Consider the following 56614-nt stretch of genomic DNA (forward strand, 5'->3'; position numbering starts at 1 on the left):
TGGTAAAACATGCCGCCGGCCGTACCCGCGTGGTAGCAGGTACCGGCGGCAACTCCACCGCCGAAGCCATCGAACTTGCCCGCCTGGCCAAGGGCGCCGGCGCCAGCCACACCCTGTCGGTAGTGCCGTACTACAACAAGCCGACCCAGGAAGGCATCTACCAGCACTTCCGCGCCATTGCGGAATCGGTGGATATCCCGGTGATCCTGTACAACGTACCAGGTCGCACCGTCGCCGACATGAGCAACGATACCGCCCTGCGTCTGGCCCAAATCGACAACGTGGTTGGCCTCAAGGACGCTACCGGCGATATCGGTCGCGCCTGCGATCTGGTGCTGCGCGCACCGGCTGATTTTGCCCTCTACTCCGGCGACGACGCCACCGGCATGGCCTTCATGCTGTGCGGCGGCCATGGCGTGATTTCGGTTACGGCCAACGTGGCGCCACGCCTGATGAGCGAGCTGTGCAAAGCCGCCCGTGCCGGCGAAACCTTCGCCGCCCGCAAGATCAACGACCAGCTGCAAGGCCTGCACAAGCAACTGTTCATTGAACCCAACCCGATTCCGGCCAAATGGGCAATGCACCGCATGGGGCTGATGCCTGCCGGTCTGCGCCTGCCGCTCACCCCGCTGAGCAGCAGTGCCGAATCCATCGTCGAAGCCGCCATGCGCCAGGCCGGCGTACTGTAACCAGCCGAACATGCCAATGAACAAAACCCTGATGACCGGCCTGCTGTGTGCAGGCCTGCTATCCGCCTGCGCCAGCAGCAACCCGGACAGCAAATACGATTTCAAATCCGACACGCCGAAAGCCAAAGCCAGCCTGGAAGTCCCGCCGGATCTGAGTATGCCGAGCCAGCAGGATCGCTACCCACTGCCAAGCAGCACCAGCGCGCTGGCGCAACAACAAGCCGCAACCCAGCCTGGCAAGCCGGCCGGGCAAGCCATCCTGCAGCAGACGGCCAATGCCAGCCTGGAACGCGCCGGCAGCCAGCGCTGGGTGAGCGTACAGAACAAATCCCCGGCGGAACTATGGCCACTGTTGAAAGCCTTCTGGCAAGACAACGGCTTCGTGATCCAAAACGAAGATCCGGAAATCGGCTACATGGAAACCGATTGGGCGGAAAACCGTGCCAAGCTGGGCGCCAGCGGGCTGCGCAACTTGCTGGAAACCGTCGGCCTCGGCTCGGTAATGTCGACCCCGGAACGCGACCGCTTCCGCATCCGTATCGAGAAGAACGCCAATGGTACCGATGTCTTCTTCAGCCATCGCGGTATGTATGAAATTTATATCAGCGAAGAAAAAGATCAGACTCGCTGGCAACCGCGACCAACCGACCCGGAACTGGAAGCTGTCTTCCTGGAGCGCTTCATGGTGCGCCTGGGCGTGGATGAGAAAGTTGCCGCTCAAAGTCGCGCCCAAGTTGCAACCGCCACCGCCCCGACTACCAAGGCACGCATTGCCGATGGCGTCATTCAGCTGGATGACAGCTTCGATCGCGCCTGGCGTCGTGTCGGCCTGGTACTGGAACACAACGGCCTGACCATCACCGACCGCGATCGCTCGCTGGGCGTGTACTTTGTCAGCCCGGAGGAAGATGAAGCCAAGGCCAAAGAAAAAGAAGGCGGTAGTTTCTGGAGCAGCCTGGCTTTCTGGCGCGACAACACCAAACCGGCCAACGATGCCCGTGCCAGCCTGCGCGTGCAGCTGACTGCCGCTGGTGAGCGTCAGGTGAAAATCGACGTACGCCCGGAAGGCAACACCCCGTTGCCGGCCAAGCAAAAAGAGCAACTGCTGCAGAAAATGACAGCCGAGCTTAACTAAGCACGCATTGTCGCCAACAAAAAAGCCCGCAAATGCGGGCTTTTTTTACGACTTATGCCAGGTAGCACAACGTACAGACAACAAAAAACCGGCCAATGGCCGGTTTTTTCGCAATCACAAAAGTGATTACTGAGCTGCGGAAGCTGCCGGTGCGGAAGCGTCAGCTGCCGGAGCGGAAGCGTCAGCTGCCGGAGCGGAAGCTTCAACCGGAGCGGAAGCCTCAACGGCCGGAGCGGAAGCTTCTACCGGAGCTTCTTCTTTTTTACCGCAAGCGGACAGAGCAACGGCCAGCAGGGCAGCAACGAGGAGCGACTGTTTCATTTGGTTATTACCTTTGAAAGTAAGTTGAACAAGACGTCTGGTTCACTACCTTCTCAGCAAAAGCGCTTACTAGAGAAAGCAGTGGAGATACTGTCAGTGCGCAGGATTGTAGCACGAATAAAATTGCTGGGAAGAGGGGATGCGCTAATTTATTGCAGATATTTCGTTCATTCATGCTGCAATGCAGCAACACGAACGACCCACCTCTTCTTCCGCAGCCAACATTCTTCGTTTTCGATCCTGCGAGAATATTGGCATGTTACGGCAATTAGCCGGCCTCTACCAGTGGGTACCACCATCCAGTGAGGTAGCCTTCATACAATGTGGGCAACATCGTGTCTGTAATGCCTGTCCCGGCAAGCTGCCTGTCATTGGCCAATTGTTGCCAAGCAGTCAGGTCTGCCGGTTCACATTCCAACACACTTCCGTTGCAGTACAGCATTTCATTGGCATAAAGAATCTGGCTTTTCAAATCCAGCACGATGCCATGTTGTTGAACTGCCTCGGCAAATTCCTGCTCCTCCAGCTCATCATCCGGCGCATCGTAGAATACGTGCGGCTTGGGCTCGGTAAGGTAATGCCCAAGAAAATCGGTCACTGTAGCCTCATCCCAGCGAATCTCGCGCAGCATGCGGCCAACCTGCGCCACCATGCTGTCATCGATGCGCGCTGGGTCGGTTTGGGTCGTCAGTTGTGGATCGGCATATCTACCATCCATGCAAATGCGGTCCTGCAGGTAAACCAGGAATTCGGTGGCCAACTCTTGCGCGGACGGCGCCCTGAAGCCGATGGAATAGGTCATGCCCGGTTCCAGCGCCACACCATGGTGTGCGCAGCGGGGCGGCAGATACAGCATGTCGCCGTGCTCGAGAATGAACTCCTCTTCCGGCTGGAAGTCCCGCAGCACCTTGATCGGCGCGTCTTCGATGAAGCTTTCATCCTGCTGGGTCGAGATCTGCCAGCGCTTGCGCCCTCCCACCTGCAACAGAAATACATCATAAGAATCAAAATGCGGCCCGACAGTCCCGCCCGGCGGCGCATAGCTGATCATCAGGTCATCCAGCCGTGCATATGGAATGAAATTGAAGCGCCACAGAATATCGGCCACGTGCGGCAGATGGTGATTGACGTTCTGCACCAGGATGGTCCAGTCGCTTTGCGGCAGGCGCTTGAAACGCGACGGGCGGAACGGGCCGCGCTCCAGCTTCCACTGGCCGTTGCGAAACTCGATCAGGCGCGACTCCACCTCTTCCTGCGTGGCAAGCTCGGACAGCACCTCAAAACCCACCAGCTCGCCGACATCCTTAAGCGCGCCGCGAATCAGCAACGGCTTCTTATGCCAGTAATCCTGCAGGAAGGTGGCGGCCGACATGCCGCCCAGAAGGTCAATTGGTTTCATGGCAATTTCTCGTTGTGCCATCAGGCAATGGTTTACAATATCAACAGCGTGTTTTTCGCAGAAGTCTGCCCCATCCGCCGCCACAGTGGCGTGCGATGCCGCAAACTTCCCTTCATTTTCTTTACGACGGTACCGCCTCATGCAAATCGTTAAAAACTCGGTCGTGACTCTCCATTACGAAATGTACGACGCCGATAACAACCTGCTCGACAAGACCGAAGAGCCGATCGCCTACCTGCATGGCGGCTATGACGGTATCTTCCCGATGGTGGAAGAAGCCCTGCATGGTAAAGCCGTTGGCGAGTCCGTGACCGTGACCATGAGCCCGGACGACGCGTTTGGCGACCCGGAAGAAGAGCTGATCCGCGTTGAGCCGCTGGACGCGCTGCCGGAAGATGCCGAAGTCGGCATGATGTTCGAGGCTGACGATCCGGAAACCGGCGACATCATCCTGTTCCGCGTCACCAACGTGGCCGACGGCAAAGCCGTGCTGGATGGCAACCATCCGCTGGCTGGCCTGACCATCCGCTTCGTGGCCACCGTAGCCGAAGTACGCCCGGCCACCCCGGACGAGATCACCCACGGTCACGCCCACGGCGAGCACGGCCATCACCACTAAGCCGCCGCTGGCGCGCTGACAAAACGGGGCTCAGGCCCCGTTTTTGTTTTGCCGCCACGCCAGCCCGGCCAGCAGCAATACCAGCAGGTTGTAGCCAAGATACGCCTCGTTCGGCACCCCACGCTGCAGCTTCCACAGCGCCACCACCACCGAGACCGGCAGCAACAACGCCAGCAGCAGCCGCGCCCGCGGCCAACGCGCGACCGGCACGCCATACGCCAGCGCCGCCACCGCATAGCCCACCGCCGCACCGACGCACACATCCAGCGGCCAGTGCACGCCTATGGCTAGCCGCGACAGACACACCAGCCATACCAAGCCCAGCCCGGCGGCCTGCAATGCAACACGCCGCCCAGCTGTCAGCAAGCCGCACAGCAAGGCCACCGCGATGGCATGGCCGGACGGAAACGAACCGTTCCCCGGCAGCACATCCAGCAACTGCACGCTACCCGGCGGCAACACCAGCGGCGGACGCGGCACCGCAAAGCCCGCCTTCAGCGCAATGGCGGCGGCGATCCCCAGCAGCAGCGCCAGCGTATAGCGCGGCAGCTGTGCCGGCTCCCACGCCGCCCGCCACAGCAACAGCGCAATCACCAGCGTCCACTCCCCCGCCATGCTCAGCAGGCGCCAGCCCACCGCTGGCAGGCTGTGCGCCGCATGGTGCAACTGCAAAAACACCGCCTGATTACGGCCACTGGCGGCCAACATTAGCGCCAGCAACGCCCACAGCAGGGCCAGGCGCAGATTGCTCACGGTTGCATGCCCAGCGTGACCCGGTCATTGCCGGCCAGGTCCGGCAAGGTCGCCACCTGCTGCAAGCCGGCCGCGGCAAACAGCGCACGACACGCGGCGCCCTGGTCATAGCCGTGCTCCACCAGCAACCACCCCCCCGACAACAAACATCCCGGGGCGCTGGCGGCAATCTCGCGCAGACACGCCAGGCCATCGTACTCGTCGGTCAGCGCCATGCGCGGCTCGAAGCGCACATCGCCTTCATCCAAGTGGTGATCATGCCGTTCGATATACGGCGGATTGCTGACAATGGCATCAAAGCGCATGTCAGCCGGCAGCGGCGACAGCCAGCTGCCGTGATAGAACTGCACCGCCGCACCAAGGTTGGCCGCATTGTCCTGCGCCACCGCCAGCGCGACAGGCGACAGATCGACCGCCGCCAGTTGCCACTGCGGCGCTTCCAGTGCCAGCGTGCAGGCGATGATGCCGCTGCCGGTCCCCAAATCCACCACCTGCGCCGCCTTGTTGCGGCCAACCTTGTCCAGCGCCGCCTCGACCAGGTGCTCGGTTTCCGGACGCGGAATCAGCACCGCCGGTGACACGACAAACTCGCGGCCATAGAATTCGCGCCGCCCTAGCAGATAGGCCACCGGCTCGCCGGCAAGGCGCCGGGCGGCCAACTGTGCAAAGGACTGCCACTGTGCGGCCGGCAGCGTATCCGGCCCGGCGGACACCATCGCCGCGTGGCTGAGGCCGGTGACGTGGGCGAGCAATAACCGCGCCTCCAGGCGCGGCAGCTCGAAATGACGCAGGGCTTCGTTAAGCGTAGGCATGATTCACAGCAGGAACAGGCTGGCCAGCCCTAGGAAAATGAAGAAGCCGCCGGAGTCGGTACAGGCGGTAATCAGCACACTGGAACCCACCGCCGGATCCTTGCCAAAACGCTCCATGGTGGTCGGAATCAACACCCCCATGGTGGCGGCCAGCATCAGGTTCAGCGTGGTGGCGGCCAGCATCACCAGCCCCAGCGAGAAATTGCCGTACATCATCCAGGCCAGCAGACCCAGCATGCCGCCCCACACCAGACCGTTGATGACACTGACGCCCAGCTCCTTGCGCCACAGGCGCCGCGCCTGCCCGGCCTGCAACTGGCCCATGGCCAGTGCACGCACGATCATGGTGATGGTCTGGTTGCCGGAGTTGCCGCCGATGCCCGCCACGATCGGCATCAAGGCGGCCAGGGCCACCAGCTTTTCGATGGAACCTTCGAACGCCCCGATCACCCGGCTGGCGACGAACGCCGTGCACAGGTTGATCGCCAGCCACGACCAGCGGTTCTTCACCGAGTCGATCACCGGTGCAAACAGGTCTTCCTCTTCCTTCAGACCGGCCAGGTTCAGCGCCTCGGTGTCGGATTCCTCGCGGATCACGTCCACCATCTCGTCCACCGTCAGGCGGCCGACCAGCACGCCCTTGTCGTCCACCACCGGCGCCGTCACCAGGTCGTAACGCTCGAACGCCAGCGCCGCATCCACCGCCTCTTCTTCCGGGCTGAAGCTCACCACCTCGGTGGCCATGATGTCGGCCACCTGCGCCTCCGGATCGGAGATCAGCAGCTTGCGGATCGGCAGCACGCCTTTCAGCACGCCGTCTTCATCGGTAACGAAAATCTTGTCGGTCTGATGTGGCAGCTCGTCGAAACGGCGCAGATAGCGCAGCACCACCTCGCAGCTCACATCTGCGCGGATCTTCACCAGCTCGAAGTCCATCAGCGCACCGATCTGGTGCTCCTCGTAGGACAGCGCCGATTGCAGCTGCTGGCGCTCCTCCTCGTCGAGGCCGCCCATCACTTCGTACACCACCTGCCGCGGCAGGTCGGCAGCCAGATCGGCCAGCTCGTCGGCATCCAGCTGCTCGGCCGCCGCCACCAGCTCGTGCTGCTCCATCGACTCGATCAGCGACTCGCGTACCGCGTCGGACACTTCCAGCAGGATGTCGCCTTCGTCGTCGGCGTCCACCAGATCCCACACCAGCAGGCGGTCATCCAGCGGCAGCGCTTCCAGGATGTAGGCAATGTCGGCCGGGTGCAGCCCCTGCAGCTTGTTTTCCAGCTCGGCCAGGTTCTGCTTGTGCACCAGCGATTCCACCAGGTCATGCTTGGGCATTTCCTGGCGATGGACGAGCTCCTCCACCAAGTGCTGGCGCTCAATCAGGCGCTGCACCTGCAGCAGGTTTTCCTGCAGACGATCGGTAGGTTGTTTCTTGTCGACAACCGTCATGCACGTCTCCTTCCGCCCAGGGCGGAGTGCACGCACAATCCGGCAATAGGCGGGGTTATTGGTCAGCCAGCTTGGCTGTTAAAAGATGGGGCAAATGAAAACTGGGTAAGTCCATGAGTAAAACCGCGCTCCCTGCGCAGCCATCACGAATAGAGGCGCGCATTGTAACATGCCGCCTGCAGGCAGCGGTTACGGATTGTTGACAGCACAATGGCCGCGGACGGACTGTCGGCGGCCATGCGAAATTGGCATGCAGCGGGATCAGGGCGTGTCCGCGTAGGCCATGCGCCGCTGGATGATGCGGGTCTTGCGCGCCAGTCCCGGCGCATTGCGATGCGCATCGTAAAAACGCGGGTTGGGCACCATGGCGGCCAACTTGGCGGCCTGGCCGGCGGACAGTCTGGCGGCGCTGTTGCGGTAATAGTATTTTGCTGCCGCCTCGGCACCAAACACGCCATTCCCCCACTCGATCACGTTGAGATAGATCTCGAAGATGCGGCGCTTGTCCATCACCGCCTCCAGCATCACCGTGATAGCCGCCTCTTCCAGTTTGCGCCACGGGGTTTTCCGGCTGGACAGGAACAGGTTCTTGGCCAGCTGCTGGCTGATGGTGGAACCACCGGCCACGATGCGCCCCTGCTTCAGGTTCTTGTCGAACGCCGCCTCGATGCCATCCCAGTCAAAGCCTTCGTGATCGACAAACTTGGCATCCTCAGAGGCGATCAGCGCCCGCTTGAGGTTGCCGGAGATGCGCTCGTACGGCACCCACTTGTGGCGCAGCTCGGCATCCGGGTCATCCTCCTGCAGCTTGGCCAGCTGCTCGTTCATGAAAGCGCTGGCCGACGGGTTGTTGCTGCGCCAGTAGACGATGTGGCTGAAGATCCACAGGTTGTACAGAAAAAGGGCGGCCAACAGCACCGCCCCGATTCGCAAAGTCCAGCGCAGCACTTAAGCCAGCACCTCGCGCAGCATATTGGTCACCTTGCGGGTATCCGGCTGCACTCCGCGCCAGATACGGAACGCTTCCGCCGCCTGCTCCACCAGCATGCCCAGGCCATCGGCCAGCATGCCGCAGTGCTCGGACTGGGCGCGACGCAGGAACGGGGTCAGGCCGCGGCTGTACACCATGTCGTAGGCCAGCGAACGACCGCTGAAAATGCCAGCCGGGATCGGCGGCAACTCGCCAGACAGGCTGGTGGAGGTGCCGTTGATGACGATATCAAACTGTTGCCCGGCCAGCGCCTCGTAGCTGCTGGCACTGATCTGCCCCAGCGCGCGGAACTGGTGCGCCAGCGCCTCGGCCTTGATCACGGTGCGGTTGGCGATGGTCACGCTGCCCGGTTTTTCCGCCAGGATGGCCGGCAGCACGCCGCGCACGGCACCACCGGCACCCAGTAGCAGCACGCGCTGGCCGGCCATCGCCACATCCAGGTTTTCCACGATGTCGCGCACCAGACCGACGCCGTCGGTGTTGTCGCCATATACCTTGCCATCACGGAAACTCAGCGTATTTACCGCCTCGGCCAGGCGCGCGTTGTCGGTCACCTCATCGGCAAAACGGAAGGCATCGCCCTTGAACGGCAGGGTGACATTGAGCCCCTTGCCGCCGCCGGCGGCGAAGGCGGACACCACTTCGTCGAACTTACCCAGGTCGGCAAACAGCTTTTCATACTGCAGGGCCTGGCCGGTGGCATTGGCGAATTCGGCATGGATGAACGGAGACTGGCTGTGCGACACAGGATTTCCGATGACGGCGTAACGATCGATCATGGTTTACATCTTCCGATAAGGGTAATTGGGCAAGCCGGTGGCAGCCGCTTGGCCGAGGGCACACTTTGCCTTGTCGGCCAGGAAACTGCAACCGTTGCCCCGCCTTGCTGTCAGCCCTGAATCCAGGGCAGACCGGCTGCCTTCCAGCCATTGACGTTACCGCGCTGCTGCGCCGCATCGCGATCGCCCTCGAAGCCCTCCAGAATATTGTACACCTCGCGGTAGCCAGCCGCTGCGGCCAACTTGGCGGCCTCGTCGGAACGGGCACCGGAACGGCAGATGAACAGCACGGTGGCGTCCTTGGCCACCTGCGCCTCCAGCTGCGCCACGAACTGGGCATTGGGCACCATGCCGGGGAAGGTGCGCAGCTCCACGCGCACCGCCTCCGGCACCACGCCGACAAACTGCCACTCGGCGGCACTGCGCACATCCACAATCACACTACCCGGCAACGCCTGGCGCAGCGCCCAGGCTTCGGCGGGCAGCAGCGCACCACTATAGGCAAGACCAAGTTGGGCACCGCGTTCGCGTGCCGTGGCCAGCAGGTTTTCTGTCGTCATGTTGTATTCCTTCTAACGCCGGCGCCTTGCGCCGCGGGTGAATGGGCTGTCATCGGGACATCACAGTGTCACCTGCATGATAATGGCTGTCATCATTCAGTGGGCAAATGGCGCACCAGCAGGCTGGCGCACCAACTTGACGCAGCAATTGTCTCCCTCGCCTCAAGTTGGTGCACCATAATGGGTCGAGTGCGGCCAACCTTGCACCAACGCCCTGAAATAGCGCCGTTACAATCTGGCACACTTCATGCTTTAACCCCGGCACACCTGTATTGAGTGCCTACAATCCCCGGCACATAGCTTTCTCACTAGGAGATATCCATGGCGGTTGCAGACGTAGTCAAGCTGATTCAAGACAACGACGTTAAATTTGTCGATTTGCGCTTTACCGACACAATGGGTAAAGAACAGCACGTTACCATCCCGGCACACGTACTGCTGGAAGATGCCGACGAGTGGTTCGAACGCGGCCACGCGTTTGACGGCTCCTCCATCGCCGGCTGGAAAGGCATTCAAGCCTCCGACATGCTGCTGATGGCCGACCCGGCTACCGCCAAGATCGACCCGTTCTTCGACGAGCCGACCGTATTCATGTCCTGCGACGTGATCGATCCGGCCGACGGCAAAGGTTACGACCGCTGCCCGCGTTCGGTTGCCAAGCGCGCCGAAGCCTACCTGAAGGCCTCCGGCATTGGTGACACCGCCTACTTCGGTCCGGAACCGGAATTCTTCATTTTCGACAGCATCACCTGGGGCACCGACATGTCCGGCTGCTTCGTGAAGATCAAGGCAGAAGAAGCTGCCTGGGCTTCCGCTGAAGAATTCGAAGGCGGCAACACCGGCCACCGTCCGGGCGTGAAGGGCGGCTACTTCCCGGTACCGCCGGTTGACTCCTCGCAAGACATCCGCTCGGCCATGGTGCTGCTGCTGGAAGAGCTGGGCGTACCGGTAGAAGTCCACCACCACGAAGTGGCCACCGCCGGCCAGAACGAAATCGGCACCAAGTTCAGCACCCTGACCCAGCGTGCCGACTGGACCCAGATCCTGAAGTACGTGGTCCACAACGTGGCCCACAGCTACGGCAAGACCGCGACCTTCATGCCTAAGCCTATCGTTGGCGACAACGGCTCCGGCATGCACGTGCACCAGTCGATCTGGAAAGACGGCAAGAACCTGTTCGCCGGTGACGGCTACGCCGGCCTGTCCGACATCGCCCTGTACTACATCGGCGGTATCATCAAGCACGCCAAGGCGCTGAACGCCATCACCAACCCGGGTACCAACTCCTACAAGCGTCTGGTTCCGCACTACGAAGCTCCGGTGAAACTGGCCTACTCCGCCAAGAACCGTTCCGCCTCGATCCGCATTCCGCACGTGGCCAGCCCGAAAGGCCGCCGCATCGAAGCCCGCTTCCCGGATCCGCTGGCCAACCCGTACCTGTGCTTCGCCGCGCTGATGATGGCTGGCCTGGACGGTATCCAGAACAAGATCCATCCGGGCGATGCTGCCGACAAGAACCTGTACGACCTGCCGCCGGAAGAAGACAAGCTGATCCCGACCGTGTGCGCGTCGCTGGATGAAGCCCTGGCTGCCCTGGATGCAGACCGCGAGTTCCTGACCCGTGGCGGTGTGTTCTCCAACGAATGGATCGACGCCTACATCGAACTGAAGATGAAGGAAGTGAACCTGACCCGCATGACCACCCACCCGGTGGAATTCGCGATGTACTACTCGCTGTAATCTTGATATACGTCTACTGACGTCCATCAAAATTCACAAAACCCGCATGGCTAAAGGCTTTGCGGGTTTTTTCATATCTATTAGCGTCCACCAAAGCACGGTAAAAGCCAGTCAAAATTGCCCCCGTTCCGCCCCCGTTTTATAGTGATGTCTGACCGAGTCAAAAAACGGGGGCACCAATGCCACTTACCGAGCTGCAATGCAGCAAAGCCAAGCCTGAAACCAAGGAAAGACTCCTGCCCGATGGAGGCGGCTTAACCCTGCTGATTCGAACCAAGGGGACCAAGACTTGGCTCTACCAATTCCGTTTCGCCCAAAAAAAATACAAGCTCAACTATGGCAACTACCCTGACATCGGCCTGGCTGACGCCAGAAAACTGCATACAATCGCCAAACAGTTACTAGCCTTGGGCCAACATCCAGCTGAACTTCTCGAAAGCAACGAGGCTCGCCGCATGATCCTGGCCGGGCACAGCTTGATTGAAGTGGAAGCCGCTCGCGCACAAGCCATTGCCGATGCGCAGCAAGCAGCCAGAATGACCTTTGGCGAAGCTGCTGAGCGCTACAAAACCGAATGGGTTGATCGCAACTGGAAGTCCCCCGATAAAGGATTCTCGCCAGTTCGTGTTCACTTACTTCCCAAACTGGCCAGTCTTGCCTTGGATGAAATTGACACCCCGATATTGCGCGAGCTGCTATACGACGTCCGTGAACGACGTGGGGTACAAGCATCATTAATCTCCCATGGATGGGCTGCGCGGATTTTTGGCTATGCCCTGGAGCATGACTGGTGTTCGCACAATCCCGCTCAGCAAATAAAAGCTGCACGCATAGGCAGCCGAGGTAAGCGTGATCGTTGGTTGACTGTGCAGGAAATTCGTCGCTACCTCGCCGGGCTCTATCAGGCTGATTGCTACCGGGGCTACAAGCTAGCGCTACACCTACTACTGATGTTGGCACTACGCAAAAACGAGTTGGTCGGGGCAAACTGGAAGGAGTTTGATCTCGAAACGGGTGAATGGCTTATTCCTGCTTCACGCATGAAGAACGGTAAGGAGCACCGGGTATTCTTGCCGCATCAGGCCATCACCATGCTTCAAGAGCTACACAGGTTGGGAGGGGATAGCGAATGGGTTATGCCTATGCCCAGCAATAGGAAGCGAGTCATGCACGGCAACAACCTTAATGGCACACATGCTGCAGCTATTAATGCTGCCAACATCGAAGACTACGTCATACACGATCATCGACATACTGCCAGCACCCAGTTACGTGAGCTTGGGCACCCTTCTGAGGTGGTAGAAGCCGCCCTGAGCCACGCCATACCGGGCATAGCGGGGGTTTATGCCCACACCCAGTATAAGGAACAGCGACTGGCCATGCTTCAATCTTGGGCAGACTTCCTTGATAGCACCATGAATGAGCAGACAGTAATTCAGGCCACGTTCCGCAAACTGGCATAGCAATTGTGTCCGTCTGGACTGAATGACGATATGCAAAACTTTCCATAAGGTCGAAACACCGTCACTTGCACAAAAAAACATCCCGACCGCCCCGGGATGTTTTATGCCCTACCACCAGCTAAACAGCCTGCCCGCCAAGGCGGACAGTTTGCTGCTGACGAACTCCCAGCTTTCACGGGCAATGGCCATCACCCCCGAGGTCAGCGTGTCCCATAACCCCTGGTTAGCCGAACGCCAGGCACATTCCGACACCGTCTCCTGGCGGGCTTCACGGGTAAAGCTCCACTTTTTTTCAGCCGGCAGGATGGTGACGATCTTCTCCACCAGCGCCACCAGACCATAGCCCTCCTCGGCCGCGATGGCACAGACCTGGCTGGGCGGCAGCTTGAACACCCGGCACACCTGCGCCACCTTGGCGTCGATGTTCTGCCGCTGGTAGGGGCCGGGATAGTTCTTTACCCAGTCCCATTCGCGGCATGGTTCGATCTTGTCGACCTGGCTGACCACCAGCACCACCGGGGTGGCGCGGTCCCACAGTTCCGGCAGCAGCACCTGCTGGTAAAACTGTTCGTCAATGCTCAGGGCGCGGTCGTCCCCCTTGATCACCCACAGCACCAGATCCAACTCCGGCAACAGCTGGCGATACAGCGCGGTGTATTCGTCGTGGCGGCTGCCGCTCTCGCCGACGCCGGGCATGTCGATCAGTGACAGGCCTTTGCCCTGCTGGATGGACCAGTCGATTTCCTGAGGACTGCGGGTGCAGGCTTCCACTGCGCTGACTTCGGCCACCTCGCGGCCAAACAGTGCATTACACAGGCTGGACTTGCCGGCCCCGGTCTTGCCCATCACGCCGATGGTGGCGTGGTAGTTGACCACCGCATGCAGGCGGTCACGTAATTGCTGCAGCTCGTCCAGGGTCAGGCGGATGCCGGCACTGGCCAGCAGTGCGGCCACGTCTTCCGGCAGCTGTGCCGGCAGATTGGGTTGCTTGGAGGATGGCATAGGGTTCCTTTCGCCGGCGAACCAGCATAAAAAACGCCACCTGCGTACAGGTGGCGTGGTGTTGGTGAGTGGTCAGTTCAGGTTTGCGGGCACTGCTGCCGGATGCGCGTGAAGCTCTGCTGCAAGCGCTCGGGGAGTCGTTGCGTGGTCGACATTTCGACATCCAGTGCCAGGAATTCCTGCTCGGAGTATTCCTTCTGCAGCTGTGCCAGACCGCACTGACAGAACACGGGGGAGTTCCGGGCAGAGCAACTGCGCAGAAAGCCGTTCTTGGTGTCATTTCCGTACTCGTTACCACCCGAGCAGGCGGCCAGCAGCACGCCCAGCAGCCCCCACAGCATGGTCTTGTTCATGGTATTGCTCCCTGCTGGATGTACGTCAGCCAGCGGATTAGAGATAAAAGCCCAGCTTGCCCATCACGCCTTTGAAGGCGATGTAGCCGACGAACCAGCCGATGGCCTGTGGGCCGACCAGCCAGAACACTTTTTTGCGCAGCAGATCCACGCCATCGGCGGCAAACACCAGGTCCGGCATGGCAAGCCGGCGAATGGCATCGCCAACCACGACGCCGATGGTGGTGGTCGCGGTACCGACAATCAGCATGGCGACATAGCCAAAGAAGCCGAGGTAGATCGATGACGAGAACACCGCCATCACGGTGAGCAGCAGGAAGATGGTGAAGCAAATCAGCAGCTGCTTAAGAGTGCGTGCTTGCATATGAAGACCTCTGACAATGAAAGGCGGGGCGATCAGGCCCCGCCAGTTGTTACTGGTCGCGCGAAAAGACACTGGGCTCGCGACGCATGCCTAGCTCAGGACATGAGTCGGCGAAGGGACGGTCATGCACGCGGCGGATACATCAGGCGCAGTTGCGCGGCGACTGGGCGGAGAAGTCGCTCGTCAGCGCCCAGCCGATGACTTTGCCGGCGCCGGCATTCGGGTCGGCCTGGCTGTAATCGGGTACCGTCACCAACTGCACCCAGCCCCCTTTCGCCACCGCGGTAACGGTGACCGGCGAGAACACCTTCAGCAGTTGCTTGTTCGCCTGCCGATCCGGTGTGGCATACAGGTACACCGGTTTCGGGAACTGCAAGCGACCATCGCTGCCCACCTTGCTCTTCGGTGCCAGACACGCGCCAACCCCTGGGGCGGCCTGCGCCGTCGCTGCCAGCACCAGGCCCAAGACGGTCATGATCACGATTTTTTTCATACTACTCTCCCTTATCTCAACGGGTTGTACGACAGAGTGCCGCTAAACCCTCATCACAAAATTGACGACCAAACCCGGTGGCCATCGTGGTCCTCATCCAATCAATAACAACCAATTTCGATGAGTTTCAACTTTTAAAGCACTTCATGTCAATCGGTTGAGCATCCACCATTTAAGTTGACATGGAGGATGTGATGCCACAGATCGATGAGAAAGCCCTGGCCAAGGTGATCGGCAAGGCGATTGCTCGCCTGCGCCTGGCGCGGGAACTGACACAGGAACAGGTGGCCGAGCAACTGGGCATCGGCAACGAGGCGATATCGCGCATGGAGCGCGGTACGGTGATGCCAACGGTGGCCCGGCTGGTGCAACTGGCGGCCATCTTCGACTGCGAAGTGACGGAACTGCTGAATGAAGTCAGCCCGCGGCTACAGGATCAGGCACAGCACCTGAGCCGCTTGCTGGCCGCACTGGGTGATGCCGATCGGGTGTTGGTGATCGACGTAGTGGAAAGACTGGTACAGCGCTTGGGCAGGCCAGACTAACGCCAGCAAGAAAATGCCCCCACCGCAGGGGAACAGTGAGGGCGAGACGTACAGACAGCAAAGCAAGGAAAGCACTGCGGAGGAGAGAAACACCGTGCCGTCCTTACTACCGTAGATGATGCCGTGCGGGTTGGCAGCCGACCTGCCCCTTCGACCAGTCACCCCTCTCCCTGTGTTTGGCTGGCCTTGCCCAGCTGCCGCGTCAGCCGTGTCGTTCTAGTCGGCGTTGACGGTTTCGTGGCGTCGCCTTCTGCTTCCCCCTCTGGATAGAACTCTTCCAGCAGTTGTGGCACTTCCTCTACCGTATCTTCGAACTGACCATTGCCGAGTAACGCTTTGGCCGCGGCCTCCAGTTGTGAGGTATCAATCCCCGCTTCCAGCGCCTGTTCGGCGTCTGCCCTGGCCTGCGCCACCACCTTGGCCAGCTCGTCTCCATCGCGCAGCGTCAGATCAACGAAGTACACCGGGGTGCGATAGGACTGGGTGGTGGTTTTGGCACGCAGTCGCAGCAGCAATGGCAGGTAGTGGGTCAGGCCGCCGCTGACCGCTTCGAAGTACTTCAGCCGGGCTGCCAGGGTACGCACCGAGTTGTAGCCGGTGGTGCGGAAAATGAAGGTGCCCAGCGCATCTTGCTGACCATCGACCTGGACGTTCAGCCGGCCATACAGCTTGCAGCCGGTACTCTGGCCAAAAGGGCAACGATCCGGCCCGGGGCATACCACCTCTTCCAATCCTTCCTTGCTGGCACGCCTGGCGGTGTCGCCATCACCAACGCACAACGGGCGGCCCGTCTGGCGGTCAAAAGCGCTGTACTCGGCGCGCAGGTTGAGTTCGCTACTGTTGAACAGCAGCCGCACCGGGATGGCGCGGATCTTGCCATTGGCTGCTTGGTCGGCCAGCGGTTGGTGCAGCGGATGCAGCAGCCAGCCTTCACGGTTCTGTACCTGGGTGGTGAGGGTAAAGCTGTCGTCCTTCTCCGGCAGCCACTTGTTATCCTTCTGGATCAGCTTGCCAATGCTGATGCGCCCGATCACGGGCGGGGTGATGGCGAGTCCCTTGATCATGCGAAATTCCTTTCGGTGTGAATGACAAAGCGGCGGCTGCCGCTGACGGGTTTACGGTATTGCTGCAGCAAGCCGGGATAGTCGGCCGTCAGCCGCTCCAGATCCGGCTGCTCACGGTCCTTGGGTTTCTTCCAGCTGATACGGCCTTCAGCGAACACCGCCCCGGTGGCATCGCCCAGTACAGTCTGCAGCTGTTGCCGGGTGCATGCTTCCTGTTGCTCCAACGCTTCGCGTTGTTGCCGTAGTGCCAACAAGGTGTGGAACAGGCCATTGGCTTCGGTGGAATCGGATAGGTCAAGGGTGGTGCCGTTGTCGCGCGGGAACAGCCAGTTGAGCGCCTGGCCGGCATCCTCGGAACCATCCGGTGGCGGCGGTTGGTCGAAACGCACCAGCGCCCAGAAGTCGCGTTCGCGGGCGATCAGGTCGGCGATCTTGTCGTCGTCGCGTTCCACCCGATAAATACGGAAATCCTGGCCACCGATCAGTACCGCTACATCAGCCCAGTGCAGGCCGGTGACCGCCAGCTGGTGCAACACCTGGCACTGGTAGGCGATGGGTATACCGTCTTCCCACTGTGGCGCACTGTGATAACTGGCGGTCTTGATCTCCAGGATGCCCTGGCCCAGTTCCGGGCAGCGCACCTCGCGATCGAGATTGGCCAGCATGTGCCGGTGCTCGGCATGCTGCAGCACCGCGTTGACGCGGCGCACCCGCCGCCCGGTCTGTTCGGCGTAGACATTGGCCAATACCGGTTCCAGCACCGTGCCCCACAGCACCGCCTGTTTGCCGGACAGGTCCTCCGGCTCGCGGCGGCCGGTCTTCTCCAGCCACAGCGTCAGCGCGCTCTTGTACGGCGATAGCCCAACAGCGGATGCCGCATCGGACGAACCGATGCCCAGGCCGCGAATCGCCAGCCATTGCTGACGGGACAACTCCAAAGTCGATGCCAGGCGCAGGGCCTGGCCGTAACGTTCTCGCATCACATACCTCCAGACGGCATAAGGCCCGGCGGGTTACCCCGACCGGGCCTTGCATAGTGGAAAAGTAAAATCAGATGGCGGAAGCTGGCAGCGCTTCACGCCAGTAACAACATGGCCTGCTGTAGTGCCTTGTCTTTCAGCTGCGCGCCTTGGCCAAACCAGGCGGAATCCAAGCGGTAATCTTGGCTACGGGCACGACGACGATGATCGACATACTCGGTGACGGCATTGACCAAGCCCCAGGCGCTGTTGCGGCTGCTGGACAGCAGCGAGCCCATGCCACCACCGGCATACAACACTGACAGCTGCTGCATTGCACGGGAAGTGACCGTGTCGTCGTCCTCTTCCTGCACCGGCTCTTCCAGCACCTCGGCAAAATAGCGACGCGCTTCCTCCGGTGACACCGGCCGACGGCTGAGCGACTTGATATCACCGATGAAGCGATCCCACGACGACAGGCCAATGCCCAGCGACTCCTTCACCGCCTGCGGATCGAATACCGTCGAGTGCGGCACTTTCACCGCACCGCGGCTTTCCCCCACTGCCATCTGCAGGGTGTTGTTGCACACCACCCGAATGGAGGTGAACTGGGCGGTAGTACACAGTGTGCCATCGCAGCTGGTGGCCAACAGCAGGTAGGCTTTGACCCGGTCACCACCCTTCAACAGCGTTTCCTGACCGGTACGCGCCAGCGCCCACAGCTTGCGCCCGTCCTTTAACACACCAGCAGTTTCCAGCTCGAAACCGCCCGCATGCACCAGGTCGTTATAGAAATGCAGCACCTCGTGTGGCTGCACCACCTTGTAACGCGGTGACACTACTGACAATGGTGCCAACGTATCGGAGCGGTACAGCACCTTGGCATCTGCATGTGGGCGGATATGCATGCCTTCCGGCGCCACGTTGAACAGCACATCACTCTGCTTGATGGTCCAGTTCATCCCCGCCTCGTGTTGCCACACATCCAGCGGTTGTTGCTCGGTTAGTTGATTACCCAGCCCATGCCAGGGTGTGGCCCCCATGTAGGCCATCGATTCCACCAGATGTGACATATCCCTTCCTCCATGAAAAAGCCCCGGACAGTGCCGGGGCAGATCGAGAATGCCGAGCGTCATGACAGACTTCGGCTTGTTCCAAGGGAGTGATATATGGCTGAAAAAATCTGCAATCAAATTGTCTAGCCCCCCCTAGTCTGAGACATAGCTACAGCTATTGCACAATAGTGATAAGGTACAAGTACGGAGTCAGATACAGAAACCTGGTTTCATTCTGATGCCCCCCGCTTTCAGGAAAAGACAATGCACCAGCAGCAGATTGAGCAGATAGAAACATGGCTAGATGAAGCCGATGGCCTACTGATTACCGCTGGGGCTGGCATGGGAGTGGATTCTGGCTTGCCAGACTTTAGAGGAGATGAAGGTTTCTGGAAAGCGTATCCAGCTCTGGCACAAGCTGGAATACGCTTTGTCGACGCCGCCAATCCAAAGACATTTCACGTCAACCCTCGCTTGGCTTGGGGTTTCTATGGGCATCGCCTACAGCTGTATCGACGAACCACCCCCCATGCGGGCTTTGGCATCTTGAAACAGTTAGGTGCCCAGTTACCACATGGATATTTTGTTTATACCAGCAATGTTGATGGTCAGTTCCAACACGCAGGATTCGATGCCAATCGTATCTGCGAGTGCCATGGTAGCATTCACCTCACTCAATGCCTGATCAACTGCACTCAGCAGATTTACTCGGCAGAGAGTCTTACCATCAGTGTTGATGACTTGACATGCCAGTGGTTAGGCCCACTGCCTTTGTGCCGAAGTTGCGGTGGCCCACTTCGCCCCAACATCTTAATGTTTGACGACTGGCATTGGAACGATAGTAGACAAGTTCGGCAGGAGGCGCGTCTGTTTGACTGGCTCCGCCAAGTTGAGCGGCCTTTGGTCATTGAGCTAGGTGCAGGTAGCCACATCAAGACGGTCAGACAATTTAGCGAACAATATGGCTGGCGCCTTGTTCGTGTTAATCCACGAGAATTTGAGGTCCACCCTCCTCACCTAGGCATCGATAGTGGGGCGCTTGATTTTTGCCTACAGCTCCAGCAATTGCTCGACTCGAAAAGACTGCCATGACAGCGGACGAACCACGGAGGTGACTACCGGTAGTCATGGCCAAGGCTTACACGCCTACAGGGCTCTAGAAAGCACAAACAAATGCTGTTTGGCACGAGTGGCAGCAACATGCAGAAGGCATCGTTCCGCTATTTCGGCCTCTTCTGTAACGCCTGCATCTTCATCACGGCTGTAAGATGCGGCATATGCATCAGCTCCCTTGTACGCAGCAATAATGACCACGTTGAACTCCAAGCCCTTCACTCTATGCATGGTTGATAACCTAACGCCAGGTGTCGAAGCATCATCGGTCGTTGTGGAGTCCAACCTCAAGAAAGGCACACTTGCTTGCTTGAGTAGCGCAGTAATCGAATCTAGATCCTCATTGGTACGAGCCGTAATGCAAACCTGCCGAGCCTCCACGCCTCCAACTGCCAGATCCCGAAGAATATTGACCACATGCGTGACATCATCTTGCGAAGACACACTCTGCAAGATATCTGGCACCTCTCCATGAGTAAGTGACTTGTAACCGCTTAATGAGTCGCTATTGCCATCCAGATCGTCAATATCACACCCTTCCAACTGAGCACATGCCCAGCGGCGGATTTCATCTGTCGTTCGGTAGTTTACTTTTAGGCTCTTGCTGCGACCCCGCACCTCAATACCGGCACGGCTCAATACCACTTTATGCCGATAGATACGCTGGTGCGCATCTCCGACTATGAAAAGATCGTTCTCTGCCAAAGGTACAGCGATACGGATAAGCTCAAATGCAGCACTACTGATGTCTTGGGCCTCATCGACAACCATGGCACGAATGCCGAGCGATTCGGTGGAGCCTACCAACAATTGGGCAGCTTCGCGAAAAGCCTCTTCCGGCTCTTTATAATGGGCAGACTGTAGCTGGGCACGATACTCCGCAAAAACTGGCCAGATTGCTTTGCGCATCTGCCGGCTCAGCTGGCCACCACGCCCGATACGACTGGCTCGCATATAGTCTTCGGCCGCCTCACAACCTTGTGGTAACACCACGCGCTCGAATTCGGCACGTAAAAACGACGGTGATAGATCCACACCAGCAGGAAGTGCCGACATCGCTGCTTTCCAGTACTGCCGTCGCTCCGATTCGCTGTAAAGCAAGTTACTCTTGTAGCCAAAACGACGGAGCAAGCCGGTAGCCCATTGATCCAGGTTCACTACCTGGATTTTTTCCAGCTCTTGGGGGCTGCAAAGCAAGGCAAGGTGCTGCCGAATATCTTCGGCAAGCGTCTTGGTGAATGTGGTGAACACCACTGGCCGCCCAGGAATATCTGCGTACTGCTTTGCCAGCCTTGCGGCGCGATGCATTGCAACAACCGTTTTGCCGGTCCCCGCCCCACCTGTTACTTTTACCGGGCCATTCCAGTCGCGCTCAACCAGCTTGCGCTGGCTGGGGTGCAAAAATATCCGCCACCGCTCAAGCGGTGCACCAAGCAGTGCTTCAAGATCGCTATCATCCGTCAGCACAACGAAATGTCGGCGTGACGCATCGCGATCCAACGCCGCGCTAAAGTCATGCGGGTCGATAGGCTCTTGCTGAGCCGCCATCTCCAGCAGAACCTGCTCCAACGAGTAACCTGCCGCATACATGAACAAGGCTTCGTATGCTTCATCTGGCAAGCGTGATTGCAAGTCGTCCAGCGCTGCTTCACTGGCCACAGCGCGCACCAGCGGCAACATCTCATCTGGCACGCCCAAGCGGCGAATCTCACGATCTTTCAGGCTGGCAAACAAGCCAGTCGGTTGATCAACGGCGACCGCCACTTGGTTGGCCGCAGTTGTCTCTTCCACCGCAAAAATCTGAATGCTGCCTACGTCAGGGTGAATGACGACTTTGTGGCGCCTTGCCCATTGATAAGCATTGTCATGCTGGTCAACCCACAGCAAGCAATACACATTGCCCACATCAGGCTTCAACACAATGCCACGCATATTGTCGTTCACCCGCACCGATCGCATATTAGGGTCGGCTGCATCATGAATCCGCTCGTAATTGATACCCGTGGCCAAAGGGTTTTGCCTGAACTTGGCAACAAAATTCAACACCGCTTGCTGGTGCGAGCGCGGCACTGCGGCAAACGACTTCAGAAAATCATCCGAGATGGCAATTTTTGGGGTCAGGCTCATGTATCCAGCTCCGTCATCAATCCAATCAGCTGCTCGACATCAAAATCGTCGCTCAGCACACTTACGTGCCAGTGATGCTGTTTAAAGACTAGGGCCTGATCATCGTTGTCAGGTAACAGCAATGCTACCTTTTGCTGTGGCCAGGCCAGCTCGGCCTCTGCCAGCACACGCCCTTTGTCGTTGAGTAAGGCAAAACCATCTTCAGGTAGTGGCAACCCTGCTGCCATCGCTGCCAAAAATGGCTGGAGCATGGCATCGCATACCTCGGCGACACCCGCCCACTCAGCAGGCAAGTCCGTCTCTTTCGTTTTCAAGGCCGGGCAGTCGTGCATGTTGTCCAGCCCAACCATGGCATCATTACCCACCCAAATGTGCCGTAAAGGCAGCAGCAGATTCAGGCATTGCCATAGCTGTTGCCATAGCTGCAAACGCTCAACATCCGACTCGGCCTGGTCTTTCCACTGCGCCACAATCACTGGCTCGTGCATAGGCTGTGATCCGCCTTGTAGGATGTGCCCCAAACTTGGCGCATCTAAACCGATAGCCATGCCACAGCTGCCACCGAGCAGGCGCACCCCCCACTTGTGCTGAAGCGTATCGGGCAACAACGCCAGATCGACCAAACGGTGCCACCAGTTACCCACCTTCATGGCAGCCAGCTGTGTGGCATCCCCTTCCGGCCTCATCAGGCCGATACCCAGCACGCAGGCGTGCTTGCGCATGGCTTGATGGTCGCACGCGTACAGCCGGTAATGCAGCTGCTGAAATACCGGCATGGCCTTGAAGCTGGACAGGTGCTCGATACCCTGCACATCAAACAATTTGGCCAATGCCGCGGTGGCCTGCTCATGAATAAGCGCGGGCCAGGGCGAGGGTGTCGCAGGCAGCTTACCCTGCAGTGCTTCTTCCAGGTCGTCCCAGGTCAGGGTCCAGACTGAGAATTTGCCACTCTTGGCAATGGCCATGCGTTTTGCCAAGTCTTGCGTAATGATGTCCTTGTGGTACTGCCAGCCATCCAGAAACACCGCAATAGGTTTGTCACCACTGGCGTCGTCCGGCCAGAACACAAAGTCTGGCTTACTGGGCAGCACCACCCCATCTTGCGGCCCCAGATTCACCTGCAGCTCCAGGCGCCAGCGACGGTCAGCGGATTTCACCAGATAGCCCGGCTTGCCACGAAACAACAACTCGGACAGTTCGAATTTGGTACCACCGTGTGAACGCCGCAGCGCCTCAATAAAGCGCTGTTCCAGCACGCTATCCAGTAGTGCATTGTTCGACTGCAAATTAGACAAATTGCCTACCGGCTTCAGTGCTGCCTTATGCTGCAGCGCCTGGGTCAGCAGCTTTTGTGCTGCCCGGCGCGAAATTGCACGGCGGTCGCTACTGTTGTGATATCGGTAGACACAGCGATGGCAACCATCTGCCTCGTCGTCCTGGTTGCAAGGGCAGGCATCCAGCGACTGCAAGGCCAGCGACATCACCTCAAACAAGGGCTCCGGGTCGCGCATCAGCTCTTTCAGATAACCCGTCCCCCCTGGCACGCTGTCGTAAATCACCAGATACGCCCTGGGCTGGTCAGAGCCCGCCGCCATGCGCACATCCAGTGCAATGCGCAAGTGAGCCACAGCCCCGCGGAAGCGTTTGGTCAGCCCCAGTTCCAGCGCTGCTACAAAGCTCAACAACGCGCCTTGGGTATCGGTAAAGCCCACCTCCGGCAGAAAGATACGAATACCCTCGCTGGTAAATTCCCGGTACAGGAATACGCACTGCTGGGTATTGGCCTCGGCATCCTTGCGGCGGCTGCACCAGGCCGCATGGTTACGGTACTGCTCTTCTGCCTTGCGCCGGCGCTGAATCGTGCCGCACTCCGGGCAAATGGTGAAACCAGGGCGGTTCAGCTCCTCGCCTGCTACCACCATGGGGTTCGGCTCTGGCGTCTGCTCGCCAAAGTTCACCTCGCGGAATGTCACCTTGTCGAGAAACTCGAAACCAAACGGAAACGCCGGCTGGTCGACGGCAAAGGCTTGCCGTACTGCCTCCGGGGCAGAGTCCACCAAGGCCTGGCGCACATAGAACCCGCGCTGGCGCTCGTCACTGTCGTCGGCGATGCGGCTGTCCCGGTCCAGCGTACGGGCAAACACTGTTGTCAGCCGCAGCATCTCGTGCACCCGGCCGCTGTCGCGCCACAAGGTATCGCCACAACGCGGGCAATGCTGATGATGATCGCCGGACGACAGCGGCTCGGTGTACGCACACTGGCGGCAGAAGCGCCATGCTTCGGGCTTGATCTTGGACACGTCCACCTGGTTCACCATCACCCGGCGGCCTTCGGCATAGAAAGTGTTATTGGGGGCCAGCTCGGTAATGGCGGCCGCCCCCGGTCGCTCGTACTCAAAGGTCAGCGGATCCGGGCGCTCGGCACCCGGTTTGGCGTCGCGCACGATAATGGAACGCAGCAACACGCCCTGTTCAGGGAAAGCATAGTTGGGCAACAAGCCCTCATCCGTCAGGACGTTCAGCGTGGCCTTGCCCTCAATAGCGCCTACCAGTCGCGCCAACGCAATGCGCTCTTGTTGCAGCCGCACCAGTTCTTCCTGCTGCTCCTCCCCCAGCACTTCCAGCGCCTGGAGCTTCTCGGCCTCTTTCAAGGCCCGGTCACGCTGGCGCTTGATTTCGGCAACGTCCTTGGCAATGCCACTCAGGCGGTGAACCAGCTTCCAGGGCAAAGAGCCTTCTTCTCCGATACCTCCATCAATGAAGGAACTGAGCCACTGCACAGTTTCAGGAGTCAGCGACGTAAAGGCACTGGTATTGAACAGCGCAACAAAGCGGCTTAGCAGACTTTCGCGGTTTTGGTCGATGTAGCTCAACCAGGGGTAAGGAAAACGGCTAAGGTTTTGCTTTTCAATGGCCGCAAACACGGCGCGTACCTCGCCCGGAATCTGGGCAGCCTGGCCGTTTTCCCGCACCCAGCAATCCAGCGTAAAAGCGGTGAGCTGGCGTTCCAGTACCGCGGATGCATTCAGAAACACGCCTGGCGCCTGCACGCTGCCGGCAATCATGGCTTTAGGGTCTTGCCAGAAGTACAGGTCATGCGGCTTGCTGGTGGCCATGGTCATCAGCAAGGCATTACCGGTGCTACGCCCTGCCCGGCCTGCGCGCTGAATATAGTTGGCCTGCTGCGGCGGCACCGAGCACAGCAAGGTGCACGACAAATCGCCGATGTCGATACCCATCTCTAGCGTTGGGGTAGCGGACAGCACATTGATGGCGCCAGGTTGGTCGCTGTCCGACTTGAAGTTGCGCTCTACCCGCTCGCGGGTTTCACGCGGCAGCAAACCGGTATGCTCATGCGCTACCACGCGCTGGATATCCGCGTTCAGGTACAGCTTGCGATAGTAATCGCCCAGCGGTGCCGCTGCGGCCAACTCGCCACGGCAATCCAGCCGGCGGCAAGGCTGGCCAGCCAGCACATCGTCGTGCGCGGCAAATACTGCGCTGTGACACGTAGTGCACTGCCAGTGGCTCACTCCCGGCAGCACTTTGAAGGCTTGCGGCTGCAGGCCCCATACGCTCACATCGTCAGCAATGTCTGCATCCAGCTCTACTGCCAGCTTGGCCTCGACCAGCGCCCTGAACGCCAGACGGTACAAGGGCACAATCAGCGCATCGACGCCCAAGGCAATGCCATGCAGCACCGGGAAGGCCTTGAATGCCCAAGCGCGGAACAGCTTGTCGCCAGCCACATTCAGCGATTGCTTGTACGCCACCAGCGACAAAAAGCGCGGAGAACGCGGGCTGGTCAGCAGCTTGTACTGGAACGGGGTTTTCTTGTAGGGCCACGGGGTAGAACCCACTTTGGCGTAAAAATCCAGCCCGGCATCTTGCCAGGCACCGGCGCGGATCATGGTTTCAATCAGGCCGCTCAAAAACACTTTCACTTCGGCTGCCGTTGCCGCTGCCAGCGGGTCGATCTCTTGCGACACACGCGGCAACAGCCAGTTGACTGCGCCTTCCAGCGCTTCCGGGTCAGGCTGGACACTGGCGGTGCCGGTTACCACCAGCGAGCGGCCGATACGTGCATCCTGGCCAAATTCGGCATTAATCAGCCATGGCATGATTTGCGACATCAGCTTGGGTAGCTCGCTACCGGCAGGCAGCTCACCTTCGGCCATCAGCGCTTCGTAATCACGTAGCCAGTGCAGCACCGGCGGCAGGAAGTTGGCCAGGTAATGGCCATCGCCCAGCTGGGCTCGCCAACGCTGTTCAAAGGCCTGCGGCAAGTCGGCCAGGCTAAGCGGCAGGCCGGTTTGCGCCGCCTCCACAATCACCTGCGCCAACGCCGGGCGCAGGTTCAGGCGCCAAGTACGTGCTGCCAGAAAGCCGGCACGGTGCGCGGCATCCTGCACCGAATCCGAAAACGCAATCAGCTTTTTGTCGGGGTTAAAGCGCGACGAGAACATCTGTGCCACCATCACCGCTGCCAGGCTGGCCGCTTGAGAGCCCACAATACTCAGCGTCTTGAGGCCACCACAGTAAGGGCAATCGTGGTGCGAACGCGTGTATTTGGCGCCATTCTTGGTGCTCTCGCGCAGGTTGGCGGTGATTTCTACCGGCAGCAGCCCCTCATGCTGGCAATGGCTGCAGCTGGTATGGCTAGCCTGGTGCAAGGTGCCACATGCCGGGCACACCTGCTTGCGCTCAAAAACGCGCAGGTCCGGGTTTTCGCTGGGCGGAAAGATAAACCGGGTCGACACGTCCTCGGCAAAGAACGCGCCGTAAAAGCCCTGCAGATCGCGGGATAGCTGATTGGGGCTGGTCTTGTGTACCGTACTGCCCCAGCCGGTAGCGTGGCAGTCGCGGCAGTGGATGACCGGCAGGTAAACATGCTCTTTCTCGGCCGGGCCCAAGTCGTCATGGAACATCAGCCCCGGCTGTAAAGACAGCGGTGCCACCATGCGCCGTAGCTCGCGCAGCCAGATTTCTACTTTTACCTGCAAAAAGAAATCCTGATGCGCCGGCTTGCGGGCGTAAGCAATCAGTGACAACAAGCTGGACAGCCACAGCAAGGGGTAGCGGGCATCATCAAAGGCCGGCAAGCGGCGCGGCAGCAGGGTCAGCAGGTCGTCCAGCAATACCGACTTACCGCCCAGCCGGTCAAGGTCGCGCAGCAGGTTCTGAAAGGCAAAGTGGCTTTTCAAAGCCACACCCAACGCGTCTCGCCAGGCCTTCGTTTCCACTTCTGCCACGCTCACCGCATGGCCAAACCACAGCGTATACTGGGCCGCTATATAACTGGCGATATCACCATACTGCGCCGGGTCCAGCGCCATCACGCTGGCCGGCTGCGGGGTCTGCATGTATTCGATCACGACATCGGCCAGGTAGTCGCCTACCGACACGCGGTCTTCGGCAATCACCGCCTCGTCGTCCATCGTTTCGCCAAAGATATCGCCGGCAAAACGCAGCAAGTCAGCTACGCCATCGTCGCCCAGCGTCGCCGAGGTGCCCACGCACACCAGCTGCCCCGGCGGGGTATCCAGCCGACCTTTCAGGCGGCGCACTAGGCAAGCCAGGTCGGTACCCTGCGCCCCGTCAAAGGTATGCAGCTCGTCTACCACCAGGTAGCGCAAAGTATCCGGCTGCTGGTACGCCCACAGCGGAGCATCTGCCGCCCGCACCAGCAAAAAATCCAACATCTTGTAGTTGGTCAGCAGGATGTCCGGCGGGTTGGTGCGCAGCTCGTTACGGTCGGTAATTACCGTTACGCTGCCGTCGGGCAGTTTTGCCACCACCTGCGACGTTACCTCTGGCGTTTCCCCCACGTACAAGCCTGCGCGCACCCCGGCCAGCGCGCCGGCTTTCAGAATCTCCTTGGCTACCCGGTTAGCCTGGTCGCCAGCCAGCGCGTTCATTGGGTACAGGATGATGGCCTTGATGCCACGCCGCCCTGCCGCCTGCTGCAGGCGGCAATGCTCCAGAATCGGGTACAGAAAGCACTCGGTCTTGCCAGAGCCGGTGCCGGTGGCCACCAACGTAGAACGCGCATCGTCACCCGCTAGGCGGCGAAAGGCCTTGGCCTGGTGGGCGTGGGGAATAAACCCGGCCGACAGCCACGAAAACGCCGGCGCCTCGCCCGCCTGCTGCCGGAAAGGCAGCGGAATGCTCAAGTACGGCCCCTTGAACACATTGTCACGCTGCTCAAGAAAGCGCTCTACCACCCCGGCAAAACCGGGGCTGCTGGCGGGAAAGGCCGCACGCAGAAAGTCGGCAATACCCTGGGTAACTTGTTGGGCGACGATGAGGGGTTGCATGTAACAAACCTGTTCTTTGTAATCGACGGATGACCGACTCAGCGGACGAAATAACGATAACGACTGCCGTCACGAACCAGCAGGCCTTGCGCGTACATATCGGCAATCATCTCTTTCAGAAACTCGATGCGGCCAACTGTCTGGTTCTTCCAACCGAAATAACCCGCCATATAGGGGAAGGCAGCGCAGGCCAACTCGTCTTTCTTCAGTGCACCGGGTAGCTGATGATGAATACTGCGCAACAGCAGCAAGCTAGCCTCATTCAGCTCGAATAGTTGTTCATCCAGCCAAGCCAGCAAACTGCGTGCCGTAATCGCAGGCTGGGTTGCCGCACGAGCACACTGGCGAGCCAATTCAACGGCCAAATTGTCTATATATGCACTACCCGAGCTAACCGCAGTAACAAATGTTGTGATGCGAGCCTTGTGCTCCATGGTCGGGTGGTTTGGCAAGACGCCGCTCAGCATTTCCAAAAAAGTCAGCCCTAATGAGTACAAATCATGGCCCGGCCTGGAATCCTGCTTATACGGGTAGTCATAGGCGAGTGTGCCAGCAAAGTTGTACTCCCCACGCCGGGTACTGATGCCCATGTCGATGATTTTCACCATGTCTTGGTGCGCAGGCATACGAAACACCGTATTCGGGCGTTTTTTGGGCTGACACAGGAAAAACAGGTTGGCCGGTTTGATGTCAGCATGTACATAGCGCCCTTCGCGGCTGTAGGGGCGGCCATGAATCGCGGCCAGACCTCGTAGCGCGTCGTACATCACCTCAAAGCAGTCAAAATAATGCTGCAGATCATGTTCCCGATAACGGTGTGTCTCTATCCAGCTGGACAGCGTGCGCCACGATGAGTGAAGTAGCGCCATGGAATACGCATGCCAGCCGTTTTCACCGCGAAAATAGTCATAAATCCGTACAGTCTGCCCTTCAATATCACGGCACAACAATACCTCCGGGCTTAGGTCGGTCTGACTGATTTTCAACGCCACCTCCCGGTCCAGCCAGCGGTCGTAAGCCAGCCATACAGCACCAAAACCACTAGGCTCGCCGATTTGCTCATCCAGATCAAAACGCTGGTTAATATGCGGAAAAAGATCATGAATCTCGATGACATCCAACTTTCTTGCTGCATTACCCATTGTCTTGCTCCTTGGCAAAGTGCGCCCACGCCACGCGGTAGTCGGCTTCGCGGTCGGCCAGGGTGAAGGGGGCGACGTACTGAATGGTGCGTTCTACCGGCCCGCCGGGCTGGGTGTCGTCGATAATCGGGCGCTGGATGACGGTGCCGTCGGCTACTTGCGGCTGCAGCGTGCCGTCTTCGGCGCGCTTGGGCATGATGTCTTCCCAGCCCAGGCGGCGGGTGTCGCTGCCGGTGTGGGGGAAGATCAGCTTGCAGGCGGAGTCTTTCTTGCCGGCTTTGCGCGGCAGGCCCACACCCACCAGGCCCTTGCTGGTGGTAAAGACAATACGGCCACGGGCGTCGTACCAGGTGTCGCGCTCGTATTGGTGCATTACTGGGAACTGCACACGGTAGATGGTGAGCAGCTCATCCAGCGTCAGCCCCAGCGCCTGTGCGGCCAACACGTCGATTTCCACCAACGCCTGGCGGCGGGCGTAATCGCTGCGCAGCGCACAACTACGTTGCCATTTGGCGGTCAAGTTGCTGAAGAAGTCCTGCGGCAAGCGTGGGTCGTTGCTGGCCCAAGATTCGTTGCAGAAAGCGTCATCCCAACATTCAACCCACAGGTCAGCGTAGAGGGAAGAGACCGAATTTAGGACCAAAATACGAGAGTTTAAAGTTTTAAGATTTCGACACTGGGGGTACGGAAACCCATCAAATAGTTCAGCTCTGAAATTACTTTTCCCCGTAGTCTTGACAAGAAAATCATAGGGTATGGACATACAAAGAGCGCCTATAAAAATAAGCTCTTTGGTATCAGCAAATGCAGAACTAAAACAACCGTCGATGTGAGTTACTCTTAAAGGTGCAAGAATGGGAGTCAAGGTCCTCTCACCTGACTGACTAAGCATTTTTCTAAACACAAGCCGGTAATACGCCGTCACCGGCTTGGCCTCTTTCTCCCCCGCCTCTACCCAGCTCACACGCGGGGTACGTGCCAGGTAGACGTCGGTAGCACATTCACGCTGGTAATTGCTACGCGGCAGATAGTCGTTGGGCAAGGCTTCGAGGTCGAGTACATCGTAATGACTATTCAGCGTACAGACTGACCGCGGGGTTTTGTTCAATGGGTTACCCACGAAGAAATGCGGACCAGACAACACAAAGTCGGCGGGGCTATCAACAAAGCCGGTATCGCGGCGAATGGTGCCATCCTTTTGTGCCATGGTTTCGTGCCACATTTCCAAGGTGAAGTAATCACCCTGCAAATCCCCCAGGCGACGCGGCACCTTGGCAAACTTTTCCAGCACCGATACCAGTTCGCGGCTATGTACTGCCGGTAAACGAGCCTGCTGAGCGGGCGTACCAGGCTCGTCATAGAGCTGAGCAAAGGTGGCAAGCAAGGCGGTATCGACTTCGATTATCCGGCTGGCGTGGCCAGCAGTATTCCAGCCACCTTCGTCGCGTTTGATACCTGGAATTGCACCTCCGCCCGCGTGTTCAAGGCTCGCATTAATCGTTGCTGGCGCAAAAATATTTGCCATGTGCAGGAAGCAAGGTACGGCTTTCGTCGGGCCAAAAACATTGATACTGAATTTGGTGTTGTGATGAACCTCAGAGAACAGTGAAATCTGATTCTCAAATTGAAAATGTTTCCCAAGCCTTGGATAAAGCTCGGCACGCAATACTCCCCCCTTCGGATCGTCGTACACCCCTTCCGGGTGTAGCAAAGCCTGCACCCCGCTCCCCACCCGCCACACCAGCGGCAGGAAGCATTTGTACAGATTGCTCTGCTGCCCTTTCAGCAACGGGTAGTTCTGCCATGCATTCAGGAACTGCCCCATGCCTTCGGACGCCACACATTCAGCAAGATAATCATCACGCGCGGCCAACTGGGCGGCAAATACCGCCTCGCGCTGGTCGGCGGTCTGCTTGGCCGACAGCTTGCAAATGGCAAAGCGCGGGTCGAAGTCGGACAGCAGCGACTGCTCGTTCCATTCCACCTTGATCCACGGCGGGTTACCCAGGATGACGTCAAAACCGCCACGTGCCTTGAACAGGTCGGCAAACCCCAGCTCCCAGTGCATGAAGCGCTGCTGCTGCGCTACTGCGTTGGCCACTTGCAGCTGCGGTAGTGCATCCATCAACGCAGCCAGGTCGACGTGGCCGTGGCGGTCGCGTTCCGGGGTAAAGTCCAGCCCTTGCTGTGGCAGGGTTTCGACGAACAGATCGGTCGCCGGCTGGCTGGCCAGGCTGGCGTTGCCCAGCAGCACGGTTTCCAGCACAAACCACCAGTGCTCGCGGCTGGGCAGTTCAGCTGCCTGATCGAGAGGCCAGAACCACAGCGCGCACCAGAAATCCATCACCAGTTTCAGGCGGCGGTAGGGGCTGGCGTTCTTTTGCGCCTCGCTCAGCATTTCGCGCTGGAAGATGGCGTCTTTCTGTGCGGTGCTGGTGGGCGCATGGTTGGCCGCCGGGTCTGGCCACACGTGCAGCTGGTCAGTGGTGGCTAGCCGCACGCTGGCCAGCTCGGTGGCGTGCTGTTGCCATAGCTGCTCTACCGCTGCGGCCAACCTTTGTACGCGGCCCACTTCATCGCGGCTAAGCGGGGCGCAGAAGGTTTTGCGCCACAGCTTGAAATCATCAACGGCCTTTGGCTCCAGCGCCTTGACTACCTTGTCGCTGACCATGCCCATGCCGTCGGCCGGCAGCAGGAAGTGGAAGATATCGGTGCTGTCCGGGGTATCGGCCAGCTTGAGTGCGCGCGGCACGGCGCAGCGCCAGTCGCGTTCAGGCTGGCCGCCATCGCCCTTACCCGGCGATAGCTGGGCGGTGCTGAACACGTCGCGACGGGCGCCTACCAGCGAGTTGCCGCTGTACAGCTGCATGCCAAACCACGGCACGTGGCTGCCCTTGAAGATGGCGTTCAGCCACAGCGAGACCTCGGCCAGCTCTACCGCTACCGGGTTCAAGTCCACGCCAAACACATTGCTGTCGGCAATGTACATTTTGACGCGCTGCTTTTCTTCGGCGTACTGCTCGTGCGGAATGCTCTGCCCCAGCTCTTTCTGCTTGGCTTGCAGATAGGCTTCTGCCAGCTGGTTGACAGCTTCGTTCAGGAAGGCCGCGCTGCCCATGGCCGGCTCGCACACAGTGAGCTGCAGAATCTGGTCGGCCGATTTGTCGGGCAGGATTTCTTTTAGCGCGTGCTCTACCAGGCACTGGGTTAGCACTTCTGGCGTGTAGTAGCTGGCGGATTTTTCGCGGGCGCGGCCGGCCAGGCGGTAGATAAAGGTGCCTTTGGGGTAGCGGCGCGGCTCGCCGCCAAACAGGCGCTCGGCGTCGGTGTAGAGATGGATCTGGCTGGCCGGTACAAAGTAGGCAGCTTCCAGCGGGTCTAGCGCGGCGTCTTTTTTCTTGTCGGCGGCGCTGGGGGTATCCAGCACGGTGTCGTCGCTATCATCAGCGTCTTCGTCGCCGTCGGTACTGGCAGCTTTCTTGCCTTTGGGGTCGGGGCGTACTTCGTACAGCTCTTCTTCGGCAAAGAAGCCACGGAACGACAGCAGCGCCTCGTATACCGCGCCCAGCTGGTTAATGCCCAGCGTGGCGTAGCTGATGCGGCCACGGCGGTTGCCTTTGCCGCTGCGCGACAGCGACATCAGCTCGATCACACGCTGCAGTACGCGGTTGCGCAGGCGAACGCTGCCCAGCAGTTTGGTCTGTGCCGGGTCGAACAAGTGGCCTTGCAGCGGGGCAATGGTAAAGCCGGTTTCCAGCACTGCATCGTCTTGCAGGTCGATCTGGCCGGCGTGGGCATCGCGGCGCGGGTAGCCTTGCCAGATCAGGTCGAACAGCTGCTTGAGGCTGTCGTGGAAATAGAAACCATCTTGCGCCTCGGGCGTGGTGAGCGGGGTGCGTTCCAGCTCGCGCAGGTGCTCTACGCTGTAGCCCTTGAGGTAGGCCGGGGCATTGATGGGGGCGTAGCCCAGCTCTGGCCGGGCTTCGATGTAGAGCAGGAACAGCAGCCGATACATATAGCGCAGGCATTCGCGGCTAAGCTGCTCGGCCAGGTCGGTATCGTTGCGGTCGAACACCTTTTCTTTGGCCACTTCGCGCTTGTAGCGAATGGCTTCGTTGCCGATCAGCTCGATACACTCGCGCAGCGCGTATTTGAGGTCGGTCGACACCTCGAACGCGTGCTTGTGCGAGCTGTCGTCCAGCGTGTCCAGCAAGGCGGCGCCGCCTTCTACCGGCAGCACCGAAGCGGCACCGGCCAGGGCGGCAAAGGCGCGCAGCGCGCGTTCGTCGCGCGGGCCAAACAGCTCGGGCAGGCTAAAGCGCAGCAGGGCCTTGCGGCTCCATTTGCTGCGTTCGATCAGCAGCCATTCGTCGTGGTGTACCAGCAGCACCCAGCGCGGCGGGTGGTCGTCGGCAAACAGCCGGCGGCTGATGATTTCTTCCCAGTCTTCGCTACCGTGCTTGCCGGGCTGGCCCGGGCACAGCTGCAGCGGGCCGGCTTCGTCGTCGGCCGGGTCGGACACGGCAGCGGCAATCACCAGCAAGGGCTGCTGGCGGGCATCGCGGTATACCGCCAGCACAGGCAGCTCGCCCTCTGCCAGCGGCAGGTTTTGCGGCGACAGGCCATAGCCGATGGCTTCCAGCAGCGGCTGTACCAGGTCGATGAACAAGGCCTGGCGTTCGCTGCGTTTTTTTTCTGCCAGAAAGCGGTCGCGGGCGCGAAAGTAGCTATTGGTACCCGAAGCGGAGCGTACTTTGGCCAGCGGGCTGTTATTGCCCTGCTCTTTCCATTTGTCGAACAGCGGCTTGAGGTCGCGCTCCAGGATGTCGTCCAGGTAGTGCTGACTGTAAAACTCGTTGGCGTTATCCAGGCCGGGAATGGCAAAACTCATGGGCAGTTTCCTTACTTCAGGCCATCAAGGCGGCAACAATGGTGAATTGGGCGCGGTCATCCAGCTGCAGGGTGTCGCGTATCCATTGCTGGTAGTTCTGGAACAGGTCGGCGGTGTCGTGTTCTTTTTGCTTGCGACGCGCGGCATTCACCTGCTCGATACCGCTGCTGAAATCCAGCGCCAGCTGCTGCAGGTGCTTATCTTGCAGGGTGCGCAGCTTGGCCAGCTCGCTATCGAGGCGCTGCTGGCAGTCGGCGTCGAATGCCTGTTTGATGGGGCGCAGATGGGCTTCTGCTGCGGCGATCACCTGGGGCAAGGCTTGCTGCAGGGTGCGGGTGTCGGGCGCCTGGCCATCGTTGGCCAGCTGTGCGTCGGCCAGCCCGGTGCGCTGCAGCACCTCGGGCAAGGGCAATACCCCGGCTACGTAGCCACGTGCGTCTACCTGTACCGCCACCCACTCGGCCAGCATGGCCTGGCCGCGACGGTTGGGCACCTGAGCCAGCACCAATACCAGCGACTCGCCAGCTTGCAGCCCTTTGGACACGCGCATGACCGGGGCGGACATGCGGCGGAACTGCGACATCAGCTTGTAATCCAGCCACTGCGATACCGGGTGTAGCGGCCACAGGTACTGCACTTGCGGCCAACTATTGGTGTCGCGCGCTTCGGCAATGGCGCGGTTGATGATGGCCTTGTCGGCGCTGAGGGCGAACTGGTTGTCGTGCGGGCGCATTTCGTCTGCCAGCTCGCGCTCCAATAGCTGCGCCAGGTCGCTGCCGGGCTGGAAGCTGAGCGTACGGCGGGCATCGTCGTAGTCCAGCGACGGGAACTCCTTGGGTGCCTGGCTGGCCAGCAAACGCAGGGCGTCGCGCAGGTAGCGGTAGTGGTCGCTAAACAAGGTGGGCAGCTCGCTGGTGGCCGCGGCAGGCGTGGGCGAAGTGGTAACGGCCGGGGCCGGGGCTTCGTCAACGGTGCTGGACCACAGCAATTCGAAGGGGTCGACGTTGTCTTGCGCCAGCAGCGCGGCAAACTCATCAGCCGTGCGCTTGCCCTCGATGGCAGCGGCCACCTCGGCCACTTCCAGTTCTTCGTCGTACAAGCCCATAAAGGCCGACGGGTCGCCAATGTTGCGGGCGGCCTGCTCATCTTTGTCGATAAGGATTTCCAGATAGCGCAGATCACCACGAATGCGTTCGTTGTCCGGCAACGTAAGCAGGTAGCCGATCATCGGCGTTTTGGTCTGGCCGTAGCGGTCTACCCTGCCGTTACGCTGCTGGAACACCATCAGCGACCACGAGATGTCGAAGTGGACCAGGCGGTGCGACTGGTAATGCAGGTTCAAACCTTCCGATGCCACATCGGAAGCAATCAGCAGCCGCAAAGGCGAATGGGTTTTGCCAAAGTTTTCGACCGTCTGCTGGATTTCCACATCGGGTAGCTGGCCGTGCAGAATAGCGACCGAATCTGCCGCCAGGCCCAGCGCTTTGGGCAACTCGGTCTGCAGAAATTTGAGCGTTTCGATACGCTCGGTAAACAACACCAGGCGGTCGGTGGGGTCGCTACCGGTCCAGCGCCACTTGGCGCCTTGCTTGAGTTGTTGCACCAGGTGCTGGAATTTGCTGAATTTCTCGGGCGTGATAGTGGCGACCAGTTGTTCCAGCTCGCGCAGTGCCGGCAGGTCGTCGTGTGCGGGGTCTTTTTTCTCTACCCGGCGCATGCGCTCACGCAGGGTCTGCAAGCACGCTGCCGGCGACGAAAACAGGGCCTTTTCCAGCGTGGTGCGGAACAGCATGGCGCCTTCGCGCTGGGTGCCACCATCACTGGCTAGGCGCAGATGGGCCAGTGCTTCGAAAGCTGCGTTCTCTGCCGGACTGGCGTAGGTTTCCAGCCGGTAGACTTCGCGCTCAGGGAAGTCTTGCTGCATCTGGTCGCGCACGTCTTTCTTGAAGCGGCGCACAAACAGGTGGCCTACATCGTCGCGGGTGTAGTCGACACGCTCACCTGCCGGCAACACGGTGGGGTCCAGCATACGCATCAGACTGGCAAAGCTCTCTTTTTTACCGTTGTGCGGTGTGGCCGTGAGCAGGATCAAGGCGTCCGAGCGCTGGGCAAGCAGCTCTGCCAAACGGTTACTTTGCGTGCGGTTGCCTTTGTACGAGACATTGTGCGCCTCATCGATAATGATGAGGTCCCACCACGCTTCTTGCAGATAGTGGCGGTATTCGCTGTCGCGCTTGAGGGTATCGACCGAGATGATGGTGCGGTCGTAGTAGTTGAAGGGGTTGTGATTGGTAGGAATATCGCGACGGATGCGCTGAATACCTGCCGAATCCAGCCGGGTAAGCGGGATGGTGAATCGGCTCCAGAATTCTTGCTGGAACTGACGCATCATGCTCTTGGTGGTAACCACCAGAATACGCCGGGCTTTACCCCGGCGTGCCAGTTCGGCGGTAAGAATGCCGGCTTCCAGCGTTTTACCCAAACCGACCGTATCTGCAATCAGCAAACGCGGGCGCAGCTGCTGCAGTACTTGCTGCGCAGGCTGCAACTGGAAGGGCATGGTATCCATCACCGCGTGCTGGCCCATCACCACTGCCTCATTGCGAATGGCGGCCTGGCGCAGCCGCGCTTCTACATACAACCGGGAAGCAATGAAGGTAGGCGATGCATCGAAGACCAGCTCGGTTTTGGCCGGGTCAATAATGGTGGCCTGCTCCAACCCGGTAAGAAACAGCGCCGTGCGGTTCCTGACGGTTTCAGATACCCCAATGCAGCTAAGCTGCCAACCACCTAGGCTGCACATATCAGCCTTCTGAACGATCCACTCTTCATCGCGAATCAAAACGCGTGCGCCAGGCGCGGGGGCTTGTTTCAGTTGCATTCACTTTCCCTTACTGCAGATATTTTTTTGCGCCGAACAGGCTGGGTCATGATGTGCCCTTGCAGCTACTGTTCAGACTGAAATTGGCATTTACTCGAATTGGCAATGGACGAGCCATAACGCTGAACGTAATCAACAAACTCATGGGCTACCGCTTGGATGCGGGTACCCAGCAAATCTGGTTGCGGAGCCAGACTTTCCAGGGTTCGGTGATAGCGGATACCGACTACATCCTTATTGACCAACTCCCTCTCCTTGGCCCAGCGACTAGGGCTATCAGGTGCGACACGACCCCACTCTTCTCCTGCAACACCAAACAGTGGAGCGCTCCTCAATGACTCGTAGGCGTCATGACAAGAAGCATCGATCCAGCACTTAAGGTGCAAAGAGAGTGGCTGGCAGCTCAAGCGCAACTCAATCACGACCAAAACAATGCCTGGAGCGGGCTCTCGAAAAACAAACCAGAGTTCGAGCTTGTCATCCCGTCGCGTACGAACTTGCTTGCCATCCCGATCGAGAAAAGGCTGCATCCCATCAAACAAGCCGTACCACCAAGCATGCACGTCCTCACCAACCGCCGGATACTGTTGACGCAGTAAGCTTCGCCCTTGCATCGCATTTCTGCTTTTGTCATTTTCCTTCTTTGCCATCCAGCTAGTCCTTGTAACCTGGTGCCAATACCCGGCTTTGTACTTCTTTGATGGAACGAATGTTCTGTAACCACAGCCTACAAGCTGGATCGTTTATCGAAGCATCGGCCGAGCAGTCCACATACCAGCGCCGCAGCAAATAGCCTACGTTGGCCGCGCGGGCGTTTATCGTCAGAACACCGTCGTTCATTGCGTAATCGAGTGTGGCGATGGCCGGGTCGAGCAGCTTGGGATGAGGTACCAGTTGTAGGGGGATAGTTTGCTGCCATTGCTCGTCCTGACCAGCTTGCTCGTGCACGGCTGGAGCCTCGTCCAGCAGGCTTGCGGCCAACAGTCGGGTGAGCACCAGATCGATAAAAGCACCACGCAGCCGGTCGTAAGCGCGCACATGCCAGCGTAGGCCGCTATCGACCAGTGCATGCGGAGCAATGATCCGCTCCTGCTCCCCACTGCTGGCGCTGTGGTAGCGTACTTTCAGCAGACGTTGCTGACGGATGGCGCGACTCACCGCTGCCAGAATGGGCATGGCTGGGCGGTTGAGCATGGAGGGGTAGTCGCCAGGCAGTAATGCACGGCCGAGGGTTTCGATGCTGTACGGCTCGCCCTGCATCAATGCGGCGATGACTTGCTCCAGCCGGTGCTCGAACAGCGGCACAAACCCCGAGAGGATGTGGTAAGCCTTACTGGATGGGTCCAACTCCAGATTAGCCGGTGCCAGCTGGCGGTACAGCGCGATGTCACGCGTAACCACCGCCGGCGCACAGTCAAAGCGCGCCATCATGTCGGCACGCCGCACCTCGCCGAGAAAGTACAGGCAGAACTCCAGGTAGCTCAAACGCTGGCGCTGGTTGTGGGTGAGCCGGTACAGCTCATCAAGCGATGGGGACATGGATCACGCTGCAGGTTTCAATACATACGCATGATGCCACAGACAACAAACAACATCATCTTTTTGATTACACCATGCCAATGCACTGCATGCAGAGCGCACCTAAAGCAAGAGCCACTTATTTGTCCAGAGCCACCATGCGAACAATACCGTCAAACTCGTTCAATACGTCGGGGTGGTTTCTCGTCAAGTGGCGAAAAATGGCTTCGTTGGCCATGAGTTTGGCGAGATAGCCCTTGGCCAGCACCAGATTGAGAATGTCTTGGCCATAGGTTTGCTCGGCCAACTTGAACTGCTCCTGGAGATTCCCCATTTCGCGTTCCATCTTGGCCATCTGATCGGCGCTGACGCCTGTCATTTTCTTGGGCCTGGCCTCGCCGACCAGCAGGTTGCTGGGGGTGGCGGCGACCAACGCCTGAGCGTAGGCCACTGTGATGTTGTTGGCGCTGACCATCAGTTCGACGCATTCGACCTGCCGCGTTGGTTTGAGCTTGCGCAGTACCGCGCCAAGGTTGGCCGAGAAGGTTTGGTCACGCAGCAGTTCCGCCGCCTCCGGACAGATGCCATCGAGTAGGTTCAGTTTTTTGATGATGTGGCTGATGTCCACGTCCAAAGCCTTCGCAAGCTTTTCGGGTGCAACGCCACGCTCGACGGCACGGCGGATCATCAGATGTTCCTGAATGCTGGAAAGACGATTGATCCGGTTGTTGTAGGTATAGCTTTCATCATCGGTGGCCACGAGGCAGGGAGCCCTGTCGAAGCCCAATTGTTTCAGTGCCACCAATCGCGTGTGCCCATCCAGCAGGATGTGCAACCCCTCACGATCAGCCTTTCCCACCGACAAGGGTTCGATCAAGCCGACCGCTTCAATAGATGCGGTGATCTGTTTGAATTTCCGGGAGGCAAGTAGCCCGTCCGGTATTTTGCGCGATGGCAGAACCACCGAGAGTGGGAGAGTCAATGGTTCCAGAACAAAGCCCAAGGCAGCCTGGCTCATGCTCCGCTCCCTCGTGACCAGACCCTATCAGCCAGATACTGTGGCAGCGTATCCAGCCCTTCTGCACGTAGCAGGTTGGTAAAATTCTCGTCTGCCAACAACTGACGCAAGGCTCCGACGATGAACAACAGATTGCGTTGCGCAGTCTCAGCCTTTCTGACTAGCAGCTTCTGGCGCTCAACTTCACGCTGGTAGTTGCGTACAAGACTTGATGTGGTTACGTCCGCATTCGGTTTGCGGGATGGCATCTTGCCGCCAACAGCCCTGCCTTGTGTACGGCGGCGCTCGATGATCCGCCGCGCCTGGATCAGTTGGCTGCCACGCAACTTGCCGGATTCATATGCCTCCTGCAGGGCCGCCTGGATCGCTCTATCATCCGAGCCAGCGCCAGCAATGGTGATCGCCGCATTGAGTGGAATGCGTCCGCTGCCAACCGCTATTAACAGGCGTTCTTCTCCATTCTTGAGCAGGTACAGAATACCCTGGACATACTCCGGGCTCAGGCCCGTCTTCTGCGCAATGTCCTTCTTGTCGTAGCCCTGATCCCGCAGTTGCTCAATGCCGACCAGCAGTTCCAGAGGGCTGAATTTTCGCCGTGCGATGTTCTCCGTCAGGCTCATGATAAAGGCCGACTCATCATCGACATTCATTACCATCGCCGGAATTTCCTGGTGACCGAGCGTCTTGAAAGCCTTGAAGCGCCCCTCGCCACAGATAAGCAGGTAATGCTCACCTGCATTCCCCGGACGCGGCGTCACGATGATGGGCTTTTTCAGGCCGATGCTCTGAATGTTGCCGACGATCTGTTCAAACACGCGGCTGTTGCGTTCGCGTGGATTGAGAACCTCGATCCGGTTCAGCGGGATCATCCGCAATTCCGCGTGGCGATGCTCTTTGTCTAGGCTCATACGGCCCTCCGTATGCGAATACGCTGGGCCATACCGCACAGGTAGTCCAGGCTGTCGAAACGGTAGCACTCGAACTCGATGCCGTTGTGGTCTGCCAGATGAATGCGGGGTTGGCCGAAGTCCAGTCGAGGCAACAGGTAATAATCCAACGCAGCCAGATTGCTGTCGTCCAGACGCACAGCCACCGTGATGTCGGGCGCGAGGCTGGTATCGAAGCGCACCTTCCAACGACGCCGCCCGTTGTCGAGCAGCTGGCAACGGGCCAACACCAGCGAGACGGTGAACTCGTGGTTGACGGTGAGGAGGTCGGTGGCCGAATCACGTTCGACCATGCCGCCAACTTCGGAGATCATCCGTTCGGTCTGACTGACGATCTCCGGATGCAGCCGGCGCAGGAACTGGTTTACCTCCAGATACTGGTAGTCCCGATCCGGGGTGAATCCGACGGTCTGGTACGCGCGGATCAGGCTGCCGAAACGATGCGCGTAAGCCGCCGACGAGGGCATCCCCTCTGCCTCGTCAATGATCAAGCCCGAGAGGTAGCCGTGGCGCTGGTACAGGTTCCTCAGCTTCTCTATCAACTCCTCATTGCTATAGCGGTGTGACCGTGCGCGCAGGATGCCTTGCGCGGTGTAGAAAAGTTCCGGCGGCACGATTCCCTCGAACGCGCCCTCCTTCTTTATCCACATTTCGGGACTATTGACCACCCGATGTTTCTTGAGCTTGAAGGAGCGCCGGTTGTAAACGTTGTTACCAATGTATTTCTCGTTGGACAACACCTCACGGATGGTCGCCCGCGTCCAGGCTCGCCCAAGGTCGGTTCGGATGTTTTGGGTGTTGAGCCGTTCGGCGATCTCCAGCTCACTCAGGTTGTCAATGACGAACCAGCGGTATATCTGGTTGACGACGGTGACTTCGACGTCTGGCCCCGGCTGCAGGATAACGCGGTCGGTTTGCAGGCTTTTGTGCTCGCCGCGAACCAGCTCCCCTTTGAATGTACCGGATTGATCAATCAGCACACGCCGCAGGCCATAACCGGCGGGACCACCTTGCCGAAACCCCAACTCGATCAGGCGGCACTGCCCGGCAAAGACCTTTGCCGACAACTCCCGGCTATATTCGCCTGCCATCGCACGCTTGACGCCCTTGACGATGGTGGACACGGGTGAGCCGTCGTTCTCGAACTGTTCTGCACAGTAAGCAACCTGAATTCCGGCGCGACGGCAGATGTATTCGTAATAGGCACTCTCGTCAGCATCCTGAAACCGCCCCCAACGACTGACGTCATAGACGAGAATGATCTGGAAATCCGCGTTTCCCATCTCGACGTCTTTGAGCAGTTGCTGCAGCGCCTGGCGTCCATCGATGCGCAGGCCGCTCTTACCTTCGTCGGCGTAGGTGCGAACGATCTCGATGTTGCGCCTGGCCGCGTATTCACGGATTTTGTCGGATTGATTTTCTGTCGAGTACTGCTGGTGCTCGGTCGACATCCGCACGTACTCGGCAGCTCGAAGTGGCGGTGACTGACCAGCCCCTTCCAAGAATTCTTCTGCATGCATCGACCTGATCTCTCATGTTGTATGCAATTTCTCTCAGATCCGCATTCCCCGAATTAACCTTGTAGCGCCTGACAAGATACCCGCCAGTGCAAACCTGGTTGAATTTTTGGCCATCCGGGATGATCGAGCGTCCACTTGGACTGAACTTACTTAACGGCAGGTCGAGTGACCATCACGTCCTATCTTTGCAAGCGTCCTTTTTGCACAAGCACGCAGCACACACAGGAGTGATTTCAACGATCACTCGCCCATCCAGATCGGCAATCGCCCCCGGCACAAGCGATATTTGGTAAAGGCCAGGCAGCAGGCCAAGCAGTGCTGACGCGTCCATCTTTGCAAGATCCGCTTCCTGCTCTGGTTCGCCTCGAAGCCGTTGACGAGCTCTGTTGCGCTCCACGTATTCCGGATTGATGTCGCGATAGTGGCGCCAGTACTCCGGGTGCCGTTCAAGCCATGCACGCTGGCTACGCAGCTGATTTTCCCGGTAGTCTGGATCGGTCTGCATTTTGTCTCGTTGCCAGCGCTGTCGCCGTGCACGCTGACAAATAGGGGAAGAGCAGTAAGACTGGTTGGGCACTTGGGGGCGGGACTCGAAGACGTGGCCACAACACACACAAATCTTTGTTGTCATCAGTTGTCTCCATACGAAAAGTCATATGCAATACTGACTGACGACAAGGTGGTGCGCTTGTTACCGAACCGTCCAGACCATGCCTAGGCATTCTGTAAATGCCCTAGCCTGGCGACGCACCTGTAAACGCAACTACGTCGTGTAGCTACGCGTGGAAGGCGCCGTAGCCCACTCCGGCAGCAAATGATCCAGTCCAATGACCTGCAAGCGCGGATGCCGTTGACACAGCACACGCATGAAAGTGAGCGCCGCCTGTGCCGACGCGCTCAGCGATTCGTCCCCTACGGTAGTAGTGCCTACGTCCATGATGCCCGCCGATGAAAAGTCATGTCTCATGGGATGGTGCAGCCATGTAAAAAAGACCACGACCGTAGCCGTGGTCCATAGACACGATCCAGTACTAGCGACGACTGCACCCGAAGCTGTGCCGTCCGATACCAGACCGCTTGGTCGCAGCCTTGCAGAGATAACTAGCCCGATGAAAGAAATCCGCAATAGAAGCTTCGTCATCGCGGTACAGCTCGTACTCCGGCTTAGCAGGGAAGTGTACTAACCCAATGGTCTCTTCAACCTCCATCTTCAATGCGCTCGCCCAAGCCTTGATCACGCGGTTGTACATGTTGTCATTTCCTAACTTGTACTGACCAATCGCTGCATAGGCATCTCCATTCAAGAGGATCGCCACATGCCAATGCGGATGCGCTGCGTGGTTACGCTCACAAGCCCAGACGTAACGCACCACTGTGTCTGCAGCAGTGCGCCGTGCACGCTTGGCCAGCATCCTGTCATGACGGATCTGGGCTTTGAAAGACTCCATGAATCGTGTCATCACTGAAATCAGATATTCATCAAAATCTATCAATGGTGTATCTGGGCAACGCAGTTCAAATCGAAAAGCAAAGACACGTCGATGCTGATACAAGGCTGCATCAACCACATCTTCAAGAGATTGTAAGTATTCTTCTATCAGTGGCCCTGATTTAAGAAATACTGGCTTATCGTTGAATATGGGATGATACCAAAGATGCTGCTTAGTGTTCTGCGGATTGCGTACCATGATTAACTCCAATGTGTGACACATAAAGTCAATCAGTGATGTAATTTTTTCCATGACACCATGAACATTGGCATGGGGATAAACCCCTGCCATGTTTACCCTACAGTAAATACTGAGAGGGCTCTGCGGCCCTCTCTTATCTATTAGTGACAACATGCCCAGCACTCTTACGGTGCTGTGTCTATCCCTCTTCTCTCTACTTTTATTTCCTAGTATTGTTCTTGATGCTTAATTCATATCTGTTAGTTAATAAATTACCATAACTAACAAACCATTAATATTACTATATACCGAAGCAGCAACCTGGTGCTTTTCACCACGCACATTGCTAATTTTTACGCAACAGCCCAACAAACATGGCAACGCATCGCTCTGATAAAAAGCCATGGCCAGCATCGGCCATGGCTTCGTTAAATTATTCACACACACCATCACGCTCAGACACTTTACTCACGATCCAAGCCTGCACTTCTGCATCCAGCCAACCCACGCTACGACCACCCAGAGAAACAGGCTTTGGAAACAAATCCAGCGAAATGTATTTGTAGATCGTTGAGCGTGCCAAGCCTGTGGTTTCCATTACGTTCTTGAGTCGAATGATTTTCATGATTGCAACCTGCTTCAGTTAGTCCAAAGCATGGGGCAACCATGTAATTTTTATCTAAACAGCAAGTCAGACGGTCGTTACTCACCAACGATCTCAAAAGTATCAGCGCCCTACCCCCCTCTCTCCTTCTAAGGCGATCACGTTGCCGCCCTCTCTGCGCCCCCCTCCGCCCCCAGTCACCTTGTCAACCTAGTCTGCCCCATGAAAATCACAGCATGGCCACAATAGCTAGTCATTGCTTACATTATCACCAATTTACAAATAGAAATTGAATCAGTATTCATTCAATATTCATTCATTTTTACATCTGAAAAAGCTCAATATTTTTTAATATTAGTGCTATATTTGTACACAAACAATTCCAGTGAACTTCTAGAGGTTATGTGTATGTCTTTCAATAATTATGCAAATAACGGCAATGTCATAAATGATTACTCTATCTTCATCAAGGATGTAAAGGCGAGTAAGCGGCTACGAATTGCCATCAACAGCTGGGCAACATGGGTAAACCTAGGTGAAAGAGTAGCTATGGCCAGCACCTACAATGACAACATTGTCATAAGTGAAATAACCACCCAATTAGCCCAAAACAAAGAAAACATGGATTTTGGCGATCTTGTTTTTAGGCTTTTTGAAATTAGTACTAATGACATTTCGTGGACGATCCCTGCGGAATGGTATCCCGAATTAGTTTTAGACATCATAGTAGAAGAGGAGAAATATCATTCAGACACAAACAATTCCGCAACTACAAACACTAGACCAGAAGAAATTTATCGATTCATATCAAGAATAAATAACATATCGCCATCTGAAAAAACAACTTGCCTACTTGACATATACACGTTAAACACTGACAGCTTAGATAAGCTAAAAAACAAAATTGATCAAGAGTATTTAAAAATAAAAAAACTACTAAGTTGGATGGAAGCCCAAGCAGATTTAGAGGCAGAAAAAACAGTACACATAGAGAACGCCATAGAAAAGATAAGCAAAGGGCGATTTAATACTTTCATCAAAGGGAGAAATAATGCAAAAGTGTATATTGCTAAAAACAGAAACCAACTGGGATTCTGCGATTCCATCTTGAACGCCGCCAGAAAATCATGGAATCAACAGCGCCGAAGAAGCAGCGGCCTCACAAAGCAACTTGGGTTATCAGTAAAAACTGAAACAGCTAAAAAACTAGCATCATTAGCTGAAAAATATTCACTAAATGAAACACAGGTACTAGAAGCAATCATAAGGAGTGAATTCAAAAAAGAAATGTACCTAAAGGAAATTACTGCAATCACAAAAGCAATTGACGACCTATGATCAGCTATCTTTTGAATTGCGTCGTGAACATGCACACTGAACACCCCATAATGCCTCTGATTACACGAAAAATTCGTTGGCATGGTGCATATCCGCCCTTGTTACCGAAGAACGGCCAGTGAAACTGGTTAGTGGCAGCCTTGGTGTCGCACTATCCCATCTGGCCCCCCACAGCAAACGCGCTACAAACTGGTCTGATAGTCACCAGCATCAGCAGTCCGATGCTACGGGGTTGGTTGCGGAGCTGAAGACGCTCAATTGGAGACTTGCCCAGCGATGGCTACCGTCAAATCAACACCGTACGTACCCAGTCGGCAAATGCACCACAACGGTGCTTCACTCCTAATTGCCCCCGTTTTGCCCCCGTTTTATTCACTACCGCCTGTGACCATTGATTTGCCTACACCCGTGTACTACTCGCTGAAGCGACTCGACCCCGCGTTACAGCCACCCCGCACCGGCAACGGTGCGGGGTTTTTCATGTCCGGCCGGTTGCGGCCAACATGACGCCAGCCGGGCAATTGACTATCATCCACGCAGGATTCCTGCCGAACACCCCGATGCCACGCTACCTGACTGCCCTGCTGCTTGCCGCCTGCTGCGGCGCCACCCAAGCCGACACCATCTACAAATATGTCGATCCGGACGGGCACGTCACCTTCACCAATGTCCCCAAGGCTGGCGCCAAGGCCATCATGGTCAGCCCCAATGCCCCGGCAACCAGCGGCAGCCCACGCCGCAAGACCGCCGCGACCCAACCGGCGGCGTCTGCTCCCGGCATGCCGTCGATCGATGCCGGCACCCAGCGCCAGCGCGATGCCGGCCGGCGCCGCATTCTGGAAACCGAGCTTGCCAACGAGCGCCAGGCACTGGCCACCGCCCGCAGCACACTGCAGGACGCACAGCGCAAAACGGGGCAGAAACCCGAGCAACTACAGCGGCTGCGCGACGAAGTCACCGATCGCGAGCGCAATATCGATGCACTGACCCGGGAACTGGGCGGCTGAATGCACTAAACTAGTGCATGAAACACTGCTGCACTATTCTGTAGCAGCCCAGCGGCGGGCTTGCTTCTTGCTAGTTGCCTGCCACACCAACATCGGGCATCCGTCACATGACAACGCACGCTTATTCCGGCCTGGAACTGCTCGATACCCCGGTATTGATCGTCGAGCGCAGCGGCCAGCTGCACTTCGTCAATCCGGCCTGTGAAGACCTGCTTGGCATCAGTCACAAAGAGCTGAAAAAGCTCACCCTGTACGAACGCTTCCACAACAGCAAGGCGCTGCGCAACGCGGTGCAGATGGCGCTGGACCACGCCGGCAGCTTCATCGAGCACGATCTGGAACTGCTGCCGGACGGCGACGAAGCCATCCACGTCGGCCTCACCGTCACCCCCATCGATAGCCCGCCGCGGCTGGCATTGCTGGAAATGCGCCCCATCGACCAGCAGCTGCGCATCGTCAACGAAGAACGCCACCTGCTGCAGCAACAGGCCAACCGTGAGCTGATCCGCAATCTGGCGCATGAAATCAAGAATCCATTGGGCGGTATCCGCGGCGCGGCACAGCTGCTGGAGCACGAAATTGCCGACCGCCCGGAGCTGCTGGAATACACCGGAGTGATCCGCGAGGAGGCGCTGCGGCTGCAGCACCTGGTGGACCGGCTGCTAGCGCCACACCGCCGCCACGTCGCCAGCGACGTGAACATCCACGAAGTGCTGGAGCGGGTACGCAGCATCCTGCTGGCGGAATACCCGCAACAGCTGAGCATCCGCCGCGACTACGACATCAGCCTGCCACAGTTGGCCGCCGACAAGGAGCAGCTGATCCAGGTGGTACTGAACATCGGCAAGAACGCGGTGCAGGCAATGAAGGGCAGCGGCGAGCTGATCCTGCGCACCCGCGTGGCACGCCAGGTCACCCTGGCACGCAAACGCCATAACCTGGCACTGAAATTGCAGATCATCGACAACGGCCCCGGCATCCCGGAAGAAATCCGCGAACACGTGTTCTATCCGCTGATTACCGGCCGCGCCGAGGGCACCGGCCTGGGGCTGACCCTGGCGCAAACCTTCGTGCACCAGCACGGCGGCACCATCGAATTCGACTCCCGGCCCGGCAACACCTGCTTCACCGTATTGCTGCCATTCGGCCCGGATCAATAACCAAAGGCAAGCCAAGCATGACGCAAACAGTCTGGATCATCGACGACGACAAAGCCATTCGCTGGGTACTGGAAAAGTCCCTGGCGCGCAGCGGCATTGCCTATGTGAGCTTTCCCAGCGCCGACGACGCGCTCAACGCGCTGTACGACGCCACCCCCAGCGTCATCATCAGCGACATCCGCATGCCCGGCACCGACGGGCTGAAGTTTCTGGCCAAGGTCAAACAGGAGCACCCGTCGCTGCCGGTGATCGTGATGACCGCCCATTCCGACCTGGATTCCGCAGTGGCGGCGTTCCAGGGCGGCGCCTTCGAATACCTGCCCAAGCCGTTCGACGTCGATCAGGCCGTCGCGCTGATCGAACGTGCGCTGGCGGAAAGCCGCAGCGGCGACAACGCCGGCGAAGCGGAAGTGGACATGCCCACCCTGCTGGGACAGGCGCCGGCGATGCAGGACGTGTTCCGCGCCATCGGCCGCCTGAGCCAGTCCAGCGTCACGGTGCTGATCACCGGCGAATCCGGCTCTGGCAAGGAGCGGGTGGCCGAGGCGCTGCATCGCCATTCGGTGCGCGCTGGCAAGCCGTTCATCGCGCTGAACACCGCGGCGATTCCGAAAGACCTGCTGGAATCGGAACTGTTCGGCCACGAGAAAGGCGCCTTCACCGGCGCGCTGGGCACCCGTCGCGGCCGCTTCGAGGAGGCCGAGGGCGGTACGCTGTTCCTGGATGAAATCGGCGACATGCCCACCGAGCTGCAGACCCGGCTACTGCGCGTGCTGTCCGATGGCCACTTCTACCGCGTCGGCGGCCACACCCCGATCAAGGCCAATGTGCGGGTGATTGCCGCCACCCACCAGAACCTGGAAGAACACGTCAAACAGGGCAAATTCCGCGAAGACCTGTTCCACCGCCTGAACGTGATCCGCCTGCGGCTGCCGGCGCTGCGCGAACGCAGCGAAGACATCCCGCTGCTGACGCGCCACTTTCTGGCGCGCAGTGCGGCCAACCTTGGCGTAGAACCCAAGCGCCTGACCGACGCGGCGATGGACCTGGTGCGGCACTACCCGTTTCCGGGCAACGTGCGGCAGCTGGAAAACCTGTGCCAGTGGATCACGGTGATGGCGCCGGGGCAGACGGTGGAAGTATCCGACCTACCACCGGAATTCCGCAACGAACCCGGCGTGATGAGTACCGAAATCGCAGTCGGCAGCAGCATCGCGCCCGGCGCGGTGGCCGTGCCTCCCGCCACTGCCGGCAGCGCCGACTGGATGCAACTGCTGGCGCGTGAAGTCAGCCAAAGGTTGGCCGCAGGCGAAACCGGCATCATCGACGACCTAACCGCGCGCTTCGAGAGCACCTGCATCAAGAGCGGCCTGGCCCACACCGGCGGCCGCAAGGTGGAAGCGGCACAGTTGCTGGGCTGGGGGCGCAACACCCTGACGCGCAAGATCCAGGAACTGGGCCTGGAACACGGAGCGGAATGATGCACATCCTGGAGCTGCGGCAGATCGATGACGCACAGCTGGCGCAGCTGGTGGCCCTGCTACAGGACTGCGTGCACGGCGGCGCCTCGGTCGGCTTCCTTGCCCCGCTGTCCGACAAGGGGGCCGCCCGCTACTGGCGCCAGCTGGCACGCGAGCTGCACCTCGACAGCCTGCGCTGCTGGGTGGCACTGTACGATGGCCACATCGTCGGCAGCGTGCAGCTGGCGCTGTGCGGCAAGGCCAACGGCCGCCACCGTGGCGAAATCCAGAAGCTGCTGGTGCTGAGTGCGCAGCGCGGCCGCGGCATCGCCGGTCGCCTGATGCAGGCCGCCGAGCAAGCGGCGCAGGCAGCCGGCTGCACGCTGCTGGTGCTGGATACCGACAGCGATTCCACCGCCGCCGGGCTATACCCGCGGCTGGGCTGGCAGCCGGCCGGCGACATCCCCGGCTACGCCGCACGCCCGGACGGCACCCTACACGCCACCCGCTATTTCTATAAGTTCCTGGCCGCCTGAGCGGCCTTGCGCCAGCGCAAGCCGGCGCCGTGAGCGCCAGCCGCCGCGCGCCGCCGCGTTCTATCATGACAGCATCCCCCTGCCGCGAGCCTGTCATGCCGCCACAGCCCCCACCCCACTGGCACCAACTGGATAGCCAGGCCGTACTCACCCACTGCCACAGTCACCACGACGGCCTGAGCGCCGAAGAAGCCGCCAGCCGGCTGGCCCGCTACGGCGCCAACGCCCTGCCGCAGCCGCAGCGCAAGAACCTGCTGCAGCGCTTTGTGCTGCAATTCCACAACCTGCTGATCTACGTGCTGCTGGCGGCGGCGGCCATCACCGCCGTGCTGGGCGACTGGGTGGATACCAGCGTGATCGTGGCGGTGACCGTGATCAACGCCGTGATCGGCGCGCTGCAGGAAGGTCGCGCCGAAAGCGCGCTGGCGGCGATCCGCAACATGCTGGCCCCGGGCGCCATCGTGCTACGCGGTGGCGAGCGCCACGCGGTGGAGGCCGACCGGCTGGTGCCCGGCGACATCGTGCTGCTGCAAAGCGGCGACAAGGTGCCAGCCGATCTGCGGCTGCTGGACACCCGCTCGCTGCGCATCGACGAAGCCGCGCTTACCGGCGAATCGGTGCCGGTGGACAAACACAGCGCCCCGCTGCCGGCCGACACCGAGCTGGCCGAACGCAGCAATATGGCCTATGCCGGCACCCTGGTGAGCTTTGGCCAGGCGCATGCCGTGGTGGTCGCCACCGGCAGCGATACCGAGCTGGGACGCATCAATGCCATGCTCGGCAGCGTGCCGGCGCAGCAGACGCCGCTCAGCCGCGAGCTGGCGCGCTTTGCCCGCCAGCTCACCGCCGTCATCGTGGCGGTGGCGCTGGCCACCATCACGCTGGGCATTGTGTGGCGCGGCTACCCGTGGCAGGCGATGTTCATGGCCGGCGTCGGCCTGGCGGTGGCGGCCATTCCCGAAGGGTTGCCGGCCATCGTCACCATCACCCTGGCCATCGGCGTGGAGCGCATGGCCCGCCAGCGCGCCATCATGCGCAAGCTGCCGGCGGTGGAAACGCTGGGCTCGGTGACGGTGATCTGCTCCGACAAAACCGGCACCCTGACCCGCAACGAAATGACCGCCAGCCACGTGCAGCTGCGCGATGGTCTGCTGCAGGTCAGCGGCAGCGGCTACGCGCCGGAAGGCGGGCTGTTCCGCCACGGCCAGCCGCAACAGTACGGCAGCCACGCCGGGCTGGATGCGCTGCTGCAGGCCGCCGCACTGTGCAACGACGCCCGGCTGCAGGCCGTGGCCGCCGACTGGCACCTGCTGGGCGACCCCACCGAGGGCGCGCTGCTGACGCTGGCACTCAAGGCCCAGCTGCCGCTGGACGAGCTGCAGCAGCGGCTGCCGCGGCGCGATGCCATTCCATTCGAATCGGAACACCGCTTCATGGCCACCCTGCATCACGACCACAATGGCCAGCGGCTGATCCTGCTCAAGGGCGCGCCGGAGGTGGTGCTGGCGCGCGTCAGCCACGAGCTGGCCGCCGGCGGCGTGCAGGCGGCCAACCTGCCGTGGTGGCAGCAGCAGGCCGCCCGCCTGGCCGGCGATGGCGGCCGGGTGCTGGCGCTGGCCAGCCGGCAACAGCCGCACAGCGGCTGCGAGCTGACCTTCGACGACGTGGCCGGCGGGCTGACGCTGCTGGGGCTGGTGGCGCTGCTCGACCCGCCGCGCGACGAAGCCAAGCAGGCGGTGGCGATGTGCCGCGCTGCCGGCATCCGCGTCAAGATGATCACCGGCGACCATGCCGCCACCGCCGCCGCCATCGGCCGCCAGCTGGGCATTGGCGATGGCCGCGCGCTGAACGGCCACGAAATCGACGCGCTGGACGATGCCGCGCTGGCGGCCGCGGTGCAGCAGGTGGACGTGTTCGCCCGCGCCAGCCCGGAGCACAAGCTGCGGCTGATTGCGGCACTGAAGCGCCATGGCGAGGTGGTGGCCATGACCGGCGATGGCGTCAACGACGCGCCGGCGCTGAAGCAGGCCGATGTCGGCGTCGCCATGGGCGGCAAGGGCACCGAGGCGGCCAAGGAGGCGGCCGAAATGGTGATCAGCGACGACAACTTCGCCACCCTGGTCAGCGCGGTGCGCGAGGGCCGCACCGTGTACGACAACCTGAAAAAAGCCATCCTGTTCATCCTGCCCACCAATGTCGGCCAGGCGCTGATCATCATCGCCGCCATCCTGTTCGGCGTGGCGCTGCCGATCAGCCCGGTGCAGATCCTGTGGGTGAACATGGTGTCGGCGGTGACCCTGGCGCTGGCATTCGCCTTCGAGCCCACCGAGCGCGGCGTAATGCGCCGCCCGCCGCGCCCGCCCGGCGCGCAGCTGATCGACCGCCTGTTCCTGTGGCGGCTGGTCTTCGTCGGCCTGCTGATGGTGGTGCTGCCGTTCGCGCTGTACCTGCAGCTGCTGAGCCAGGGCGCCGGCCACCCGCTGGCCAGCACCATGGCGGTCAACAGCATGGTCGCGATCGAGATCGCCTACCTGTTCAACAGCCGGCGGCGCCACGCCAGCGCCTGGCGTCGCGACACCCTGCTGGGCAACCCGGTGGCGTTTGGCAGCGTGCTGTTGCTGATCGTGCTGCAACTGGCGTTCAGCTACCTGCCGTGGCTGCAGGCGCTGTTCGGCACTGCCGCACCGAGCGGCCACCACTGGCTGCTGGCCGCGGCCAGCGGCGTGCTGGCGTTTGTGCTGATCGAAGTGGAGAAAGCGCTGCTGCGTCCGCGCTGAGTGCGGCCAACGTTGGCCGCAGCCCCGCCGTTACGCCAGCACGCTCAATCCGGGCAGGGTGGCAAAGCTCTGTTCGCGCACGGTGTCGAGAAAATCCTGCATATAGCCCAGCTGCGCATCGTCGCTGCGCAGCGCGGCATACAGCTCGCTCTGCAAGCCGGCGGCGCCGATGCGGGCAGTGGCCACATAGCCGCGGTCCAGATACGGCTGCACCGCCCAGTACGGCAGCGCCGCCACGCCGCGGCGACTGGCCACCAGCTGGATGATGGCGATGGTCAGCTCCGAGGTGCGCCGCGCCGGATTCACCCCGGCCGGCTTCAGCACCTTGCGCACCAGGTCCAGCATTGCATCCGGCACCGGGTACTGGATCAGCGTCTCGACGGCGAAATCCTCGGCCTGCCACACCGACTTGCCGGCCAGCGGATGGTCATTGGCCATGATCACCACCATCTCGTAGGCGAACAGCGGCTGGTAGCTGATGCCGTCCAGCGGCTCGGCCTCCGAGGTGATCGCCAGGTCGGCGCGCCGCGTCAGCAGCAGCCCCACCGGGTCGGTATGAAAGCCGGACACGATGTCCAGCTCCACCGCCGGCCAATGGCGGCGGAAGCCATCCATCGCCGGCATCAGCCAGTCGAAGCAGGTGTGGCATTCCACCGCGATGCGCAGCTCGCCGGCCTCGCCCTCACGCAGGCGGGCGATGTCGCGCTCGGCGGCGGCGAGGTGCGCGCCGACTTCACGCGCCAGCGTCAGCAGCCGTTCACCGGCCGGGGTAAAGCGCAGCGGCTGGGTCTTGCGCTCGAACAGCGGCAAGCCGTAGTGCGCTTCCAGCGCCTTCAGCTGGTGCGACAGCGCGGACTGGGTGAGGAATACCCGCTTGGCCGCCTGCGACACGCTGCCGGTTTCCGCCAGCGCCAGCAGGGTTTTAAGATGGCGCAGTTCCAACAGGCTTTGTTGCATGAATAAACCTCATGTTCATCTATAAAATAATGAAATTGCCTCATGATTGTAGATGCCGCATGCTGAATGCACAATTTTAATCAGCCAAGGCATTCCACATGAGCCACATTCATCTTTTGGGTTTCCCCCGCATCGGCGCCAAGCGCGAACTGAAATTCCTGGTCGAAAAATTCTGGAAGCACGAAATCGACGACGCCGCGCTGCAAGCCGGCGCCCGCGAGCTGCGGCAGAAGCACTGGCTGCTGCAAAAAGGCGCCGGCCTCGACATCAGCCCGGTGGGCGACTTCTCGCTGTACGACCAGGTACTGGACGCGCAGGTGCTGGTGGGCGCCATCCCGCGCCGCTTTGGCTTCGATGCGGCCAATCTTTCCAGCGCGCAGTACTTCCAACTGGCACGCGGCAACCAGAGCCAGCCCGCGCTGGAGATGACCAAGTGGTTCGATAGCAATTACCACTACCTGGTGCCGGAATGGCATGCCGATACCGCCTTTGCGGCCAACCCGGCGCCGCTGCTGGCGCAGATTGCCGAGGCCCGCGCGCTGGGTATCAATACCAAGCCGGTGCTGATCGGCCCGTTGACCCTGCTGTGGCTGGGCAAGGCCAAGCAGGCCGGGCTGGAGCGTCTCAGCCTGCTGCCGGCGCTGCTGGATGCCTATCGCGAGCTGCTGGCCACGCTGCATGCCGCCGGTGTGGAGTGGGTACAGATCGACGAACCGATCCTGGCGCTGGATCTGCCGGCCGACTGGCTGCAGGCGTTTGCCCCCACCTACGCTACCCTGGCCGCCAGCCCGCTGCACTTGCTGCTGGCCACCTATTTCGGCGATGTCTCCGCCCATGCCGCACTGCTGAAAGCGCTGCCGGTGGCCGGTCTGCACCTGGACCTGGTGCGCGCCCCGCAGCAGTTGTCGGCATTCACCCAAGGTTGGCCGCAGGACAAGGTGCTGTCCGCCGGCCTGATCGATGGCCGCAACATCTGGCGCGCCGATCTGGACGCGGTGCTGCAGCAGGCCGAAGCGCTGCGCGCCCAATTGGGCGACAAGCTGTGGCTGGCGCCCAGCTGCTCGCTGCTGCACAGCCCGTTCGATCTGGCACAGGAAATCAAGCTGGATGTCGACCTGAAGAGCTGGCTGGCGTTCGCGGTACAAAAAGTGAACGAACTGAAGCTGCTCAAGCGTGGCCTGCAGCAAGGCCGCGACAGCATCGGCAATGAACTGGCCGCCAGCAACTTTGCCCGCGAACAGCGCCGCAGCAACCCGCGCATCCACCGCGCCGACGTGGCCCAGCGCCTGGCCGCGCTGCCGGCCGGCAGCGACCAGCGCGCCAGCAGCTACGCAGTGCGTGCCGAGGTACAGGCCAGCTGGCTCAAGCTGCCGCTGCTGCCCACCACCACCATCGGCTCTTTCCCGCAAACCGGCGAGATCCGCGCTGCCCGCGCCGCCTTCAAGCGCGGCGAGATCGATGCGGCCAACTATGAAGCGGCGATGAAGGCGGAGATCGAACTGGTGATCCGCAAGCAGGAGGCACTGGACATCGACGTGCTGGTACACGGCGAAGCGGAACGCAACGATATGGTGGAATACTTCGGCGAGCAGCTGGACGGCTTCGCCTTCACCGAATACGGCTGGGTGCAGAGCTACGGCAGCCGCTGCGTGAAACCGCCGCTCATCTACGGCGACGTGGCACGCCCTCAGCCGATGACCGTCAGCTGGGCGATGTATGCGCAGAGCCTGACCCCGCGTCCGGTGAAAGGCATGCTCACCGGCCCGGTAACCATCCTGCAGTGGAGCTTTGTACGCAACGACCTGCCGCGCAGCGCGGTGTGCCGCCAGATCGCGCTGGCCATCAACGATGAGGTGCTGGATCTGGAAAACGCCGGCATCAAGGTGATCCAGATCGACGAGCCGGCTGTGCGCGAGGGCCTGCCGCTCAAGCGCGGCGACTGGGATGCCTACCTGGCCTGGGCCGGCGAAGCATTCCGCCTGTCCTGCGCCGGCGTGGACGACAGCACCCAGATCCACACCCATATGTGCTATTCCGAGTTCGGCGACATCCTGCCGGCGATCGCCGCGCTGGATGCCGACGTGATCACCATCGAGACCTCGCGTTCCGACATGGAGCTGCTGCGCGACTTCGGCAGCTTCCACTACCCGAACGAGATCGGCCCCGGCGTGTACGACATCCACAGCCCGCGCATTCCGGCGGAGCACGAACTGGAAAACCTGCTGGCCAAGGCATTGGATGTGATTCCGGCCCGCCGTCTGTGGGTGAACCCGGACTGCGGCCTGAAAACCCGCGGCTGGCCGGAGGTGGAAGCCGCGCTGCAAAGCATGGTCAACGTCACCAAGCGCCTGCGCCAGCAACTGACGCCCACCGCCTGACAGCGCCGCTGAACTGAAGCAGCCACACGCCCGTCTGCCCCGCGCAGGCGGGCGTTTTCGCATCGGCATCGGCGCGGTAAAATCCGGGCCGGACTTTTTACCGGAGCAGGTAACAGCATGAGCACGGAACTGCACATCGAAGACATCGTGGTTGGCGACGGCAAGGCCGTAATCAAGGGCGCACTGATCACCACCCAGTACAGCGGCTATCTGGAAGACGGCACCAAATTCGACTCCTCCTACGACCGCGGCAAGCCGTTCCAGTGCGTGATCGGCACCGGCCGCGTGATCAAGGGCTGGGACCTCGGCCTGATCGGCATGCAGGTCGGCGGCAAGCGCAAGCTGTTCGTGCCGGCGCATCTGGCCTACGGCGACCGCCAGATCGGCGCCCACATCAAGCCGCACAGCAACCTGATCTTCGAGATCGAACTGCTGGAAGTGCTGACCCGCGACGATTGAGGCCACCCGCTGCGGGCAGCAGCAGGTGCATGTAAAAAGCCCGCAACTGCGGGCTTTTTACATGGCGGTGGCAGAGGCGACAGAGTCGGCCGCATCAGTACAGGCCCGACCGGCGCCACAAACAACAAAGCCCGCGAATGCGGGCTTTATGGTTGGTTCGGTGCGGGTGCGGCCCACGTTGGCCGCAGCAGGCGTGTCAGGGACCGGGGTGAGGCGGCGGTCCGGGTGGGGCCTGCCTCACCCACGCACCAA

43 protein-coding genes (1 of these 43 running past the window's edge) are annotated in these 56614 nt (G+C 59.7%); 15 read left to right on the forward strand and 28 right to left on the reverse strand.

Annotated features, from left to right (window positions below; translation table 11 throughout):
• On the forward strand, positions 1–689 hold the 3' portion of the coding sequence (gene dapA, locus ABNW52_RS15735) for a 4-hydroxy-tetrahydrodipicolinate synthase (RefSeq protein WP_349589808.1). The gene continues 187 nt to the left of window position 1, outside the view; 689 of the gene's 876 nt are visible here — the last part of the coding sequence; the start codon falls outside the window, past its left edge; its stop codon occupies positions 687–689.
• A 16-nt stretch (positions 690–705) separates the two neighbouring features.
• Positions 706–1824 (forward strand): outer membrane protein assembly factor BamC, encoded by a 1119-nt coding sequence (bamC, locus tag ABNW52_RS15740; protein ID WP_349589810.1) that lies wholly within the window; start codon positions 706–708, stop codon positions 1822–1824.
• A gap of 589 nt (positions 1825–2413) precedes the next feature.
• Here the strand turns inward: bamC and ABNW52_RS15745 are convergent.
• Positions 2414–3544 (reverse strand): ribosomal protein uL16 3-hydroxylase, encoded by a 1131-nt coding sequence (locus ABNW52_RS15745; protein WP_349589812.1) that lies wholly within the window; start codon positions 3542–3544, stop codon positions 2414–2416.
• Positions 3545–3683: 139 nt separating this feature from the next.
• Here ABNW52_RS15745 and ABNW52_RS15750 point away from each other — a divergent pair, with 139 nt between their 5' ends.
• Complete coding sequence (locus ABNW52_RS15750) at positions 3684–4163, forward strand: FKBP-type peptidyl-prolyl cis-trans isomerase (RefSeq protein WP_349589814.1); 480 nt, start codon at positions 3684–3686, stop codon at positions 4161–4163.
• A 30-nt stretch (positions 4164–4193) separates the two neighbouring features.
• On the opposite strand, the gene ABNW52_RS15755 is transcribed toward ABNW52_RS15750, so the two are convergent.
• From ABNW52_RS15755 to ABNW52_RS15780, 6 genes are all read right to left on the reverse strand, one after another.
• On the reverse strand, positions 4194–4916 hold the full coding sequence (locus tag ABNW52_RS15755) for a phosphatase PAP2 family protein (protein ID WP_349589817.1): 723 nt from the start codon (positions 4914–4916) through the stop codon (positions 4194–4196).
• The gene (prmC, locus tag ABNW52_RS15760) at positions 4913–5728 is read right to left on the reverse strand and encodes a peptide chain release factor N(5)-glutamine methyltransferase (RefSeq protein WP_349589819.1); all 816 of its coding nucleotides are present in this window, start codon (positions 5726–5728) and stop codon (positions 4913–4915) included. The genes ABNW52_RS15755 and prmC overlap by 4 nt, the downstream gene beginning before the upstream one ends.
• A gap of 3 nt (positions 5729–5731) precedes the next feature.
• On the reverse strand, positions 5732–7174 hold the full coding sequence (gene mgtE / locus ABNW52_RS15765) for a magnesium transporter (RefSeq protein ID WP_349589821.1): 1443 nt from the start codon (positions 7172–7174) through the stop codon (positions 5732–5734).
• A gap of 261 nt (positions 7175–7435) precedes the next feature.
• Positions 7436–8119, reverse strand: a complete 684-nt coding sequence (gene mtgA, locus ABNW52_RS15770; protein WP_349589915.1) for a monofunctional biosynthetic peptidoglycan transglycosylase — start codon at positions 8117–8119, stop codon at positions 7436–7438.
• 3 nt (positions 8120–8122) lie between these two features.
• The gene (gene aroE / locus ABNW52_RS15775; RefSeq protein ID WP_349589823.1) at positions 8123–8944 is read right to left on the reverse strand and encodes a shikimate dehydrogenase; all 822 of its coding nucleotides are present in this window, start codon (positions 8942–8944) and stop codon (positions 8123–8125) included.
• 110 nt (positions 8945–9054) lie between these two features.
• The gene (locus tag ABNW52_RS15780) at positions 9055–9504 is read right to left on the reverse strand and encodes a rhodanese-like domain-containing protein (RefSeq protein ID WP_349589825.1); all 450 of its coding nucleotides are present in this window, start codon (positions 9502–9504) and stop codon (positions 9055–9057) included.
• 321 nt (positions 9505–9825) lie between these two features.
• Here ABNW52_RS15780 and glnA point away from each other — a divergent pair, with 321 nt between their 5' ends.
• Both glnA and ABNW52_RS15790 read left to right on the forward strand, forming a co-directional pair.
• The gene (glnA, locus tag ABNW52_RS15785; RefSeq protein ID WP_349589827.1) at positions 9826–11244 is read left to right on the forward strand and encodes a type I glutamate--ammonia ligase; all 1419 of its coding nucleotides are present in this window, start codon (positions 9826–9828) and stop codon (positions 11242–11244) included.
• A gap of 179 nt (positions 11245–11423) precedes the next feature.
• The gene (locus ABNW52_RS15790; RefSeq protein ID WP_349589830.1) at positions 11424–12707 is read left to right on the forward strand and encodes a tyrosine-type recombinase/integrase; all 1284 of its coding nucleotides are present in this window, start codon (positions 11424–11426) and stop codon (positions 12705–12707) included.
• 108 nt (positions 12708–12815) lie between these two features.
• Here ABNW52_RS15790 and ABNW52_RS15795 read toward each other — a convergent pair whose 3' ends face one another.
• The 4 genes from ABNW52_RS15795 to ABNW52_RS15810 all read right to left on the reverse strand — a co-directional run bounded on the left by ABNW52_RS15795 (position 12816) and on the right by ABNW52_RS15810 (position 14919).
• Positions 12816–13709 (reverse strand): GTPase family protein, encoded by an 894-nt coding sequence (locus tag ABNW52_RS15795; protein ID WP_349589832.1) that lies wholly within the window; start codon positions 13707–13709, stop codon positions 12816–12818.
• A 77-nt stretch (positions 13710–13786) separates the two neighbouring features.
• Complete coding sequence (locus ABNW52_RS15800; RefSeq protein WP_349589835.1) at positions 13787–14062, reverse strand: hypothetical protein; 276 nt, start codon at positions 14060–14062, stop codon at positions 13787–13789.
• A 37-nt stretch (positions 14063–14099) separates the two neighbouring features.
• Positions 14100–14426: a hypothetical protein gene (locus ABNW52_RS15805; RefSeq protein ID WP_349589837.1), complete on the reverse strand. Its 327-nt coding sequence runs from the start codon at positions 14424–14426 to the stop codon at positions 14100–14102.
• A gap of 142 nt (positions 14427–14568) precedes the next feature.
• On the reverse strand, positions 14569–14919 hold the full coding sequence (locus ABNW52_RS15810; protein WP_349589839.1) for a hypothetical protein: 351 nt from the start codon (positions 14917–14919) through the stop codon (positions 14569–14571).
• 194 nt (positions 14920–15113) lie between these two features.
• Here ABNW52_RS15810 and ABNW52_RS15815 point away from each other — a divergent pair, with 194 nt between their 5' ends.
• Positions 15114–15464 (forward strand): helix-turn-helix domain-containing protein, encoded by a 351-nt coding sequence (locus tag ABNW52_RS15815; RefSeq protein WP_349589842.1) that lies wholly within the window; start codon positions 15114–15116, stop codon positions 15462–15464.
• 158 nt (positions 15465–15622) lie between these two features.
• Here the strand turns inward: ABNW52_RS15815 and ABNW52_RS15820 are convergent, their stop codons facing one another.
• The 3 genes from ABNW52_RS15820 to ABNW52_RS15830 form a co-directional block, all read right to left on the reverse strand.
• The gene (locus ABNW52_RS15820) at positions 15623–16528 is read right to left on the reverse strand and encodes a recombination directionality factor (RefSeq protein WP_349589845.1); all 906 of its coding nucleotides are present in this window, start codon (positions 16526–16528) and stop codon (positions 15623–15625) included.
• Positions 16525–17508, reverse strand: a complete 984-nt coding sequence (locus tag ABNW52_RS15825) for a YqaJ viral recombinase family nuclease (protein ID WP_349589847.1) — start codon at positions 17506–17508, stop codon at positions 16525–16527. The genes ABNW52_RS15820 and ABNW52_RS15825 overlap by 4 nt, the downstream gene beginning before the upstream one ends.
• 95 nt (positions 17509–17603) lie before the next feature.
• Positions 17604–18560: a DUF932 domain-containing protein gene (locus ABNW52_RS15830; RefSeq protein ID WP_349589850.1), complete on the reverse strand. Its 957-nt coding sequence runs from the start codon at positions 18558–18560 to the stop codon at positions 17604–17606.
• Positions 18561–18806: 246 nt separating this feature from the next.
• Between ABNW52_RS15830 and ABNW52_RS15835 the strand changes: the two genes are divergently transcribed.
• Complete coding sequence (locus ABNW52_RS15835; protein ID WP_349589852.1) at positions 18807–19634, forward strand: SIR2 family NAD-dependent protein deacylase; 828 nt, start codon at positions 18807–18809, stop codon at positions 19632–19634.
• A gap of 54 nt (positions 19635–19688) precedes the next feature.
• On the opposite strand, the gene ABNW52_RS15840 is transcribed toward ABNW52_RS15835, so the two are convergent.
• From ABNW52_RS15840 to ABNW52_RS15900, 13 genes are all read right to left on the reverse strand, one after another.
• Positions 19689–21782, reverse strand: coding sequence for a UvrD-helicase domain-containing protein (locus tag ABNW52_RS15840; RefSeq protein ID WP_349589855.1), 2094 nt, complete (start codon positions 21780–21782; stop codon positions 19689–19691).
• Positions 21779–28099, reverse strand: coding sequence for a DEAD/DEAH box helicase (locus ABNW52_RS15845; protein ID WP_349589858.1), 6321 nt, complete (start codon positions 28097–28099; stop codon positions 21779–21781). The genes ABNW52_RS15840 and ABNW52_RS15845 overlap by 4 nt, the downstream gene beginning before the upstream one ends.
• Positions 28100–28137: 38 nt before the next feature.
• The gene (locus ABNW52_RS15850) at positions 28138–29241 is read right to left on the reverse strand and encodes a serine/threonine protein kinase (RefSeq protein WP_349589861.1); all 1104 of its coding nucleotides are present in this window, start codon (positions 29239–29241) and stop codon (positions 28138–28140) included.
• Positions 29234–34132 carry an Eco57I restriction-modification methylase domain-containing protein gene (locus ABNW52_RS15855; RefSeq protein WP_349589863.1) on the reverse strand — a complete coding sequence of 1633 codons (4899 nt, stop codon included), beginning with the start codon at positions 34130–34132 and terminating at the stop codon, positions 29234–29236. The genes ABNW52_RS15850 and ABNW52_RS15855 overlap by 8 nt, the downstream gene beginning before the upstream one ends.
• A 16-nt stretch (positions 34133–34148) precedes the next feature.
• Positions 34149–36935, reverse strand: coding sequence for a DEAD/DEAH box helicase (locus tag ABNW52_RS15860; protein ID WP_349589864.1), 2787 nt, complete (start codon positions 36933–36935; stop codon positions 34149–34151).
• A 143-nt stretch (positions 36936–37078) separates the two neighbouring features.
• Positions 37079–37663 carry a hypothetical protein gene (locus tag ABNW52_RS15865; protein WP_349589866.1) on the reverse strand — a complete coding sequence of 195 codons (585 nt, stop codon included), beginning with the start codon at positions 37661–37663 and terminating at the stop codon, positions 37079–37081.
• A gap of 4 nt (positions 37664–37667) precedes the next feature.
• Positions 37668–38552, reverse strand: coding sequence for a WYL domain-containing transcriptional regulator (locus ABNW52_RS15870; protein ID WP_349589868.1), 885 nt, complete (start codon positions 38550–38552; stop codon positions 37668–37670).
• A 118-nt stretch (positions 38553–38670) separates the two neighbouring features.
• Positions 38671–39549, reverse strand: coding sequence for a plasmid partitioning protein RepB C-terminal domain-containing protein (locus tag ABNW52_RS15875; RefSeq protein ID WP_349589870.1), 879 nt, complete (start codon positions 39547–39549; stop codon positions 38671–38673).
• Positions 39546–40457, reverse strand: a complete 912-nt coding sequence (locus ABNW52_RS15880) for a ParB/RepB/Spo0J family partition protein (RefSeq protein ID WP_349589873.1) — start codon at positions 40455–40457, stop codon at positions 39546–39548. Before ABNW52_RS15880 ends, ABNW52_RS15875 begins: the two co-directional genes overlap by 4 nt.
• Positions 40454–42016, reverse strand: a complete 1563-nt coding sequence (locus tag ABNW52_RS15885; protein WP_349589875.1) for a recombinase family protein — start codon at positions 42014–42016, stop codon at positions 40454–40456. Before ABNW52_RS15885 ends, ABNW52_RS15880 begins: the two co-directional genes overlap by 4 nt.
• Positions 42017–42188: 172 nt before the next feature.
• A complete protein-coding gene (locus ABNW52_RS15890; RefSeq protein ID WP_349589877.1) occupies positions 42189–42521 on the reverse strand; it encodes a hypothetical protein in 333 nt (110 codons plus the stop codon).
• A gap of 526 nt (positions 42522–43047) precedes the next feature.
• Positions 43048–43704 (reverse strand): inovirus Gp2 family protein, encoded by a 657-nt coding sequence (locus ABNW52_RS15895; RefSeq protein ID WP_349589880.1) that lies wholly within the window; start codon positions 43702–43704, stop codon positions 43048–43050.
• A gap of 415 nt (positions 43705–44119) precedes the next feature.
• Entirely contained in the window at positions 44120–44311 is a 192-nt protein-coding gene (locus ABNW52_RS15900) for an AlpA family transcriptional regulator (RefSeq protein ID WP_349589882.1), read from the reverse strand.
• 387 nt (positions 44312–44698) lie between these two features.
• Between ABNW52_RS15900 and ABNW52_RS15905 the strand changes: the two genes are divergently transcribed.
• From ABNW52_RS15905 to ABNW52_RS15930, 6 genes are all read left to right on the forward strand, one after another.
• Complete coding sequence (locus ABNW52_RS15905) at positions 44699–45628, forward strand: hypothetical protein (RefSeq protein WP_349589885.1); 930 nt, start codon at positions 44699–44701, stop codon at positions 45626–45628.
• A gap of 521 nt (positions 45629–46149) precedes the next feature.
• Positions 46150–46635 carry a DUF4124 domain-containing protein gene (locus tag ABNW52_RS15910; protein ID WP_349589887.1) on the forward strand — a complete coding sequence of 162 codons (486 nt, stop codon included), beginning with the start codon at positions 46150–46152 and terminating at the stop codon, positions 46633–46635.
• A 107-nt stretch (positions 46636–46742) separates the two neighbouring features.
• Positions 46743–47795 (forward strand): nitrogen regulation protein NR(II), encoded by a 1053-nt coding sequence (gene glnL / locus ABNW52_RS15915; RefSeq protein WP_349589889.1) that lies wholly within the window; start codon positions 46743–46745, stop codon positions 47793–47795.
• 17 nt (positions 47796–47812) lie between these two features.
• Entirely contained in the window at positions 47813–49276 is a 1464-nt protein-coding gene (ntrC, locus tag ABNW52_RS15920; RefSeq protein ID WP_349589891.1) for a nitrogen regulation protein NR(I), read from the forward strand.
• Positions 49273–49791: a GNAT family N-acetyltransferase gene (locus tag ABNW52_RS15925; protein ID WP_349589893.1), complete on the forward strand. Its 519-nt coding sequence runs from the start codon at positions 49273–49275 to the stop codon at positions 49789–49791. The genes ntrC and ABNW52_RS15925 overlap by 4 nt, the downstream gene beginning before the upstream one ends.
• A 95-nt stretch (positions 49792–49886) precedes the next feature.
• Positions 49887–52568, forward strand: coding sequence for a cation-translocating P-type ATPase (locus ABNW52_RS15930; RefSeq protein ID WP_349589896.1), 2682 nt, complete (start codon positions 49887–49889; stop codon positions 52566–52568).
• A gap of 30 nt (positions 52569–52598) precedes the next feature.
• On the opposite strand, the gene ABNW52_RS15935 is transcribed toward ABNW52_RS15930, so the two are convergent.
• Positions 52599–53525 (reverse strand): LysR family transcriptional regulator, encoded by a 927-nt coding sequence (locus ABNW52_RS15935; RefSeq protein ID WP_349589898.1) that lies wholly within the window; start codon positions 53523–53525, stop codon positions 52599–52601.
• 98 nt (positions 53526–53623) lie between these two features.
• On the opposite strand from ABNW52_RS15935, the gene metE reads away from it, so the two are divergent.
• Together metE and ABNW52_RS15945 are read left to right on the forward strand one after the other, a co-directional pair.
• Entirely contained in the window at positions 53624–55903 is a 2280-nt protein-coding gene (gene metE / locus ABNW52_RS15940; protein WP_349589901.1) for a 5-methyltetrahydropteroyltriglutamate--homocysteine S-methyltransferase, read from the forward strand.
• Positions 55904–56020: 117 nt separating this feature from the next.
• Entirely contained in the window at positions 56021–56362 is a 342-nt protein-coding gene (locus ABNW52_RS15945; protein WP_349589903.1) for an FKBP-type peptidyl-prolyl cis-trans isomerase, read from the forward strand.
• Positions 56363–56614: the final 252 nt, after the last annotated feature.

Origin of the sequence: Vogesella oryzagri, assembly GCF_040148885.1 — a bacterium.
GTDB lineage: Bacteria > Pseudomonadota > Gammaproteobacteria > Burkholderiales > Chromobacteriaceae > Vogesella > Vogesella oryzagri.

What these genes read in the sequence shown, in the direction of transcription:
- ABNW52_RS15855 (WP_349589863.1), bottom strand. Translation starts at nt 34,132, where the DNA reads ATGAGTTTTGCCATTCCCGGCCTGGATAACGCCAACGAGTTTTACAGT.
- ABNW52_RS15845 (WP_349589858.1), bottom strand. Translation starts at nt 28,099, where the DNA reads ATGCAACCCCTCATCGTCGCCCAACAAGTTACCCAGGGTATTGCCGAC.
- aroE (WP_349589823.1), bottom strand. Translation starts at nt 8,944, where the DNA reads ATGATCGATCGTTACGCCGTCATCGGAAATCCTGTGTCGCACAGCCAG.
- ABNW52_RS15890 (WP_349589877.1), bottom strand. Translation starts at nt 42,521, where the DNA reads ATGCAGACCGATCCAGACTACCGGGAAAATCAGCTGCGTAGCCAGCGT.
- ABNW52_RS15945 (WP_349589903.1), top strand. Translation starts at nt 56,021, where the DNA reads ATGAGCACGGAACTGCACATCGAAGACATCGTGGTTGGCGACGGCAAG.
- ABNW52_RS15865 (WP_349589866.1), bottom strand. Translation starts at nt 37,663, where the DNA reads ATGGCAAAGAAGGAAAATGACAAAAGCAGAAATGCGATGCAAGGGCGA.
- ABNW52_RS15930 (WP_349589896.1), top strand. Translation starts at nt 49,887, where the DNA reads ATGCCGCCACAGCCCCCACCCCACTGGCACCAACTGGATAGCCAGGCC.
- ABNW52_RS15875 (WP_349589870.1), bottom strand. Translation starts at nt 39,549, where the DNA reads ATGAGCCAGGCTGCCTTGGGCTTTGTTCTGGAACCATTGACTCTCCCA.
- ABNW52_RS15895 (WP_349589880.1), bottom strand. Translation starts at nt 43,704, where the DNA reads ATGGTACGCAATCCGCAGAACACTAAGCAGCATCTTTGGTATCATCCC.
- ABNW52_RS15935 (WP_349589898.1), bottom strand. Translation starts at nt 53,525, where the DNA reads ATGCAACAAAGCCTGTTGGAACTGCGCCATCTTAAAACCCTGCTGGCG.
- ABNW52_RS15825 (WP_349589847.1), bottom strand. Translation starts at nt 17,508, where the DNA reads ATGCGAGAACGTTACGGCCAGGCCCTGCGCCTGGCATCGACTTTGGAG.
- ABNW52_RS15795 (WP_349589832.1), bottom strand. Translation starts at nt 13,709, where the DNA reads ATGCCATCCTCCAAGCAACCCAATCTGCCGGCACAGCTGCCGGAAGAC.
- ABNW52_RS15835 (WP_349589852.1), top strand. Translation starts at nt 18,807, where the DNA reads ATGCACCAGCAGCAGATTGAGCAGATAGAAACATGGCTAGATGAAGCC.
- ntrC (WP_349589891.1), top strand. Translation starts at nt 47,813, where the DNA reads ATGACGCAAACAGTCTGGATCATCGACGACGACAAAGCCATTCGCTGG.
- prmC (WP_349589819.1), bottom strand. Translation starts at nt 5,728, where the DNA reads ATGCCTACGCTTAACGAAGCCCTGCGTCATTTCGAGCTGCCGCGCCTG.
- ABNW52_RS15780 (WP_349589825.1), bottom strand. Translation starts at nt 9,504, where the DNA reads ATGACGACAGAAAACCTGCTGGCCACGGCACGCGAACGCGGTGCCCAA.
- ABNW52_RS15900 (WP_349589882.1), bottom strand. Translation starts at nt 44,311, where the DNA reads ATGAAAATCATTCGACTCAAGAACGTAATGGAAACCACAGGCTTGGCA.
- ABNW52_RS15885 (WP_349589875.1), bottom strand. Translation starts at nt 42,016, where the DNA reads ATGCATGCAGAAGAATTCTTGGAAGGGGCTGGTCAGTCACCGCCACTT.
- metE (WP_349589901.1), top strand. Translation starts at nt 53,624, where the DNA reads ATGAGCCACATTCATCTTTTGGGTTTCCCCCGCATCGGCGCCAAGCGC.
- ABNW52_RS15805 (WP_349589837.1), bottom strand. Translation starts at nt 14,426, where the DNA reads ATGCAAGCACGCACTCTTAAGCAGCTGCTGATTTGCTTCACCATCTTC.
- ABNW52_RS15925 (WP_349589893.1), top strand. Translation starts at nt 49,273, where the DNA reads ATGATGCACATCCTGGAGCTGCGGCAGATCGATGACGCACAGCTGGCG.
- ABNW52_RS15745 (WP_349589812.1), bottom strand. Translation starts at nt 3,544, where the DNA reads ATGAAACCAATTGACCTTCTGGGCGGCATGTCGGCCGCCACCTTCCTG.
- ABNW52_RS15905 (WP_349589885.1), top strand. Translation starts at nt 44,699, where the DNA reads ATGTCTTTCAATAATTATGCAAATAACGGCAATGTCATAAATGATTAC.
- ABNW52_RS15850 (WP_349589861.1), bottom strand. Translation starts at nt 29,241, where the DNA reads ATGGGTAATGCAGCAAGAAAGTTGGATGTCATCGAGATTCATGATCTT.
- glnL (WP_349589889.1), top strand. Translation starts at nt 46,743, where the DNA reads ATGACAACGCACGCTTATTCCGGCCTGGAACTGCTCGATACCCCGGTA.
- glnA (WP_349589827.1), top strand. Translation starts at nt 9,826, where the DNA reads ATGGCGGTTGCAGACGTAGTCAAGCTGATTCAAGACAACGACGTTAAA.
- ABNW52_RS15800 (WP_349589835.1), bottom strand. Translation starts at nt 14,062, where the DNA reads ATGAACAAGACCATGCTGTGGGGGCTGCTGGGCGTGCTGCTGGCCGCC.
- ABNW52_RS15810 (WP_349589839.1), bottom strand. Translation starts at nt 14,919, where the DNA reads ATGAAAAAAATCGTGATCATGACCGTCTTGGGCCTGGTGCTGGCAGCG.
- bamC (WP_349589810.1), top strand. Translation starts at nt 706, where the DNA reads ATGAACAAAACCCTGATGACCGGCCTGCTGTGTGCAGGCCTGCTATCC.
- ABNW52_RS15790 (WP_349589830.1), top strand. Translation starts at nt 11,424, where the DNA reads ATGCCACTTACCGAGCTGCAATGCAGCAAAGCCAAGCCTGAAACCAAG.
- ABNW52_RS15750 (WP_349589814.1), top strand. Translation starts at nt 3,684, where the DNA reads ATGCAAATCGTTAAAAACTCGGTCGTGACTCTCCATTACGAAATGTAC.
- ABNW52_RS15880 (WP_349589873.1), bottom strand. Translation starts at nt 40,457, where the DNA reads ATGAGCCTAGACAAAGAGCATCGCCACGCGGAATTGCGGATGATCCCG.
- ABNW52_RS15830 (WP_349589850.1), bottom strand. Translation starts at nt 18,560, where the DNA reads ATGTCACATCTGGTGGAATCGATGGCCTACATGGGGGCCACACCCTGG.
- ABNW52_RS15815 (WP_349589842.1), top strand. Translation starts at nt 15,114, where the DNA reads ATGCCACAGATCGATGAGAAAGCCCTGGCCAAGGTGATCGGCAAGGCG.
- ABNW52_RS15820 (WP_349589845.1), bottom strand. Translation starts at nt 16,528, where the DNA reads ATGATCAAGGGACTCGCCATCACCCCGCCCGTGATCGGGCGCATCAGC.
- ABNW52_RS15860 (WP_349589864.1), bottom strand. Translation starts at nt 36,935, where the DNA reads ATGTGCAGCCTAGGTGGTTGGCAGCTTAGCTGCATTGGGGTATCTGAA.
- ABNW52_RS15870 (WP_349589868.1), bottom strand. Translation starts at nt 38,552, where the DNA reads ATGTCCCCATCGCTTGATGAGCTGTACCGGCTCACCCACAACCAGCGC.
- mgtE (WP_349589821.1), bottom strand. Translation starts at nt 7,174, where the DNA reads ATGACGGTTGTCGACAAGAAACAACCTACCGATCGTCTGCAGGAAAAC.
- ABNW52_RS15840 (WP_349589855.1), bottom strand. Translation starts at nt 21,782, where the DNA reads ATGAGCCTGACCCCAAAAATTGCCATCTCGGATGATTTTCTGAAGTCG.